Annotated in this window: 57 protein-coding genes, 3 tRNA genes and 1 pseudogene (1 of these 61 cut by a window edge); 36 read left to right on the top strand and 25 right to left on the bottom strand. The window is 65.1% G+C overall.

From position 1 onward, the window contains the following. Positions 1-375, bottom strand: the 5' portion of a protein-coding gene (locus C8258_RS25970; protein ID WP_233225342.1) for a MarR family winged helix-turn-helix transcriptional regulator. Its footprint begins 12 nt before the window's first position; only the first 375 of its 387 coding nucleotides appear in the window; it begins with the start codon at positions 373-375; the stop codon falls past the left edge of the window. A gap of 203 nt (positions 376-578) precedes the next feature. Here C8258_RS25970 and C8258_RS25965 point away from each other — a divergent pair, with 203 nt between their 5' ends. Next, complete coding sequence (locus tag C8258_RS25965) at positions 579-2,045, top strand: MFS transporter (RefSeq protein ID WP_036497042.1); 1,467 nt, start codon at positions 579-581, stop codon at positions 2,043-2,045. Positions 2,046-2,108: 63 nt separating this feature from the next. Here C8258_RS25965 and C8258_RS25960 read toward each other — a convergent pair whose 3' ends face one another. Further along, positions 2,109-2,666, bottom strand: a complete 558-nt coding sequence (locus C8258_RS25960) for a dTDP-4-dehydrorhamnose 3,5-epimerase family protein (protein WP_036497043.1) — start codon at positions 2,664-2,666, stop codon at positions 2,109-2,111. 1 nt (position 2,667) lies between these two features. Beyond that, complete coding sequence (rfbA, locus tag C8258_RS25955; RefSeq protein WP_036497044.1) at positions 2,668-3,558, bottom strand: glucose-1-phosphate thymidylyltransferase RfbA; 891 nt, start codon at positions 3,556-3,558, stop codon at positions 2,668-2,670. Positions 3,559-3,787: 229 nt separating this feature from the next. Between rfbA and C8258_RS25950 the strand changes: the two genes are divergently transcribed. Further along, a complete protein-coding gene (locus C8258_RS25950) occupies positions 3,788-4,819 on the top strand; it encodes an alpha/beta hydrolase (protein WP_106957409.1) in 1,032 nt (343 codons plus the stop codon). A gap of 104 nt (positions 4,820-4,923) precedes the next feature. Here the strand turns inward: C8258_RS25950 and C8258_RS25945 are convergent, their stop codons facing one another. Further along, positions 4,924-5,634: a hypothetical protein gene (locus tag C8258_RS25945; RefSeq protein WP_106957408.1), complete on the bottom strand. Its 711-nt coding sequence runs from the start codon at positions 5,632-5,634 to the stop codon at positions 4,924-4,926. A 296-nt stretch (positions 5,635-5,930) separates the two neighbouring features. On the opposite strand from C8258_RS25945, the gene rfbB reads away from it, so the two are divergent. Then, positions 5,931-6,932, top strand: a complete 1,002-nt coding sequence (rfbB, locus tag C8258_RS25940) for a dTDP-glucose 4,6-dehydratase (RefSeq protein WP_106957407.1) — start codon at positions 5,931-5,933, stop codon at positions 6,930-6,932. Here rfbB and C8258_RS25935 read toward each other — a convergent pair. Both C8258_RS25935 and C8258_RS25930 read right to left on the bottom strand, forming a co-directional pair. After that, positions 6,929-8,539, bottom strand: a complete 1,611-nt coding sequence (locus tag C8258_RS25935; RefSeq protein WP_106957406.1) for a DUF2142 domain-containing protein — start codon at positions 8,537-8,539, stop codon at positions 6,929-6,931. The two genes, rfbB and C8258_RS25935, sit on opposite strands and share 4 nt — an antisense overlap. Beyond that, the gene (locus C8258_RS25930) at positions 8,539-9,504 is read right to left on the bottom strand and encodes a glycosyltransferase (protein WP_036497048.1); all 966 of its coding nucleotides are present in this window, start codon (positions 9,502-9,504) and stop codon (positions 8,539-8,541) included. The genes C8258_RS25935 and C8258_RS25930 overlap by 1 nt, the downstream gene beginning before the upstream one ends. 228 nt (positions 9,505-9,732) lie before the next feature. Here C8258_RS25930 and C8258_RS25925 point away from each other — a divergent pair, with 228 nt between their 5' ends. Both C8258_RS25925 and C8258_RS25920 read left to right on the top strand, forming a co-directional pair. Next, positions 9,733-10,242 carry a GtrA family protein gene (locus C8258_RS25925; RefSeq protein ID WP_051024098.1) on the top strand — a complete coding sequence of 170 codons (510 nt, stop codon included), beginning with the start codon at positions 9,733-9,735 and terminating at the stop codon, positions 10,240-10,242. A 96-nt stretch (positions 10,243-10,338) separates the two neighbouring features. After that, positions 10,339-12,234: a glycosyltransferase gene (locus C8258_RS25920; RefSeq protein WP_106957405.1), complete on the top strand. Its 1,896-nt coding sequence runs from the start codon at positions 10,339-10,341 to the stop codon at positions 12,232-12,234. 43 nt (positions 12,235-12,277) lie between these two features. Here C8258_RS25920 and C8258_RS25915 read toward each other — a convergent pair whose 3' ends face one another. From C8258_RS25915 to C8258_RS25880, 8 genes are all read right to left on the bottom strand, one after another. Continuing rightward, positions 12,278-12,697: a hypothetical protein gene (locus C8258_RS25915; protein ID WP_146161338.1), complete on the bottom strand. Its 420-nt coding sequence runs from the start codon at positions 12,695-12,697 to the stop codon at positions 12,278-12,280. A gap of 229 nt (positions 12,698-12,926) precedes the next feature. Next, on the bottom strand, positions 12,927-13,775 hold the full coding sequence (locus C8258_RS25910; protein ID WP_106957403.1) for an NAD(P)-dependent oxidoreductase: 849 nt from the start codon (positions 13,773-13,775) through the stop codon (positions 12,927-12,929). 127 nt (positions 13,776-13,902) lie between these two features. Continuing rightward, positions 13,903-14,979, bottom strand: coding sequence for a ribosome small subunit-dependent GTPase A (gene rsgA, locus C8258_RS25905; RefSeq protein WP_106957402.1), 1,077 nt, complete (start codon positions 14,977-14,979; stop codon positions 13,903-13,905). A 274-nt stretch (positions 14,980-15,253) separates the two neighbouring features. Continuing rightward, on the bottom strand, positions 15,254-16,057 hold the full coding sequence (locus C8258_RS33365; protein ID WP_233225341.1) for a hypothetical protein: 804 nt from the start codon (positions 16,055-16,057) through the stop codon (positions 15,254-15,256). Positions 16,058-16,088: 31 nt separating this feature from the next. Next, positions 16,089-17,012 carry a glycosyltransferase gene (locus C8258_RS25895; protein WP_051024093.1) on the bottom strand — a complete coding sequence of 308 codons (924 nt, stop codon included), beginning with the start codon at positions 17,010-17,012 and terminating at the stop codon, positions 16,089-16,091. A gap of 29 nt (positions 17,013-17,041) precedes the next feature. Then, a complete protein-coding gene (locus C8258_RS25890; RefSeq protein ID WP_036497055.1) occupies positions 17,042-17,848 on the bottom strand; it encodes an ABC transporter ATP-binding protein in 807 nt (268 codons plus the stop codon). A gap of 8 nt (positions 17,849-17,856) precedes the next feature. Then, positions 17,857-18,681, bottom strand: coding sequence for an ABC transporter permease (locus C8258_RS25885; RefSeq protein ID WP_051024100.1), 825 nt, complete (start codon positions 18,679-18,681; stop codon positions 17,857-17,859). 136 nt (positions 18,682-18,817) lie between these two features. Next, positions 18,818-19,414, bottom strand: a complete 597-nt coding sequence (locus C8258_RS25880; protein WP_086007166.1) for a bacterial proteasome activator family protein — start codon at positions 19,412-19,414, stop codon at positions 18,818-18,820. A 235-nt stretch (positions 19,415-19,649) separates the two neighbouring features. On the opposite strand from C8258_RS25880, the gene C8258_RS25875 reads away from it, so the two are divergent. Continuing rightward, the gene (locus C8258_RS25875; RefSeq protein ID WP_036497057.1) at positions 19,650-20,855 is read left to right on the top strand and encodes a cysteine desulfurase-like protein; all 1,206 of its coding nucleotides are present in this window, start codon (positions 19,650-19,652) and stop codon (positions 20,853-20,855) included. A gap of 22 nt (positions 20,856-20,877) precedes the next feature. Here C8258_RS25875 and C8258_RS25870 read toward each other — a convergent pair whose 3' ends face one another. Then, a complete protein-coding gene (locus tag C8258_RS25870; protein ID WP_106957401.1) occupies positions 20,878-21,867 on the bottom strand; it encodes an NAD(P)H-quinone oxidoreductase in 990 nt (329 codons plus the stop codon). Positions 21,868-21,990: 123 nt separating this feature from the next. On the opposite strand from C8258_RS25870, the gene C8258_RS25865 reads away from it, so the two are divergent. Together C8258_RS25865 and C8258_RS32985 are read left to right on the top strand one after the other, a co-directional pair. Next, complete coding sequence (locus C8258_RS25865; protein ID WP_036497059.1) at positions 21,991-22,479, top strand: MarR family winged helix-turn-helix transcriptional regulator; 489 nt, start codon at positions 21,991-21,993, stop codon at positions 22,477-22,479. 136 nt (positions 22,480-22,615) lie between these two features. Beyond that, positions 22,616-22,789 carry a hypothetical protein gene (locus tag C8258_RS32985; RefSeq protein ID WP_167354209.1) on the top strand — a complete coding sequence of 58 codons (174 nt, stop codon included), beginning with the start codon at positions 22,616-22,618 and terminating at the stop codon, positions 22,787-22,789. A gap of 106 nt (positions 22,790-22,895) precedes the next feature. Here C8258_RS32985 and C8258_RS25860 read toward each other — a convergent pair whose 3' ends face one another. Beyond that, on the bottom strand, positions 22,896-23,735 hold the full coding sequence (locus tag C8258_RS25860) for a LysR family transcriptional regulator (protein WP_106957434.1): 840 nt from the start codon (positions 23,733-23,735) through the stop codon (positions 22,896-22,898). Positions 23,736-23,840: 105 nt separating this feature from the next. Between C8258_RS25860 and C8258_RS25855 the strand changes: the two genes are divergently transcribed. Together C8258_RS25855 and C8258_RS25850 are read left to right on the top strand one after the other, a co-directional pair. Beyond that, positions 23,841-24,566 carry an SDR family oxidoreductase gene (locus tag C8258_RS25855; protein ID WP_106957400.1) on the top strand — a complete coding sequence of 242 codons (726 nt, stop codon included), beginning with the start codon at positions 23,841-23,843 and terminating at the stop codon, positions 24,564-24,566. Between the two features lie 702 nt (positions 24,567-25,268). Next, positions 25,269-25,937 carry a hypothetical protein gene (locus C8258_RS25850; protein WP_106957399.1) on the top strand — a complete coding sequence of 223 codons (669 nt, stop codon included), beginning with the start codon at positions 25,269-25,271 and terminating at the stop codon, positions 25,935-25,937. A gap of 123 nt (positions 25,938-26,060) precedes the next feature. On the opposite strand, the gene C8258_RS25845 is transcribed toward C8258_RS25850, so the two are convergent. After that, positions 26,061-27,338, bottom strand: a complete 1,278-nt coding sequence (locus C8258_RS25845) for a helix-turn-helix domain-containing protein (protein ID WP_106957398.1) — start codon at positions 27,336-27,338, stop codon at positions 26,061-26,063. A 312-nt stretch (positions 27,339-27,650) separates the two neighbouring features. On the opposite strand from C8258_RS25845, the gene C8258_RS25840 reads away from it, so the two are divergent. Further along, positions 27,651-28,403, top strand: coding sequence for a DUF5131 family protein (locus C8258_RS25840; RefSeq protein ID WP_106957397.1), 753 nt, complete (start codon positions 27,651-27,653; stop codon positions 28,401-28,403). An 80-nt stretch (positions 28,404-28,483) separates the two neighbouring features. On the opposite strand, the gene tcmP is transcribed toward C8258_RS25840, so the two are convergent. After that, positions 28,484-29,659, bottom strand: coding sequence for a three-Cys-motif partner protein TcmP (gene tcmP, locus C8258_RS25835; RefSeq protein ID WP_106957396.1), 1,176 nt, complete (start codon positions 29,657-29,659; stop codon positions 28,484-28,486). A gap of 248 nt (positions 29,660-29,907) precedes the next feature. Here tcmP and C8258_RS25830 point away from each other — a divergent pair, with 248 nt between their 5' ends. Next, positions 29,908-31,032 carry an MrcB family domain-containing protein gene (locus C8258_RS25830; protein WP_158271314.1) on the top strand — a complete coding sequence of 375 codons (1,125 nt, stop codon included), beginning with the start codon at positions 29,908-29,910 and terminating at the stop codon, positions 31,030-31,032. Further along, complete coding sequence (locus tag C8258_RS25825; RefSeq protein ID WP_106957394.1) at positions 31,029-32,756, top strand: DUF262 domain-containing protein; 1,728 nt, start codon at positions 31,029-31,031, stop codon at positions 32,754-32,756. Before C8258_RS25830 ends, C8258_RS25825 begins: the two co-directional genes overlap by 4 nt. 301 nt (positions 32,757-33,057) lie before the next feature. Here C8258_RS25825 and C8258_RS32405 read toward each other — a convergent pair whose 3' ends face one another. The 5 genes from C8258_RS32405 to C8258_RS25805 all read right to left on the bottom strand — a co-directional run bounded on the left by C8258_RS32405 (position 33,058) and on the right by C8258_RS25805 (position 38,533). Further along, the gene (locus C8258_RS32405; protein ID WP_146161337.1) at positions 33,058-34,479 is read right to left on the bottom strand and encodes a hypothetical protein; all 1,422 of its coding nucleotides are present in this window, start codon (positions 34,477-34,479) and stop codon (positions 33,058-33,060) included. Positions 34,480-34,594: 115 nt separating this feature from the next. Continuing rightward, entirely contained in the window at positions 34,595-35,071 is a 477-nt protein-coding gene (locus C8258_RS32400) for a hypothetical protein (RefSeq protein ID WP_146161336.1), read from the bottom strand. A gap of 575 nt (positions 35,072-35,646) precedes the next feature. Next, positions 35,647-36,570 (bottom strand): carbohydrate kinase family protein, encoded by a 924-nt coding sequence (locus tag C8258_RS25815; protein ID WP_106957392.1) that lies wholly within the window; start codon positions 36,568-36,570, stop codon positions 35,647-35,649. Further along, positions 36,570-38,054, bottom strand: a complete 1,485-nt coding sequence (locus C8258_RS25810) for a peptide deformylase (protein ID WP_106957391.1) — start codon at positions 38,052-38,054, stop codon at positions 36,570-36,572. The genes C8258_RS25815 and C8258_RS25810 overlap by 1 nt, the downstream gene beginning before the upstream one ends. Before the next feature lie 113 nt (positions 38,055-38,167). Further along, positions 38,168-38,533: a GntR family transcriptional regulator gene (locus tag C8258_RS25805; protein WP_063023924.1), complete on the bottom strand. Its 366-nt coding sequence runs from the start codon at positions 38,531-38,533 to the stop codon at positions 38,168-38,170. Between the two features lie 488 nt (positions 38,534-39,021). Between C8258_RS25805 and C8258_RS25800 the strand changes: the two genes are divergently transcribed. The 18 genes from C8258_RS25800 (at position 39,022) to C8258_RS25715 (ending at position 52,224) form a co-directional block, all read left to right on the top strand. Further along, the gene (locus C8258_RS25800; protein WP_106957390.1) at positions 39,022-39,321 is read left to right on the top strand and encodes a hypothetical protein; all 300 of its coding nucleotides are present in this window, start codon (positions 39,022-39,024) and stop codon (positions 39,319-39,321) included. Between the two features lie 145 nt (positions 39,322-39,466). After that, positions 39,467-39,778: a hypothetical protein gene (locus C8258_RS25795; RefSeq protein ID WP_146161335.1), complete on the top strand. Its 312-nt coding sequence runs from the start codon at positions 39,467-39,469 to the stop codon at positions 39,776-39,778. Further along, positions 39,775-40,134, top strand: a complete 360-nt coding sequence (locus C8258_RS25790; RefSeq protein WP_199195860.1) for a hypothetical protein — start codon at positions 39,775-39,777, stop codon at positions 40,132-40,134. Before C8258_RS25795 ends, C8258_RS25790 begins: the two co-directional genes overlap by 4 nt. Positions 40,135-40,190: 56 nt before the next feature. Continuing rightward, a complete protein-coding gene (locus C8258_RS25785; RefSeq protein ID WP_146161334.1) occupies positions 40,191-40,640 on the top strand; it encodes a hypothetical protein in 450 nt (149 codons plus the stop codon). Between the two features lie 292 nt (positions 40,641-40,932). Then, positions 40,933-41,955, top strand: coding sequence for a hypothetical protein (locus C8258_RS25780; protein WP_106957387.1), 1,023 nt, complete (start codon positions 40,933-40,935; stop codon positions 41,953-41,955). Further along, the gene (locus C8258_RS25775) at positions 41,952-42,836 is read left to right on the top strand and encodes a helix-turn-helix domain-containing protein (protein WP_146161333.1); all 885 of its coding nucleotides are present in this window, start codon (positions 41,952-41,954) and stop codon (positions 42,834-42,836) included. The genes C8258_RS25780 and C8258_RS25775 overlap by 4 nt, the downstream gene beginning before the upstream one ends. Next, positions 42,833-43,228: a hypothetical protein gene (locus C8258_RS32980; RefSeq protein WP_199195858.1), complete on the top strand. Its 396-nt coding sequence runs from the start codon at positions 42,833-42,835 to the stop codon at positions 43,226-43,228. The genes C8258_RS25775 and C8258_RS32980 overlap by 4 nt, the downstream gene beginning before the upstream one ends. Beyond that, positions 43,225-44,025: a hypothetical protein gene (locus C8258_RS25765; RefSeq protein ID WP_106957385.1), complete on the top strand. Its 801-nt coding sequence runs from the start codon at positions 43,225-43,227 to the stop codon at positions 44,023-44,025. The genes C8258_RS32980 and C8258_RS25765 overlap by 4 nt, the downstream gene beginning before the upstream one ends. Further along, positions 44,022-46,232 (top strand): hypothetical protein, encoded by a 2,211-nt coding sequence (locus C8258_RS25760; protein WP_106957384.1) that lies wholly within the window; start codon positions 44,022-44,024, stop codon positions 46,230-46,232. The genes C8258_RS25765 and C8258_RS25760 overlap by 4 nt, the downstream gene beginning before the upstream one ends. After that, positions 46,229-46,804 carry a hypothetical protein gene (locus tag C8258_RS25755; RefSeq protein ID WP_106957383.1) on the top strand — a complete coding sequence of 192 codons (576 nt, stop codon included), beginning with the start codon at positions 46,229-46,231 and terminating at the stop codon, positions 46,802-46,804. The genes C8258_RS25760 and C8258_RS25755 overlap by 4 nt, the downstream gene beginning before the upstream one ends. A gap of 44 nt (positions 46,805-46,848) precedes the next feature. Further along, on the top strand, positions 46,849-48,108 hold the full coding sequence (locus C8258_RS25750; protein ID WP_106957382.1) for a hypothetical protein: 1,260 nt from the start codon (positions 46,849-46,851) through the stop codon (positions 48,106-48,108). Positions 48,109-48,232: 124 nt separating this feature from the next. Next, the gene (locus C8258_RS25745; protein WP_158271313.1) at positions 48,233-48,934 is read left to right on the top strand and encodes a DUF2786 domain-containing protein; all 702 of its coding nucleotides are present in this window, start codon (positions 48,233-48,235) and stop codon (positions 48,932-48,934) included. Beyond that, positions 48,934-49,119: a hypothetical protein gene (locus C8258_RS25740; RefSeq protein ID WP_146161332.1), complete on the top strand. Its 186-nt coding sequence runs from the start codon at positions 48,934-48,936 to the stop codon at positions 49,117-49,119. The genes C8258_RS25745 and C8258_RS25740 overlap by 1 nt, the downstream gene beginning before the upstream one ends. Then, positions 49,116-49,310 carry a hypothetical protein gene (locus C8258_RS25735; RefSeq protein ID WP_106957379.1) on the top strand — a complete coding sequence of 65 codons (195 nt, stop codon included), beginning with the start codon at positions 49,116-49,118 and terminating at the stop codon, positions 49,308-49,310. Before C8258_RS25740 ends, C8258_RS25735 begins: the two co-directional genes overlap by 4 nt. Beyond that, positions 49,298-49,726, top strand: a complete 429-nt coding sequence (locus C8258_RS32975; protein WP_199195857.1) for a hypothetical protein — start codon at positions 49,298-49,300, stop codon at positions 49,724-49,726. Before C8258_RS25735 ends, C8258_RS32975 begins: the two co-directional genes overlap by 13 nt. Continuing rightward, the gene (locus C8258_RS32970) at positions 49,723-50,748 is read left to right on the top strand and encodes a sigma-70 family RNA polymerase sigma factor (RefSeq protein ID WP_199195856.1); all 1,026 of its coding nucleotides are present in this window, start codon (positions 49,723-49,725) and stop codon (positions 50,746-50,748) included. The genes C8258_RS32975 and C8258_RS32970 overlap by 4 nt, the downstream gene beginning before the upstream one ends. Then, positions 50,738-50,938 carry an AlpA family transcriptional regulator gene (locus C8258_RS25720; RefSeq protein ID WP_063023950.1) on the top strand — a complete coding sequence of 67 codons (201 nt, stop codon included), beginning with the start codon at positions 50,738-50,740 and terminating at the stop codon, positions 50,936-50,938. The genes C8258_RS32970 and C8258_RS25720 overlap by 11 nt, the downstream gene beginning before the upstream one ends. Next, positions 50,938-52,224 carry a site-specific integrase gene (locus C8258_RS25715; RefSeq protein WP_233225340.1) on the top strand — a complete coding sequence of 429 codons (1,287 nt, stop codon included), beginning with the start codon at positions 50,938-50,940 and terminating at the stop codon, positions 52,222-52,224. Before C8258_RS25720 ends, C8258_RS25715 begins: the two co-directional genes overlap by 1 nt. Here the strand turns inward: C8258_RS25715 and C8258_RS25710 are convergent. Then, a tRNA-Ser gene (locus C8258_RS25710) sits at positions 52,190-52,274 on the bottom strand. The two genes, C8258_RS25715 and C8258_RS25710, sit on opposite strands and share 35 nt — an antisense overlap. Before the next feature lie 204 nt (positions 52,275-52,478). Between C8258_RS25710 and C8258_RS25705 the strand changes: the two genes are divergently transcribed. Then, positions 52,479-53,474 carry an alpha/beta hydrolase family protein gene (locus C8258_RS25705; protein WP_233225339.1) on the top strand — a complete coding sequence of 332 codons (996 nt, stop codon included), beginning with the start codon at positions 52,479-52,481 and terminating at the stop codon, positions 53,472-53,474. A 13-nt stretch (positions 53,475-53,487) separates the two neighbouring features. On the opposite strand, the gene hisC is transcribed toward C8258_RS25705, so the two are convergent. Continuing rightward, the gene (gene hisC, locus C8258_RS25700) at positions 53,488-54,567 is read right to left on the bottom strand and encodes a histidinol-phosphate transaminase (protein WP_106957377.1); all 1,080 of its coding nucleotides are present in this window, start codon (positions 54,565-54,567) and stop codon (positions 53,488-53,490) included. 173 nt (positions 54,568-54,740) lie between these two features. Between hisC and C8258_RS25695 the strand changes: the two genes are divergently transcribed. The 4 genes and pseudogenes from C8258_RS25695 to C8258_RS33360 form a co-directional block, all read left to right on the top strand. Beyond that, on the top strand, positions 54,741-55,598 hold the full coding sequence (locus C8258_RS25695; RefSeq protein WP_106957376.1) for a dienelactone hydrolase family protein: 858 nt from the start codon (positions 54,741-54,743) through the stop codon (positions 55,596-55,598). Positions 55,599-55,684: 86 nt separating this feature from the next. Next, positions 55,685-55,774 (top strand) — tRNA-Ser (locus C8258_RS25690). Positions 55,775-55,810: 36 nt separating this feature from the next. Further along, positions 55,811-55,883 (top strand) — tRNA-Arg (locus C8258_RS25685). 75 nt (positions 55,884-55,958) lie between these two features. Then, positions 55,959-56,179, top strand: a pseudogene (locus C8258_RS33360) (hypothetical protein); the annotation flags it as partial.

Below are 56,179 nucleotides of genomic sequence, written 5' to 3'. Positions count from 1 at the left end.
GCGTTCCAGTACGTCGCGGTGCGTCGGGGCGGCGGCGGTGTGGACCGCGCGGCCCTTGTCGGTAAGGCAGACGTAGATCGCGCGGCGGTCCTCGGTGCACAGGGTGCGATCGACCAGTCCGTCGCGCTCCAGTCGTGCCACCGTACGGGACAGTGCGCTCTGGCTCAGGTGGATGTCGTGCGCCAGATCGCTCATCCGGTAGCTGTCACACGAGGCGTCGACCAGACGGTCCAGCGTCTCGAACTCGCTGAGGCCGATGTGGTGTTCACGCTGTAGATCCTTCTCCAGCGCACAGGACACCGCGGCATGGCGAGCGAGTAGATCGCGCCACTCGCCGACCAGGCCGCCCGGCCCGTCGTTCCGGACGGTCGGCACAGGGCAGCCGGTGTCGGTATCACTCGGCGCTACGGACGGCAGACCTGTGGATAGCGCCGTGTTCGGTGCTACCGCGTCCGTCGAATGCGCCGGAAACGCTGTCGACGCCTTTGTCATGTCGCCATCCTAGTGTCTGCGTCCGTTTCATGCAACCACATTAAATGCTTGTGCATTAGATGCGCACGCATGTAGTGTTCCGCGTCATGACTTCCACAGCAACACTTCCGGCCGCCTCGGCGGCCGACACTCGGTGGCCGATCCGGCTCTGGGGCATGCTCATCACGCTGTGCATCGTGCTGTTCCTGGACGGCCTCGACGTTTCGATGGTCGGCGTCGCGCTGCCGTCCATCGGTACCGAACTCCATCTCGAAACCTCGACCCTGCAGTGGCTGGTCAGCGGATACGTCCTCGGCTACGGCGGCCTGCTGCTGCTCGGCGGCCGCACCGCCGATCTGCTGGGGCGGCGCAAGGTCTTCCTCATCGCACTGGCGGTCTTCGCGGTCGCCTCGCTGGCGGGCGGGCTGGTCAGCTCCGGGCCGCTGCTGATCGCGACTCGCTTCGTCAAGGGTCTGGCGGCCGCCTTCACCGCGCCGACCGGGCTGTCGATCATCACCACGAATTTCGCCGAGGGGCCGGCACGCAACAAGGCGCTGTCCATCTACACCGTCTTCGGTGCCGGCGGCTACTCCATGGGGTTGGTCTTCGGTGGCCTGATGACCGGTTTCGGCTGGCGCTGGACCTTCCTGCTGCCGGTGCCGATCGCGCTGGCCGCCCTGATCTCCGCGGCGATCCTGGTGCCGAAGGACAAGGGCGACACCGCCGAGGGCGGACACGATCTGCTGGGGGCGCTGTTCTCCACCTCCGCCATGCTGCTGCTCGTCTACACCGTGGTGTCCGCACCGCAGGCCGGCTGGGGTTCGGCGCGCACCGTGGGCTCGTTCGCGGCCGTCCTCGTCCTGTTCGCCGCGTTCGTCGCGGTGGAGAAGCGGGTGCGCCACCCGCTGATCCGCCTGGGCATTCTCCGCAAGGCCACGCTGGTGCGGGCCAGTCTGGTGATCGTCGCGGTGGCGGGTTCCTACTTCAGCTGGCAGTTCATCGTCACCCTGTACCTGCAGGACAGCCTGGGCTGGTCGCCGCTGACCCTGGCGATGGCGCTGCTGCCGGTGGGTGTGCTGGTGGCGCTGTCGTCGGTGTTCTCCGACAAGTTGGTGGACCGCTTCGGCACCGGCCCGATCATCGCGGTCACCACCACCGTCATGGCGATCGGCTACCTGCTGTTCCTGCGGATCGATACCGCTCCGTCCTACGTCGCGGTGATCCTGCCCGCGGTGCTGCTGATCGGTATCGGCTGGATCGGCTTCCCGGCCATCAACATTCAGGCCACCAACGGCATCGAGGACGAGGAACAGGGCCTGGCGGCCGGTGTGCTGCAGACCTCCATGCAGGTCGGCGCGGCGATCGTCCTCGCCATCACCACCGCGCTGATTTCCTCGGGCCCGCACGGTAATTCACCGCAGGCGGTACTCGACAGCTACCGTCCCGGCCTGATCTTCGCGGGTATCGCGGCGATCATCGGCGCCCTCATCGCCTTCACCCACTTCCTGCCCACCCGCAAGAAGCCGCAGGAGGTCGAGGACACCGAACAGGCACCGGAACTCGCGGCGGCCTGAGATCCGTCCCGCACGCCACGCCCGGCTCATCCGTTCGAGCCGGGCGTGGCGTCTGCGCGGCCCTCAGCGAAGTTCGCGCAGGCGCGGCGCGGCCGCATCCTTCGGCGAGCGGATGAAGGTCAGCGGACTGCCGTCGGAACCGGCGGTGGGCCAGTCGATTCCGAGATCCGGATCGAAGGCGTCGAGGTCCCGGTCGAATTCGGGGGAGTATTCGAGCGAGCAGAGATAGGTGACGGTGGAATCGTCGGCCAGCGACAGCAGGGCATGACCGAGCCCCTCGGAGACGAAGACCGAGCGGCGCGTGACGTCGTCGATCACCACGCTGTCCCAGCGGCCGAAGGTGGGGGAGTCACGGCGCAGATCCACCACGACATCCAGGAAGGCGCCGCGCATGCAGGTGACGTATTTGGCCTGGCCGGGCGGATTCTCGGTGTAGTGGATGCCGCGCAGGACGCCGGCCGCCGAGGTGGAGGTGTTCATCTGCAGCAGATCCAGGGGCCGTCCGGTCGCCTTCTCGAATTCCGAGGCCTTGAACGTCTCGGCGAAGACGCCGCGCTCGTCGCCGCGCAACTCCGGCGTGAACTCCCACGCACCGGGGACCGCCAGTTCTCGAATCCGCATGTCAACCGTCCTGTCCGTAGCGATCGTCGCGCCCGCGATTCAGCAGGTCCAGCAGGTAGGTCCCGTACCCGGAGCGCACCAGCGGCTCGGCCAGCCGGCACAGCTGTTCGTCGTCGATGAAGCCCATCCGCCAGGCCACCTCCTCGGGCACGCCGATCTTGAGGCCCTGTCGTTCCTCGATGGTGCGCACGTAGTTGGCGGCGTCCAGCAGCGAGTCGAAGGTTCCGGTATCGAGCCAGGCGGTGCCGCGCGCGAGAGTTTCGACCTGCAACCGCCCCTGTTCCAGATAGGTGCGATTGATATCGGTGATCTCGTATTCGCCGCGCGCGGACGGCCGCAGTCCCCGGGCGATCTCGACGACGTCGTTGTCGTAGAAGTACAGGCCGGGAATGGCGTAGTTGGACCGCGGGAGCTTCGGCTTCTCCTCGATGGAAACGGCTCTACCCCGGTCGAATTCGATCACGCCGTAGGCCGAGGGATCGGACACCCGGTAGGCGAAGACCGCGCCGCCGTCGAGGCCGTCGAAGCGCCGCAACCTGGTCCCGAGACCGGGACCGTGAAAAATGTTGTCGCCGAGCACCAGCGCCGCGCATTCGCCGCCGATGTGGTCGGCGCCGAGCACGAAGGCCCGGGCCAGGCCGTCGGGTTCGGGTTGCACCACGTAGTCGATCGCCAGGCCGAACTGGGTCCCGTCGCCGAGCAGCCGGCGGAAGGCCCCGGCATCCTCGGGGGTGGTGATCACCAGGATGTCGCGAATGCCCGCCAGCATCAACGTGGAGAGCGGGTAATAGACCATCGGCTTGTCGTACACCGGGACCAGTTGCTTGCTGACCCCGCGCGTGATCGGGTGCAGCCGGGACCCGGTGCCCCCGGCCAGAATGATTCCGCGCATGTGACGCAAGTCTGCCAGCTTCCGCCCGCTCGGGCTCGATGAGGTTCCGAGTAGACCGCGAAATGGTCACGATGGTTTCGCCGGACCCTGGTCGGGCGATCAAGTATTGCGTAGGTCACATATCCATGGTGTTCTGAAACACCAGTGTGTGAGATGTCAGCGCCGACACCTCCGCCACCGAATCTGCCGGTGGCCGGTCACTCGGCGCCGAGTGGCAGGTAGGTGCGCGATGACGGCGATTCCCATCGGCGAGGCCGAATACCGGCCGGGGCTCGAACCCGGTGTTGTCGTGGAGCCGGTGGTGGTGAACCCGGACCGGGCGAGTCTGCATTCGCAGGCGGTACTGCTGACCTGCCGGGGCGTGGTCGGCCCCGTCATCCGGCGCTATCCGATCACTCCGATGACCATGCCCGTCGCGCGGGTCCTGATCGACCGGCTGGCGGCGCTGCGGCCGCAGGTGCGCGGCGTGGAACGCGAACAGGTGCGGATGAGCGGCTTCCGGATGGAGATCATCCGCCCGGCCGGCGCCCGGCGATCCCTGCGCGACGGCGCCGTGATGTACATGCACGGCGGCGGCTTCTTCCTGTGCGGACTGGACTCGCATCGGCCGGTGGCGGCCAGCCTGGCCCGCCGTACGGGGCTGCCGGTGGTGAACGTGGACTATCGGCAGCTGCCCGGGACGAATATCGCCGGATCGGTCGAGGACTGCCTCACGGCCTATCGCTGGTTGCTGCGGCACGGCGCCGATCCGGCACGCATCGTCTTCGCCGGAGATTCGGCGGGCGGTTTCCTCACCTTCGCCACCGCGTTGCGGGCGGCGCAGGCCGGACTGCCCGGCCCGGCCGGCCTGGTCGGCCTGTCGCCGCTGCTGGATCTCGATTACCGGCTCAAGGGTGAGTACATGAACGTCGGTCGCGACGCCTACATCCCGATGGCGGCGGTGCGGCAGATGGTGCGTTACGGGGCCGAGGCGGAGCGGCCGCTCGACCCGGCCTTGTCGCCGGTGAACGGGTCGCTCACCGGCCTGCCGCCGGCGCTGCTGATCGTCGGTGAGGACGAATTGCTGCGCTGCGACAGCGAATTGATGGCCCGCCGGCTCACCGCGGCCGGTGTGCCGAATTCGCTGGAGTTGTGGCGCGGGCAGGTCCACGCCTTCATGAGCATCCTGCCGAATATGCCGGAGAGCCGCGCCGCCCTGGCCCGGGTGGCGCGATTCGTGCGGGCGCGGGTCGAGCCGGAAGAGGCCGCGCGGACCGCCTGACAGGAGGCGAAACGACAGTGCCCCGCCCACCGAACGGTGGGCGGGGCACTGTCTCTGATCCGAGGAATCCGCCCGCTCAGGGGTGCGACAGGCGGCCTGCGGAATTACTTGGCCGGCGCCGGCGGGTTGAACGGGGCGTTGACGGTCGCGAAGTACTGGATCGCGGCGCCGATGGCGACGGGAGCGGTGATGAAGATCTGGCCGGCGAGCAAACCCAGGAAGCCGACGGCGGCGGCACCGGCGACGCAGCCGCCGAGCGGGCCGAGGCCGAACAGGGTGGCCAGCGCACCGGTGGCGACGACACCGAGGGCAGCGCCCGCGATGCAGCCGATGGCCGCGCCGCCGATACCACCGGCCAGGGTGCCGATGGTGGCGCCGGTGGCGATGGTGTCCTTCAGGCGGGTGAAGGCCGCGACCTCACGGTCGTACGGGGTCTTCCAGGGAGCCGACTCCTCGAAGGGCAGCGCGACCGGCTTGTAGACCGCGTGCTGCTCGTCGAACTGCGGGGTCAGGGTGGCGGTGTTACCGGAGATGTCGGCGGCGATCGGGAACTCGAAGTCGTCGACCCGGAAGTTCAGGGGGGTGCCGGCGAGCACGGTGCCGTTGGCGGCCTTGATCTTCAGCATGCCGTCTTCGTTGACGATCGAGCCACCGTCGGTCTGGATGACGGCTTTGTCGTTGTCGACGACGCTGGCCTTGTAGTAGACGCTTTCGGGTGCCGCGGGGGCGGCAGGGTCGGCCGTGGCGGTACCGGCCGCGACACCGACGGCGGCGACCAGCATGGCGGCGGTCGCGACGAATTTCCTCATCATCATTTTCTGCGGAACCTCGATACAGAGTGGTTCTGGGACATGAGAAATAGAAATCGACGACAGCTAACGAGCGGTGAACCTGTTGTGTCCGTTCATTCAAATTCTGTTCACCATCGGGTTCTTGCCGATTGTCAGGTTGTGGAAACATGCAGTATGCGTGCGGTTTTCGGACACCACCAACAATTCGAACAAATAGGACATCCCGACCGTAGTGTGATGAAGGTCACACTACGCTGTAGGGTCGGTGTGACTCGCAGGTGATTCAAAGTCCGTATGCGCGCCCACGTTAGGGTGGCACGGTGCGATTGCTCGTAACCGGCGGAGCCGGATTCATCGGCGCGAACTTCGTCCATCAGACCGTGGCGGATCGACCCGACGTCCGCGTCACCGTGCTCGACGCACTGACCTATGCCGGAAATCGCGACTCGCTGGCGCCGATCGCCGATCGGATCGAGTTCGTACACGGCGATATCGCCGATTCCGGCCTGGTGGACCGCTTGGTCTCCGGAACCGACGCCGTGGTGCATTTCGCGGCCGAATCCCATAACGACAATTCGCTGGCGCGGCCCCGGGCGTTCGTGCAGACCAATATCGTCGGCACCTTCACTCTGCTCGAGGCCGTCCGCAAATACGATGTGCGCTACCACCACATCTCGACCGACGAGGTCTACGGCGACCTCGAGGCCGACGATCCGGCATTCACCGAGAACACCCCTTATCAACCGTCCAGCCCGTATTCGGCCACCAAGGCCTCCAGCGATCTGCTGGTCCGTGCCTGGGTGCGGTCGTTCGGGGTGCGGGCGACGATCTCCAACTGCAGTAACAATTACGGCCCGTATCAGCATGTGGAGAAATTCATCCCGCGCCAGATCACCAATCTGATCGACGGGGTGCGACCGCGCCTCTACGGCGCCGGACATCAGATCCGGGACTGGATTCACGTCGCCGATCACAACCGCGCGGTGTGGGACATTCTCGACCGCGGGCGCATCGGGCAGACGTATCTGATCGGCGCCGACGGTGAACTGGACAACCGGACGGTGGTGGAGTTGCTGCTCGCCGAATTCGGCCGCGACCCTGGCGATTTCGATCACGTCACCGATCGGCCCGGACACGATCAGCGCTACGCCATCGACGCCACCCTGCTGCGCGGCGAACTCGGCTGGCGCCCCCGGTACGGCGATTTCCGCGCCGGGCTGGCCGCGACGGTCGCCTGGTACCGCGACAACGAGGCGTGGTGGCGCCCGCAGAAGGAACACACCGAACGCGCATATGCGGCGGCCGGCGAAAAGGTGCTCTAACCCCAGATCAGGACGTTGTATTTGATCGCGGCCGCGGCCAAAGCCACCACGGTCGCGACCACCACCGTGATCGCGGGCCCGCGTACCGGCGTCACGCCGCGGGAATCGCTGAGCCGCAACGGCATCCACCGCAGCAGCACCGCGAACCCGGCAATCGCGAGCGGCACGAAATAGCGCCCCTGTACGCCGTCGATCATCCAGTAGCCCACCGGTGTGAACGACATGTAGAGCGTCACGTAGATCATCGCCACACTGGCCAGCACGGTGAGCGCGACGATCCAGGTGCGCCACCGGTTACCGGTCAGCCGATCCGCGATTCCGGCGCTCACCGCCAGCGCCAGCAGGCAGGCCAGGATCGACAGCGCGGGAACGTCCACATAGGCGAATCCCAGCTCGCCGAAGAATTGGATGAACCATTTCTCGTCCCGATACCAGATGCTGTCGCCGAAAGTATTGGCGAAATGCACCGGATCGGAAAGAATTCCGTGCAGTTGGTCGCCGGGGCGCACCGAACGCCATTCCGACGGCTTACGCATCAGGCCCATGCCGTCGCCCGTCGGTGCGGCGATCTTCATCCACACCGCGAACAGGATCGCGCCCAGCGCCGCGAAGCACCACGGCAGCCAGCGCAGCACCCTCCCGAAGCCGTACTGCCGGGCCGGAATCAGCACCACCAGCATGGCGAGGATGACGTAGGTCGGCTTGCTCAGCGGCAGCGCCAGCGTCGCCGCCAGTGCGGCGACCACCTCCGCCTTCGTCAGCCGGGTGTCGAGGAAAACGCCCTTCACCACCAGGCACGACACCAGGACGGCCAGGGCGTTGGTGACGGTGTCGGCGGTGACCGTGCCCGCCTGGAACAGCGCGATGGGCAGCACCGCGATCGTGAACACCAGCCACTGGATGCGGAACGTCCGCAGCGCCCGCAGCGCGAACGCCACGATCACCAGATAGGCGAGCAGTCCCGCGAGCCGGGTGAGCAGCACCGTATCGCCGACGTCGAGGCCGATCGCCTGGGCCAGCCGGATGCCCACGGCCGCGGGCACATACGGCACCGGTGAGTAGGCGGCGGTATTGGTGAACCACATCTGCTTGGTCGCGGTGGTGGTCACCGGCGCCGAGCCCAGCCGGTCGTAGGCGGTCTCGTCGGCGGCCAGCGGGGCCGGCTCGGTCGGATGACGGTTGTAGTCGGTGAAGGCGTAACCCATCAGGCCGTCGACACTCAACGGGATCTGCCCGCCGTAGGAGACGCCGCGGTCGTCGGTGATCCGCTCGGGGGTGAATCCGCCGTGCGCCACCTGGTACGCGCGTCCGAACTGGGTGATCTCGTCGTGACCCCAGAACGGCGGGATGATGGTCGCGAACACGATGCCGAAGACGCCGGCCACCAGGACGAAGACCGCCGCGGCCGGGCCCAGGTGGTGCGCGATACCGGATCGGGTGCGCCGGAACAGGTCCGAGGGCTGCCGCTGCTCGGCGCCGACGCCCGCGTCGCCGCTCTCGCGGTTCGACTCGTCGCGGTTCGGCTGCTCGGCGTCGGCTTCGCCGGTCACGGCCTCGCGGTCGGAGGCCCGCCTATCGGCGGCCTCCTTGTCGGCCTGGGTCGTCATCAGTGTGCCTGCCGGACCTGCTCGGGCGTTTCGACGCCGACGGCCGAATACCGCAGGTACATCAGGCGGGCGGCCTCGTGCCGGGATCGGCGGATGCCGTCGAGGATCAGACCGGCGGTCCACGCCAGGCTGCCCAGCAGCAGCAGGGTGAAGCCGAGGAACAATGTCGGGAAGCGCGGCACCTGGTGGATTTCGTAGAACTGGATCACTATCGGCACGATCAGAATGATCGAGATCAACCAGGCCAGCGTGCCGAACAGTCCGTAGAACGCGACCGGGCGTTCGTGCCGGGCCAGACCGAAGATCAGGCCCAGAATCTTGAAGCCGTCGTGGTAGGTGCGCAGTTTGGATTCACTGCCCTCCGGCCGGTCGCGGAATCCCACCCGCACCGAGGTCTGCGGTACGCGCAGATGCAGCGAATGCACGGTCAATTCGGTTTCGATCTCGAATTCGCGCGACACCGCGGGGAAACTCTTCACGAAGCGGCGGGAGAACACCCGGTACCCGGAGAGCATATCTTCGACGTTCTCACCGAATACCTTGCCGACCACGCCGTTGAGGACGCGGTTGCCGGCTTCGTGGCCCGCGCGGTACGCCTGCGAGCCTTCGTCCTCTTTGCGCACGCCGAGGACATGGTCGTAGGGGCCCGACAGCAACGCCTCGATCATCTTCGGGGCGGCGAAGGCGTCATAGGTGTCGTCGCCGTCGATCATCAGGTAGACGTCTGCCTCGATATCGGCGAATGCGCGCCGGACGACATTGCCCTTGCCCTTGACGGTCTCGGTGCGCACGATCGCGCCCGCCTCCCGGGCACGTTCGGCGGTGGCGTCCGTGCTGCGGTTGTCGTAGACGTAGACGTCGATGCCCGGCACGGCAGCCTTGAGGTCCGTGACGACCTTGGCGACCGCAGCCTCCTCGTTGTGGCAGGGCACGACTGCGGCGATGCGAAGCTCGGTGGGGTTCACCCCGTCAATCCCTCATTTGATCGGCCGATGAAATACGGAACACCGGGAGGGTACAGGCCGGGGCCGGACTCGCGCCCGCTAACCCTCACTGTGTCCGGTGCGGGCCGGTGCACCCGCCGCGACCTCGCGCCCTTTGCGCCCGCTGTGAGCCGCCCGATCGCACCCGCGGCGAGCCGCGCTCCCACCGGCATCACGCGGTGGGGAACCGGGGTGCGGTACCGTCGCCGGGTGGCCAGCAGTGAGACGGCGACCGAACCGGTCGATCGAACCGGCGATACCTTGCGACACAAGGTCGTCACCGCCCTGCGGCAGGGATCGGCTTTTCTGGTGGTCGGCGCGATCGGATTTCTCGTCGACGCCGGAACCTACAATCTGCTGGTCTTCTGGGGCGGCGACGGAGTTCTGAATCACGCGCCGCTGGTCGCGAAGATCATCTCGATTCTGGTGGCCACGGTGGTCACGTATTTCGGCAACAAATGGTGGACTTTCGCGCACAAGCAGGGCGGCAGTCCCGCCCGCGAATATCTGCTGTATGCCGTTTTCAATGTGGTTGCCATCGGATTGCAGCTGGGGTGTCTGGCATTCTCCCGATATGTCCTGCACCTGTCCTCGCCGCTGGCGGACAACATCTCCGGCACCCTGATCGGCCAGATCGTGGCGGTGGTTTTCCGCTACTGGGCCTACGACACTTTCGTCTTCGCCGAGTCGCGCTCGGGTCGGTCGGACGCCGCGACATGAGACGGACATAATGGGTATCGCTCGCACCGAGCCCGCACTTGACCGCGCCCGCGCCGGATTCGGCGCCATCGGACACTGTTTACGAGGGATTCCACCATGGATCAGTCGGCTGGCCAGGCCGTGACCGCCACCGAGAACGACCCGCGGATCGCCGAGCCCGCACCCGGCGCCCTGCGGACCGAGCACCGCGCCCCCGACCGCCTGGTTCTGGCCCGGGGCATCTTCACCGGCCCGGCGCCGAAGATCAGCGACGAACTCTATGCGGTGGTCAAGGGCAAATCGCACCGCGAACGGCTGTCGCTGCGGCTGGAAAAGGGCGCGCACGCCCACACCAATACCTATTTCGGCCGATTCGCGGCCAGTTACTGGCAGCGCTGGACGACGGTGACCGAGGTCGAGGTCTCGATGCGGGTCGCGGTCGGCGACCGGGCCCGGATCCGGCTGGCCGCCTCCGATATCGCCGGGCACCGGCGCATCATCGACTCCGCGGATGTGCATTCCGACGGGGTGGTCACCCTGCGGGCGCCGCTGGATCAGTATGTGGACGGCGGGGCGCTGTGGGTCGAATTCGATGCTGTCGGAGGCGAACTCGCGATCGGTGAGCTGACCTGGACCGCGCCCGCGCCGGATCGCGTCCGCCCGGTCGCGATCGCGATCTGCACCTTCAACCGGGCCGAGGACTGCGCGCACACCGTCGCCGCCCTCGCCTCGGATCCGGAGGTGCTGGCGGCCATCGACGCGGTCTACGTGGTCGACCAGGGCACCGACCTGGTGTCGGACCGGGAGCTGTTCCAGCAGACGCAGCCGCGTTTCGGTGACAAGCTGCGCTACATCCGGCAGCCGAATCTCGGCGGGGCGGGCGGCTTCACCCGCGGGTTGTACGAGGTGTCGGCGGCGAACGAGCACGCCGACGTCATCCTGATGGACGACGACATTCTCTGCGAGCCCGAAACGGTGTTGCGGCTCAACGCCTTTGCCAATCTCACGGTGGAACCGACCCTGGTCGGCGCGCAGATGCTGTTCCTGCTGAACCCCGACTATCTCAACGTCGGCGCCGAGGAGGTGCACCTGAACGAGCTGCGGCACGGTCAGAAGGTGCCCAAGGCGTTGCGCAACACCAGCATGCTCAAGCGCAATCAGGAGCGCCGCGTCGACGCCGGCTACAACGCCTGGTGGACCTGCCTGATCCCGGCCGAGGTGGTGGCCCGGATCGGACTGCCGCTGCCGATCTTCTTCCAGTGGGACGACGTCGAATACGGTGTCCGCGCCCGCGAGGCGGGATTCGTGACCGTGACGCTGCCGAATGCGGCGGTCTGGCACGCGGACTTCTACTGGAAGGACTTCGACGACTGGGCGCGCTACTTCAGCATGCGCAATTCGCTCATCGTCAGCTCCATGCACACCGATCTGGACGCGAAGGCGGTGACCCGCAAGCTGTTCCGTGAGATCGCGGAATATCTGGTGGGTATGCAGTACGGTCTCGCGCACACGACACTGCAGGGCATCGAGGATTTCCTGCAAGGCCCGAAGATCCTGCGCGACGGGGGAATTCAGGCCCTGGCGGCCGCCCGCACCAGCCGCGGTGAGTACGGCGAGACCACGAAGCACGCGGCCGCCACCGCACCGGTCCGGCAGTCCGACATCCAGCTCCGCCGCGCCGGCGGCGAACCGAGCCGCCCGCTGCTGGTGCTGGTCAAGCGTGCGATCCAGCAGTGGACCGGACGCACCCAGCACGGCGTCGTGGGCGTCACCCGCGAGGATGCGCACTGGTGGCATCTGGCCCTGTTCGATCACGTCGTGGTGACCGACGCCTCCCAGTCCGGCGTGCGAATCCGGCAGCGGGACAAGGAGAAAGCCCGTGCCCTGCTGCTGCGCACCGTCCGGGCCCTGCGCCGGCTGCGCCGCGAACTTCCGGAGCTGAGCCGCCAGTACCGGGCCGCGGCACCGGAATTGACCAGCCGCGAGAACTGGGAACGACTGTACGGCATCTGATCCGCGGGCCCGCCCGGTACGTCACCGGGCGGGCCGCCGCAGATCAGTGGCCGAACGAGCCGGTCGGAGGCGGCGGCGGATTGTTGTCGACCACCGCGCCGAGATATCGGAACGAGGTCGGGTAGGTCGGTTGCGGAAGGTCCGGGACGAACCGCGGCGGCTGCTGGTTCCAGGTGCCGTCGGGCTGCATATCGGGCGGCGGGGTCTCGAAGTGGCCGGGACCGCTCTCCATCGGGCACGCGTCGTTGATGCGGGCGTCACCGTGCGGCGGCACCCATGCCGTACCCCGGACCGTGCCACCCAGGCCCGAGCAGACGATCTCGGCGTCCACCCGGTAGGTGTCGTCGTTGTCGTTGTGGCAGCCGGCCCACTCGCAGAACACTCCGGGTGAGACCTCGACGGCCGATGCGCCGGCCGCACCCCCGAACAGTGTGCTCGCGGCGACGGCCGACACGACCGTCACGCCGAAAATCCAGCGGTGTCCCATCGCGAATCAACTCCCCTCGATATCGCTGCCGTGAACTCTACCCCTACGGCCGAAAACCGTTGTGGCACCGATAATGCCGCTTCCACGCGGCACGCGTTGACCATCTTCGCACTCCTGTCGACAGCCCGACCCGGGTGCCAATGTATCGGCGTCGGATCGGGCTGTCGGTAGTGGCAACACCACTGTGGCGGGGAGTGCGGACCGCCTAGAGGAACAGGTCCGTGGTCAGCGGGCTGTCACCGGGGACCACACGGTACTTGTCCAGATCGGTGACGCCGTGCGAGTTCAGCACCTCGTCGTCGATGAAGAAGTTGCCGGTGGTGTCCTTGGCGGGGGAGGTGAGGACCAGGTAGGCGGCGTCGGCGTAGATGTCGGGGGTGCGGGAGGTCTGGACCATGTCCTCACCGCCGAGCAGGTTGCGGACCGCGGCGGTGGCGATGGTGGTGCGCGGCCACAGCGAGTTCACGCCGATGCCATACTTGCGCAGTTCCTCGGCCAAACCCAGCGTGGTGAGCGACATTCCGTACTTGGCGATGGTGTAGCCCAGCGAGCTGCCCGCCCATTTCGGGTCGAGGTTCAGCGGCGGCGACAGGGTGAGGATATGCGGGTTGCGCCCGGCCTCGGCCGATTCCTTCAGTGCCGGGATGCTGGTCTTCGACAGCAGGAAACTGCCGCGGCAGTTGATGTCCTGCATCAGGTCGTACTTCTTCATCGACAGCGTCTCGGTCGGTGACAGATCGATCGCCGAGGCGTTGTTGACGACGATATCGATGCCGCCGAACCGCTCCACGGTCTGTCGCACGGCTTCGGCGACGCCCTCGTCGTCGCGCACATCGCCGACGAATTTGTGCACCCGGCCGCCCGCGGCCTCGAGCTCCTCGGCGGCGGTGTGGATCGTGCCCGGAAGTTTCGGATGCGGCTGATCGGTCTTGGCGATCAGCGTGATGTTCGCACCGTCGGCGGCGGCCCGCTTGGCGATCTCCAGGCCGATGCCGCGGCTGCCGCCCGACATGATCATGGTGCGGCCGGCCAGTGGCTTACCAGCTTCGGTCATATCCCTGCTCCCATCTGTGCGATCACCCCGGCTCCATGATCGGCGATCCGAAGGAGCCGGGGTGCTGAACTACCCGATTCGCACAGTAGGGCACCGCACCGAGCTATGCAACCAGTTGCATAGTCGGTCAGCGACGATGGCGACGAGGATCACGTTCCTTGTACATCCGCCGCTGCGATTTGCTGATCTCGCGCCAGAGCCGCTCCCGTTCGGCGCGCAACCGCGCGTCGCTGCGGGCGGCGAGCCGGTCGTTCTCGCGCTGCAGTTTGCGGTAGCTGTCCAGTCGTCGCTGCGGCAGCTCGCCGGTGTCGAGGGCTGCGAGAATCGCGCATCCGGGTTCGGTGCGGTGTTCGCAGTCGGAGAATCGGCATTGCGCCGCGAGCGATTCGATATCGGTGAAGGTCCGGGCCAGACCCTGTTCGGCAGCCCAGAGCCCGATCGCCCGGAGGCCGGGGGTGTCGATCAGGGTGCCGCCGCCGGGGATCGGCCGCAACTCGCGATGCACCGTGGTGTGGCGCCCCCGCTTGTCCGAGACGCGGACCCGGTCCGTCGCGAAAACCTCCTCGCCCAGCAGCGCATTGGCCAGAGTCGACTTGCCGGCGCCGGACGATCCGATCAGTGCGACCGTGCCGGCCGCCACCGCGCGCAGCACATCCATCCCGGCGCCGGTGGTCGCCGAGACCGGCACCACCGCCGCACCCGGCGCCGCGGCGCGCACGTCGGGCAGTGGAACATCCGGCGCCAGATCGCATTTCGTCAGCACCACGATCGGCTGCGCACCGGACTCCCAGACCAGAGCCAGCATCCGTTCGATGCGGCCCAGGTCGATCTCACCGTCGGCGGCGACACAGATCGCGACGGTGTCCACATTGGTGGCCAGCACCTGTGCGTCGGAGCGGCCTGATACCGTCGCGCGCTGCAGAATCGTGCGGCGCGGCAACAACTTTCGTACCGTGAACGCCGGGCCGGCGGACGTTTCGGCCGGTGCGACGGCGACCCAGTCACCGGTACACAGGCCGTTGATGTTGGTATCCGCCCGCGGACAGGAAGCGCGTGCGAGCCCGTCGGGCGTCGCGACATCGCATTCACTGCGATCCATCCGGATCACGCGGGCCGGGACCCAGCCGGTATCGAGCAGCCCTGCGTACGCGGCGGAGAGGTCGGCGGTCCAGCCGTAGGGAAGGAGACGGTCGTAATCGACCATGAGGGGAGACATCCTTCGTCGGGCACCGAGCCCGCGAAGGGCTCAGTGCATGGGGAGGAGAGTGGAAATACGTGCGGCGGAGCGCTTTTCGGTCTGATACCGGGCTCCGTCCGCGACAATCCGACTGCCGACGTTCACGTATTCCACCTCCTCGACCCTCTCGTGTCTCGATACTCGGTTCGGTCGCCTCCGCGACCGGATGGATAAACAATGACAGCCCGCCGCGCGGGCCGCAACGTATTTTCCCGGGCCTACTTCGTCCCGGGCCGCTCGATCAGATCGTGCAGGCGATCAGCAACTGCAGCAGGATGAACACCCCGACCACGCCGAGGCTGATGTAGGAAACGATCGCACCGGGTGCGGCCTGCGGTACCGGCCCGATGGCGCCGTTGATGAAGGCGATGGCAGGCGACTTGTAGTAGACGTGGGTGCTGTGGCCCTCCGCGACCGGCACGGTCGTCTCGGCCGGACCCATATCCCACAGCCACTTGGTCGCCACGCGCACATGATGCTGGCCGGGGCCGACCGGAATGTGGGTCTGTCCCCACTTCGCCATCGGCACCTCCATGCCGTCGACGAGAATCTTCGGGCCGGTCAGCGCGAGCAGGAAACCCAGCGGGAAGTACGAGGCGTCGACGACGATGCCCTGCGGCCCCGGTTGCGGCTGGAACTGTACCGCCGGGCCGTAGGCGCCGTATTGGCCCTGCGGTGCACCAGGCGCACCGTAAGGCGCCGGCCCGCCGTTGAACGGCTGCTGACCCGGATACGGCTGTGCCCCATAGGGATTCGCCGACGGCTGACCGTAGGGCTGCGGCGGAGCCTGGGGCGCACCCCAACCCGGCGCGTGGTGCGGCTGGGAGATGTTGTGCGGCTGGGGGATATGCGGCTGCGAGCCCGCGTGCGGCTGCGGATGTCCCGGCGCGGCAACGGCTCCGCTACCGCCGTGCGGCGGTGGCGCGCCGTAGGGACCGTTGGGCTGCGGCGCGCCGGGATACGGCTGCGCCGGCGGATACGGCTGTCCACCGTTCGGTGGGAATGGTTGCCCATAGGGTGGCTGCCCACCGTAGGGGTTGCTCACAGCCGTACCTCCTCATGCCAAAAGCACTGATCTAACCGGGTTTATGGAACTGCTCGCGTCGCCCCAGACGCCGCAGCCGCAACCATTCTCGCAGACCGGCCGGATCTTTTTGCTGTACGAGGAAGAACCAGGAGAACCGCGCCCACTCCTGGGGGAGCAGTTTGCGCATACCGGGCTGTGCCATCAAATAGCCACGGTTGCGGTAGGTGAAATAGCGTTTGACCGGATCGTCCGGATACTGGGTGTGCATCCGCCCACCCAGAATCGGCTTGAATTCCGCCGACCCGTTCGGGTGCAGATACGCCGTCTGCAAACAGGTTCCGAACGGCAGGCCCGAACGCACCAGCCGCCGGTGCACCTCGACCTCGTCGCCGCGCACGAACAGTCGCAGATCGGGCACGCCGATCACCTCGAGCGCCTCGGCGGAGATCAGGGCGCCGTTGAACAGCGACGCGATGCCGGGCAGGAAGTCTTCGTCGCCGAGCTCGGACCGCAGCCGCCGCCACACCACGCCGCGGCGCAGCGGAAAGGCCAGCCGATCGGGATCGTCGATATCGGCGACCACCGGCGAGACTTCCGAAAGACCGTGGCGCCCGGCGCAATCGAGCAACTTCTCCAGCACGTCCGGACCTTCGGGGCGGCCGTCGTCGTCGGCCAGCCACACCCAGTCCGCGCCCATGGTCAGCGCGTGCAACATGCCGAGGGCGAAACCGCCGGCACCACCGAGATTGTGTTCCGAACCCAGATAGGTGGATTCGATCGGCTGTTCTTCCACCATCTCGCCGACCTCGGGCTCGTTGCCGTTGTCGATGACGATCAGATGGTCGATCGGGCGGGTCTGCGAGGCGAGCACCTTCAGCGATTCGCTCAGCAGTTCCCGGCGTTTGTGAGTCACGACCACCGCGATGATCCGGGCCACTCCGCTGTCCGCGGACGGGGCCGCCTGATCACTCATGATCGTGTCCTTGTCTTCTGCCGCCGTCGTCATGCGGGATTGCGTTCGAGTTCGAGCTCACGCAGGATCTGCTTCACGTGATCGCCCGCCTCCGGACCCTCGTAGGCGCGCACCACATCCTCGATATCACCCTGCATGCGCAGCGTGCCGTGGTCGATCCACATTGCGGTGTCGCACAATTGGGCCAGGAATTCGTTGGAATGGCTGCAGAACACCAGGATTCCGGAGCGCGCCACCAGATCACGCAGCCGGTTGCGGGCCTTCTTCATGAATTCCGCGTCGACCGCGCCGATACCCTCGTCCAGCAGCAGGATCTCCGGATCGATCGAGGTCACCACGCCCATCGCCAGCCGCACCCGCATACCGGTCGAATAGGTGCGCAGCGGCATGTTCAGATATTCGCCGAGTTCGGTGAAGTCGGCGATCTCGTCGACCTTGGCCAGCATCTGCTTGCGGGTCTGACCGAGGAACAGCCCGCGGATGATGATGTTCTCGTAGCCGGAGATCTCCGGATCCATGCCGACACCGAGGTCGAACACCGGCGCCACCCGGCCGCGCACCCGCGCAGTGCCGCGGGTGGGCTCGTAGATACCCGAGAGCAGCCGCAGCAGCGTCGACTTTCCGGCGCCGTTGTGGCCGACCAGGCCGACCCGGTCACCCTCCTTCAGCGACAGCGTGATGTCGCGCAGGGCCTCGACGACGACCACATCGGACTGATTGCGCCCGATGGATCCGCCGGCCTTGCCCAGGAAAGCCTTCTTCAGCGACCGTGACTTGGCGTCGAAGATGGGGAACTCCACCCACGCCTGGTGGGTTTCGATACTTACTCCGGTCATATCGTCCTCTACACCCAGTACGGCACGCGGGAACGGTATTGCTTCAACGCCAGGATCGCCACCGTCCAGCCGACCACGGTGATCACACCGACGACCAGCCACGACCGCACCTGCACCGGATCGCCGAGCAGGGGCGCGCGCACGATCTCGAGATAGTGGTAGGTCGGCACCAACTCGACCAGCTTGGCCCGCTCGCTCACCGCACCGCCCTGATCGTGCAGCGACTTCGTGGTCCACATGACCGGGGTCAGCACGAACAGCATCAGCGTCATACTGCCCAGAATCGGGGCGATGTCGCGGTAGCGAGTGGAGAAGATGCCGAACACGATCGACACCCACGCCGAATTCAGGAACACCAGCGCGATCGCCGGAATCGCCAGCAGGACAGTCCAGTCCAGATGTTCCCAGACGCCGAAGGCCACCAGCATGACCAGATAGATCACGATGTTGTGCGCGAAGAACAGGAACTGCCGCCACACCAGCCGATACACGTGCACGCTCAGCGCCGAGGGCAGCTGTTTGATCAGCCCCTCGTTGGCGATGAACACGTCCGAACCCTCGAGGATGCTGGCGTTGATCACATTCCAGACGATCAGGCCGACGGTCACGTACGGCAGATACGTCCACAGGTCCTGATTCAGGATCGCCGCGTAGAGGACACCCATCGCGGCGGCCTGCACGCCGGTGGCGATGGTGATCCAGAACGGGCCGATCACCGATCGCCGGTAGCGCTGCTTGATGTCCTGCCAGCCCAGCTGCAGCCACAGCTCACGCTGAGAGAACCCCTCGCGGAGGTCTTTGAAGGCCCGCGGAAACGTTTGCGCATCCGACATCAGGGGCACCGTGGCGTCGGCCGGGCGTTCGGCTGTGGCCGAATCGGCAGGGGCAGCTGCTGGCACAGTGCACGACTGTAGCGCAGAGCCGGTCCCCGCCGGTGGGGGCTCGAGGCTATCCGAGGATCAGCGGTGTTCAGAGGTACTGACCGCCTCCGGTCACCGATCCGCCCTGCCCGCCCTCGCGCGGGATGGCCGCACCCGGCGGCAGCGCGTGGCGCATCTGCTCGAGCTGCGCGCGGGCCGCCATCTGCTGGGCGAACAACGCGGTCTGAATACCGTGGAACAGACCCTCCAGCCAGCCGACCAGCTGGGCCTGGGCGATCCGCAGTTCCGCGTCGGACGGCACGGAATCCTCGCCGAACGGCAGGGCGAGCCGCTCGAGTTCGTCGCGCAACTCCGGAGAGAGTCCCTGCTCGAGCTCGTGCACCGAGGTCTTGTGGATCTCCTTGAGCCGGTTACGGCTGGCGTCGTCCAGCGGAGCCGCGCGTACCTCCTCGAGCAGCTGCTTGATCATGGTGCCGATCCGCATCACCTTCGCCGGCTGCTCGACCATATCGGCGAGCGATTCCTCGCCACCGGCGGTCTGCGCGCCCTCGGCGCCGGTGTCGCCTTCGCCGACCACCTGTCCGGCGAACGGCGCCTCACCCTGGGCGCCGGCCGGAATGACCAGCGGGCGCCCCTCGGGTCCGATCACCACGATGGAATCCGGTGCTCCGTCCGATTGCGTCATGGCATCCATGATGTCTGCTTCCCGCGCGGAGCGCTAAGTGAACGACGCATCGCCCGGTGAGGGCCCGGTGCCGGAACGGGGTACGCGGTCCGATTTCGGTCGGAAGTATTCTGTTGCGGTTCTGTCCGCCTCGTGTGTGGTTCGGTTTGTGAAAGTCGGTTGCCATGTCGCGTGATATCGCATTGGGTCGGCGCACGGTTCCGCCGACTTGCCCGCTGCCCTTAGAGTGGCGAGCATGACTTACGACGTCGCGAGGGTTCGGGGGTTGATACCGTCCCTGGGCGACGGCTGGATCCACCTGGACCCCCAAGCAGGGATGCTGGTCCCGGATTCGGTATCGCGCGCCGTATCAACCGGTTTCCGGACCTCTGCTTTTTCGCACACCAATCGTCATGCCGCCGCGCGCCGCAGTGGCGCGATTCTCGACGCGGCCCGGGAGGCGGTCGCCGATCTCGTCGGTGGCGATCCGGCAGGCGTCGTACTCGGTCCGGATCGGGCGGTGCTGCTGGCCTGGCTGGCCGAATCGCTGAGTTCACGGCTCGGCCTCGGCACCGGCATCGTGCTCTCGCGTCTGGACGACGAGGCCAACGTGGCCCCGTGGCTGCGCATCGCCAACCGCTACGGCGCCCACGTGCGCTGGGCCGAGGTGGAGATCGAAACCTGCGAGATGCCGGCCTGGCAATTCGAGGAACTGATCGGCCCGACCGCGCGACTGGTCGCGGTCACCGCCGCCTCGCCGATCGTCGGCTCCGCGCCCGCGGTCCGGGTCGCCGCCGACCGGGTGCACGAGGTGGGTGGACTGCTGGTCGCCGACTGCTTCGGCGCGGCGCCGTACGCCCTGATCGACATCGATGAACTCAATGCCGACGTCGTCGCCCTGTCCGCACCGGCCTGGGGTGGTCCGCAGATCGGGGCGCTGGTGTTTCGCGATCCGGCATTCCTCGACCGCATCCCCTCGATGTCGCTGAACCCCTACGCCAAGGGCGCCGAGCGGCTCGAGGTCGGCGGACATCAGTACGCGTTGCTCGCGGGGCTGACCACCTCCATCGACTACCTCGCCGGACTGGACGAACAGGCCACCGGCAGCCGCCGGGAGCGGCTGGAGGTGTCGATCACCTCGCTCCAGGACTATCACGACCAGCTGTTCGAAAATCTCATGGAGGTGCTCGACGCCGTCCCGGATCTGACCGTGATCGGCCGGGCCTCCACCCGCATCCCGACGGTCAGCTTCACCATCGCGGGGATGCAGGCGGAGAAGATCTCCGCCGAACTCGCCGACCACCGCATCGGCACCGTCAGCGGCGCGCACGGCGGCAGCCGGTTGCTCGACGCACTGGGCGTCAACGACGAGGGCGGCGCCGTCACTCTCGGATTGGCGCCCTACACAACGAAATTCGAGATCGAACAACTGGGCCGGGCGCTGAACTCGCTGGAGAAGTAGCTCACGGCCGTCCGCGCGTCGCTCACGCCTCGTCGATGCGCAGCACCACCTTGCCGACGGTCTCGGCCGAATCGAGCAGTTCGTGGGCGCGTGCCGCCTCCGTGACCGGGACTTCGGCATGGACCACCGGCACCACCGCGCCCTCCGCGATCAGCGGCCACAGATGCCGCCGCAGCTCCGCGATGATCTCGGCCTTACTCGACTTCCCGGTCGCCGGCCGCTTGCGCAGATTCGTGGCGTGGATGGTGCCGCGCTTACCGAGCAACTCCGCCAGATTCAGTTCGCCCGTCACGCCGCCCTGCATGCCGATCACACACAGTTGCCCGTCTTCGGCGAGTGCGGAAACGTTGCGCGGCAGGTATTTCGCGCCCATATTGTCGAGAATGATATCGGCGCCACCCGATTCGCCGAGGACTTCGACGAAATCCTTTTCCCGATAATTGATTCCGATGCTCGCGCCCAATTCGGCGCAGCGATCCAATTTGTACTGCGAACCGGCGGTCACCGCGACGCGTGCACCGCGATTCACCGCGACCTGAATGGCATGGGTGCCGATTCCGCTCCCGCCGCCGTGGACGAGCAGCAGTTGCCCGGCGTGCAATCCGGCCCGCATCACCAGATTCGACCAGACGGTGGCGGCGACCTCCGGAAGTGCCGCTGCCGCAGCCAGATCCAGACCCTCGGGCACCGGCAGCACTTGACTCGCGGCGACGACCACGCGCTGGGCGTAGCCGCCGCCGGACAGCAGCGCGCACACCCGATCGCCCGGCCGCAGATCCCGCACGCCCGCGCCGGCCTCGGCCACGACACCCGACACCTCGAGGCCCAGGATGTCGCTGGCGCCCGGCGGCGGCGGATAGAAACCCTGGCGCTGCAACAGATCCGCGCGATTGACCCCGGCCGCCACGACGTCGATCGCCACCTCGCCCGGTCCGGGCGGCGGCAGATCCGGCACCTCCGCCCAGCGGATCACCTCGGGCCCACCGAAACCGTCCAACGTCGCCGCGTACATGCCTCGACTCTAGGTGCTCGCCGCGCTGGAACGGGTGCGGCTGTGCGGCCGATCCGGGTGATCTTGTCCGCAGGTCCCTGACCAGCCGACATTCCTTCCATTCGGGCCCAATAGAATGGCGCCATGGCTTACGAACCGAGCGGTCACCCGGCCTCCCCGCCGTGGTTGAGCTCGGCACAGCAGCGGGCATGGCGTGCGTTCATGGACGGGCATCAGCGCCTGATGGTGGAACTCAACCGCCAGCTCCAGGCCGACAGCGATATGAGCCTGCCCGAATACCGCATCCTCGTGATGCTGTCCGAGGCCCCGGGCGGTTCGCTGCGGATGAGCGATCTCGCCGACGGCGTGCTGTCCTCGCGCAGCCGTCTCACCCACCAGATCCGCCGCATGGAGGACGAGGGCATGGTCCGCCGCACCAGCTGCGAAGAGGACGGCCGCGGCGTCCGCGCCCACCTCACCGACGAAGGTATGCGCCGCCTCCGCGCCGCCGCCCCCGGCCACGTAGCCGCAGTCCGCCGCACCTTCGTCGACCTCCTCAGCCCCGAAGAGCTCACCGCCATCGGCGACGCCTTCGACCGAGTCAACGCCAAAACCGACCCCCGCCGAACCTGATCCGAAGCGCGCAGCACTCGATCAGGGACATTGGTCCCTTGTTGCTGGCTGTTCGCGGCCGCGACCATTAGGGCGCTAGGTCCGGGACCGGGGTTTCCGGTTTTCCTTCGAAGGGTGACGTCGAAAGGTACGAACCATGCACAGGAAGTCAGCGAAAGCTCTCGCCACCACCGCGATCATCTTGTCGCTCGGCGCCGTGGCGGCGCCCATCGCCTCCGCCGACAGCGCTTCCGATACCACGGCGAAACCGATCGCCATCTGCATCACCATCCCGCTGCCGGGATCCGCCGATTGGGTGTGGTGCTTCTGAACCTGGGCCCGGCCGTTCGAATCGATACCGAAACGATGGTGGCGCCGACGGATCCGCCGGTCGGCGCCATCGTCGTGGATGCGGGGGCCGCGTACCGCGGTGTCGGCTAGAGACGTGTCGCGGTGCGGACGAGGTCGGCGACGGCTCTGGATTTGCTGTGCGGTGGCCAGGCGATGACGGTCGTGACCGCCGGTGCGTCCGGCACCGGCACGATCGCGTGACCGTCGCGCAGGTGGGTTCGGACCGACTCGGGCATGACCGCGCAGGTTCGCCCGAGCGCGATCAGTTGGGCCAGTTGGGTGTGGTCGCGAACCTGCGGACCGGGGCCGTCGGGATAGCTTCCGTCCCGCCGTGGCCAGCGCGGTAGGGGCAGATCCGTCAGGGCGGAGACCTCGGCCGACGAGACATGGGTCCGGGAGGCGAGGGGGTGGCCCGCGGGCAGGACCAGAACCTGCTGTTCGGTGTGCAGATCCTCTGTGTCGAATCCGGCGGTCGTGTCGAAGGGCCGGTGGAGCAGGGCGACGTCGGCACGACCGTCGCGCAGCAGCCCCTCCTGTTCTCCGGGGCCGCACAGGATCACCTCGACGGGGACCGCGCCCGGTTCGGCAGCGTAGGCGTCCAGCAGTTTCGACAGCAGTTCGCTGGATGCTCCGGCCTTCGTGGCCAGCACCATCCCGGGCCGATGGGCGGCGGCGCGGCGGGTACGGCGCTCCGCGGCTTCGACCGCGTCGAGCGCGGCGCGGGCCTCCCGCAGCAGCACCGCGCCGGCCTCGGTCAGGGCGATCGAGCGAGTGGTGCGCTGCAGCAGAACCACGCCGAGCCGCCGCTCGAGCTGTCGGATCGCCCGTGAGAGCGGTGGTTGCGCCATGGCGAGTCGCTGTGCCGCCCGCCCGAAATGCAACTCTTCGGCGACGGCGACGAAGTACCGCAACTCCCGCGTCTCCACCGGACCATCGTATCCGTCGCTGACCGCTACCAATACCCGTGCGGTATCAATGGCCACCCAGCCGGTGTTGGACGCATCATCCGAGACCGAACCAGGATCGACGGTATGAGTGAACAGACGATCGCGCTGGTTACCGGCGCGAACAAGGGAATCGGATACGAGATCGCGGCGGGTCTTGGCGCCCTCGGCTGGCGAATCGGTGTGGGCGCGCGCGACGAGCAACGCCGCGAGACCGCGGTGGAGAAATTGCGCGCGGCCGGGATCGACGCATTCGGCGTTCCGCTCGACGTCACCGACGACGCGAGCGTGACAGCCGCGGCCGATGTGATCGCCGACCACGCCGGAGGGCTCGATGTCCTGGTCAACAACGCCGCGATCACCGGCGGCATGCCACAGGAACCCACCCTGGTCGATCCCGCGACCGTGCGAGAAGCCGTGGAAACCAACGTGATCGGAGTCATCCGCGTCACCAACGCGATGCTCCCCATGCTGCGCCGTTCGGTAGCACCGAGGATCGTGAACATGTCCAGCAGCGTCGGCTCTCTCACGCTGCAGACCACGCCCGGCACGGACACCGGCCCCATCTCCGCTGCGTACTCGGCCTCGAAGACGTTCCTGAACGCGGTCACCATCCAGTACGTCAAGGAACTCGCCGACACCGACATCCTGATCAACGCCGGCTGCCCCGGTTTCACCGCCACCGACCTCAACGGTTTCCGCGGCGTCCGAACCCCCCAACAGGGCGCGGCGATCGCGATCCACCTCGCCACCCTCCCCGACGACGGACCGACCGGCGGATTCTTCTCCGACGCCGGACCAGTGCCCTGGTGACGGACCCTTCACCTGCGGTGGGTGTGGGATTTGAACCCACGGTGGCGTGAACCACGACGGTTTTCAAGGTCGTCGGTCTCGTCGTTTGGCGCGTTTTGGCTATTAAGGGGTGTGTTGGCGACGTGAGCTGACCAGGCGATTTCTTCGCTGGGCGCGTTGGGGAGATTGGCGGCGTCGGACGCTGCTGCGGGCCGTTTGCGGGCGCAGCAGCATCCGACGCCGTTTCGTACGTCAACTCCGGCGCCGCCGAACTACCTCCTCGACCGGGTGCTGGCGGCACCGCGCCGATGCCGCTCAGGAGAAGGACACTGTCGTGCCCGCCGGCGGGTGCCGTTCGGCAAGGTCTACGACCCCAACGTTCCAACCCACACGGTCACCAACCGCATGGACGCCGTGGTTTCCAAATCCTGTCTTGCGGGACACTCCGATACGTCGCGTGGTGATGCGCTGGCGGCTTTTGTGCGCAGATATTCGGCTGCGGTGGAGGTCGTCTGAGCCGTATTGTCTTGTCGTGAAGGACACTTCGGTAAATGGTTTGCGGCGCGTCGCGCCGAGTTCGCCGTACTGGCGAGCGATCACGGCTGAATCCACGCTCGCAGCTCAGCAAGTCGCCGCCGCGGGCCAGCTCTCGAAGACCTCGATCCCACCCGAGTCGGGTCCTTCTACGCCGCGTTCTTCCCGCTCGCCATCGGGTACGAGCGTATGGCGAAAATTGCTCTGCAAGTAGACAACAAGATCGCTACCGGCGACTTCATCTCGACGAAGATGATGAGAAACGAGATCGGCCATCGTCTAGATGAGCTGTTCAGGCGCGTAGCAGAGGTTTGCGAGCGCCGGGGGTACAACTTTGCGCGGCCGGAGGAGCCCATTCACGAGGCTATCCTGTCGATCCTGAGCGAGTTCGCGACGACAGGGCGCTATAACCACCTCGACACTCTCGGCTCGCCCGCAGTCACGTCCAAAGACGCTGAGCAGGAGTGGGACAAAAGAGTCCTGCCCCTACTGACTGAGAAGCACCTTACAACCCGGATGCAGCAGAAGATGTTCCGGAAGGCGGGGTTCCTGGGAGCGTTCATCGGAGCCAACGAGTTCACCGTTCTCGCGATTCGCCACGGTGTCAGCGGTGAAATCCACACCGACTTGCCCACAGGGGAGTTCCTCAGGGACTTGTATCGGAGCATGAACCCCTGGGGCCGCATGTACGCCCTCCAGTTGGGACGCTGGCTGGCGAAGGTTCTCGATGCGCTTTCCAGGGAGGCGCTGGCCAGTGACCACGCGCGCGACCATGTCCCGTACCTGATCGAGTTCTTCGCACCGCTCACCGCTGGTGATTCGTACCTGAGGAGTCGCCGTAACCTGATGCGGGGCTGAGTCGATCACTGGGCAGAGCGACCCGCAGGTGGCGCGATCCCTCGTCTGGTAGGCGAGTGCAGGCCCGGGATGGCTAGAGCATCCCAGGCCCGCTTTGTCTATGAAGTTCGTGATCAGGGCCGGTTAAATCTCCGTCGATTCGCCCTGAGCCGGGGCTTCGGAGTCGCTCGACGGCTTCTTGATCGTCTGTAGGTACATGATTCCGCCCTGGTTGATGCAGTCTTCCGCGAGGCTGCGCAGTTGGCCGAGATAGCGCTCTTTATCGACGCTCGCGTCAATCGTGGCGGTGACTGGGGTGTACTGAGCGAGCGGAATCGTCGCGTCTTCGTACGGCCGCCCAAAGTTGTCGATGGTCAGGATGTGCAGATGGTTGGAGCCTGCCCATTCGATTCCGACTCGTATCTCATACTCACTTGTACCGAGCGCTTCGCTAACCGGCCTGACCAGAGCAAACAGATCGACTAGGGCAACTTCGACAGCGCTGGACTGGACATATTCCCCTGGCCAGTACTTTTGGCCGTCGCGTTGAAGCTCGCCACCGACGGCCGCGCCGAGGCACACCGAGCCGTCGTCATGGATGCTTGCGCGCGCAGCTTGCCAGCCGTTGGTAGCGGTATTGCGGGCAACCCAGCGGCGAAGTCCTGGTCTCGGGTCGGGCCCCTCTACGAACTGAAGAGGGTGGAAGCCGGAAGGCGCATAGTCTCGCCAGCCAGCCGTTCCCGCGATGAAGAGTTCGCGTGCTTCCTCCCGGGTGACCCTTGTCGGCCGTGACGATGGCAGACGTGGACGGGCGACGGCGAACAGCCAGGCTCGTTCCGTGAGATCCTGGCCGGCTTTCAGTTCGTCGTACAGGTTCTTCAGTGCTTCAGTCGCATGACGTCGTTCCTCAAAGCGCGCTCTATACATCGCCTCGATCTGACGCTCCTTCATCCAGACGGTGTCTGCGTCGTTGCGTACAGGGGCCCCGAAGTACTCACCCCTGTAGATGAGATGCGGTCCGTCGACGCTGGCAGGAACGACAATCACGACGCTGCGCATATCTGGTTGCCCGAGTCTGTAGACGCCAAGATTGAACACAGGTGGACTCACTGCAGTAACCGCGACGCTCCGAAGGGTTCGCTCATGCTTTTCGGTCAGTTCTCCGGCGTCACAGCGTGCGCTTGCCGCCTTTTGGGCCTCCTTGAGCCCGAAAACGATTACGCCGCCGCCGCTGTTGGCCATCGCGGCCACGTCCTTGACGAAGTCGTGCTCGTTCAGGTTCTTGGTCGGGGGCAGCACCGATTTGAAATCTAGGTCGTCAGCCTCTGCGATCTCACGAGTGACCAAGTCATCGATCATCTCATCACTGAGCGGTGTGGCCAGGCTCAGGCCGAGTGCGCGGTGAAGGGCTGTGAATTCCATAGCCAGATTGTCGCTGCTAGTGGGGTTTTCGAGCCAGCTTTTCAAGGAAGCGCAGGTCGGCCCAGAAGTCATCATCTGGTGCGTAGGTGCATGAGCTATCGGAAGCCCTCGGGCACATGAGCTCAGCGATAGGAGTCTTGAGGTTCCTGCTGCTCCTGCTCGGCGAACGTGGGTAGGATGGAACTCGAACACGCTTTCGAATTTGTCTGGTTGATCCATGAAACGCTTTGAGTAGCGGCGTCTTACAGATGGATCGTTCCGTATTCAACGTCGTAGCGAAGTAGGGTCGGTGACACGTGAGAGGGGAGGTATATGGCAGACAAGTCGACCATCGAGTGGACCGAGGCCACCTGGAACCCGGTCACAGGTTGTGACCGGGTTTCGGCCGGATGTGACCACTGCTATGCGATGACGCTGGCGAAGCGCCTCAAGGCGATGGGCGCTGAGAAGTACCAAAACGACGGAGATCCGCGAACCTCTGGCCCCGGTTTTGGAGTAACGATCCATCCGGAGTCGTTGAACATCCCGCTACGCTGGCGCCAGCCCAGAGTCGTATTCGTTAACAGCATGTCGGACCTTTTTCATGCCAGGGTTCCTATCGGCTTCATACGGGACGTGTTCGACGTGATGCGCGATACGCCCCAGCACACCTATCAGGTGCTGACGAAAAGGTCACTGCGGCTTCGCCGGATCGCCGACAAGCTGGAGTGGCCCACGAATGTGTGGATGGGTGTCTCGGTTGAAAGCTCGGAGCAACTCGACAGAGTCGATCATTTACGGGAGGTTCCGGCCAAGGTTCGCTTTCTCTCCTGCGAACCGTTGCTCGGCGCCTTGGAACCTTTGGTACTCGACGGGATCGGATGGGTGATTGCTGGCGGTGAGTCGGGCGTCGGCCACCGGCCCGTGGACCCTGAGTGGGTTCGCGGTGTACGGGACGCATGCGAACTCGCTCAGGTTCCGTTCTTCTTCAAGCAGTGGGGTGGAAGGACGCCAAAGGCCCTCGGCCGTGAGCTTGATGGACGGCTGTGGGATGACATGCCGGTCTTGGCCAACGCCGCTGTATGAGCGTGCCGGCCGTGTAACTAGCTCCTGCCGCACGCGGTTAGCACTCCCGAATTGTTGCGTTAGTTCCCGATGTCGATAGTTCACGGAGTTCCGACTATCCAGTCCCGAAGGTGACGGGGGCTCGCATCAAGGTAGATCGAGCCCTCCTTTTCGAGTTGGCGTACGGCCTTCCGTACGAGTTTCTCCTGTATCACGCCATAATAGGATCCGAACACGAACTTCGTGTGTTCGACTAGCGTTGCACGGTGATGCTGACTCGCCAGTGCCAACAAGTTGGCTCTGATCGCCTGTAGTCCTGCCTCCTGCTCGGTTTTCAGCTGGTAGTCGACTCCCACGTCAAAGAGCATCTGCTCTAGTTGTTCGTTCGAGGGACCAAGTACCTCTAGCCATTTCTGTCGCGCCGTCGCCAAGGCATCGCCGAACACCCAAAGCCCGTAATCGCTCCTGGTCAGGAAGACTAGGTGGTAGATCGGTTGATGGTGTTGCTGCCGTCTGACCGGCACGACCACTGAGTGCATCTGTGCGGTCGCTCCTATTAGGGACGCGTATCCCTGAACAACTGCTTCGGCAGCTGGCTCCCACGAATCCGACCCCGAGGCGGCGCGCGCTTCCAAAGCACGCTCACGCCACCAATTTCCACCGCACATTGTGTCAACGTGACCAAGCACGGCGTGGCTGCCCAACTCTTCCTTGACCGCAACGCCGGCAGCTCTGCGGGTGAGGTCTGCACTTATGTTCAGCAGAGCTTCAGTCGGCGGCCACTTGGACCGGCGTCTCCTTAAAGCCCCAGCTAAGACCTCAAACGGAATGTTGCGACCACAAGGGTCCAGGAACAGGAACAGCGGCACACCGGTGGCCCGATCGATCACACTGTCTAGATAATTCTCCACCTGACCGTGATGGGCTTCCGCCACGATCCCGCGGGCACGGTACTCGGCAGTGACACGCGCGAGGTTCTCAAACGAGGGTCGGTACTTCTCAACGAGCTCGACTTCGACTGACAGACGGTTCTTCGCCTTCTGCGCCGCAAGGAGCATGTACTCGGCCGATGCGGGTGTTCCGTCCGCGTATCGTCCGCGGCCGGCGAACCCGTCCAGGAGGACAACCCGGTTTTGTCCTCCTGGTGATGAGTGGGCTTGCGGTTTGCTTCCTGTCATCATCACGAAGGGCGTGATGTAGCTGTCCAGGATCTGATGCTTGAACACTGACTGTGCGTGGACCTTGTCCAGCAGCCCTCCTGTTGTGCCTGTCGACATGGCATCCACCCCTCCCGGCGACGAACGGCTGACATATGCGGCCAACCCAGACCAGTATGAGGTGACTTCGCCTGGGCCGCTGGGAAGTACGAGCTTTCCGCTGCTCGGGCAGTCCCTGCCTGCGGTAGGCGCCCTGGAGGGGCGTACCAGTCCGCTAGATGTGGTCCGCCCTGCAATGAGGCGATGATCAGCAACGAACCAAAGATAACGATCGGATGTGTCGGGACCGCGGTGTACTGTTCCGAACCATGTTGGGGGACTTGCTCAATGAGGTTCTGAAACTGCAGACCATCCATTCTGCAGCCTTGTCGGATTCGCCGATGCGGCGTCGCTCGCAAGTCGTAGAGCATGACATCCCAGACGTGATCCGGCCGTGGGTGACAGGAAGTTTCCCGCGATGGAGTACCGAAGGTAGCGGCGGTAAGGGCAGTGCGTCAGAGGTGCCGTGGAGTCGAGTGTTCCAACCTGATCGCAGCCCTCGCGCGACGGTCGGTTGGTACCTGGTCTACTTGTTCAATGCGAAGGGCACCGCGGTGTATCTGTCGCTGATGCAGGGAACGACCACCTGGAGCACGGCGATCAGAGATTTCGTCTTCCGGGATACCGCGGATCTTCATCGCCGAGTCGCTTGGGCACGGTCGGCGCTCGAACGGGCGGGCTCGGAACCCGATGGCTTCACGGACATTTCGGCTCTTGGCAAGCAGAGACTTGCGCGTGGATACATGGCCGGCAACGTGCATGCGATCGAGTATGCCGCCAACGCGATGCCTCCTGACGACAAACTTCGAGCCGATCTCATCAGCATGGGTGAGCTGCTTGCGAAGGTATATGCCGAAGAAGCGGCGACCGCTTATCTGCCTGGGGACGAGGCTCCAGAGATCGCTGATGCGGATCAAGCCCTCGACGAGGCTGCCGGCAATATTCGGCACCGACCGAAGGGTGGGCAAGGTTATCGGCTCAATACCGCCGAAAAGCTGGCGATCGAGAGGCATGCGGTCGAGCTAGCAAAGAAAGTCTTCCAGAATGATCGCTATACCGTGCGAGACACGGGTAGCACCAGGCCATATGACCTTCTGGCGACCAGAAAGGCGGAGAAGATCTATGTTGAGGTGAAGGGAACGACTTCTTTGGGAGAAGAGGTTATTCTCACCCGCGGCGAGGTCGAGCATCATCGACAGCATTACCCTTGCAATGCCCTCGTGGTCGTGCATTCGATACGACTCGATCGCTCAGGTCCGATCCCATCCGCGTCCGGCGGTACCGTCGTGGTGCATCGCAAATGGCAGATCGAGTCAGAAGATCTAACGCCGGTTTCGTTCCGCTACCGAGTGCCCTCGCTGGGGGCATCAAGTCAAGAGTCCGAGGAAGAATGAGTTCAGCATATTCAGCAGATCCCGTATTCGAAGCAAACGGACGACTTATTAGTTACCTACTTCAACGCATACACGACCGTGAGCTGGCGCTGCCGGATTTTCAGCGGGACTTCGTTTGGGAAACTGCGAAAACTGCGGAACTGCTACGAAGTATCATGTCCCGTTTCCCTGCCGGGACGTTACTCGTGTGGAAGCAAGGCACAGAGACTGAAGGTTTCGCGGCACGTGAAATCGAAGGAGCTCCTAAACTTGGCGGCAAACAGCCCGATGAGCTCATCCTAGACGGACAGCAGCGGTTAACCGCACTGTACAGTGCCTTGTCGGGGGTGGGAGACGATCGTTTTTATGCTCGGCTCTCACGTTTCGTCGACGAGGAAGCTGATGAGATCCTTCAGGTCGACGATGTCGATTTCGACAAAGCAATCGTTACATATCCACGATCCGACCGCCTGCGCTTTGATCCCGACGACCGTGAGTACCAATTCTCGGAGGATCTGTTCCCGCTAGCTCAATTGAACAACTTCGACGAGTGGCTCGACGAGTACGCCCCTCGCAAGGCGACCCTAATTCGGGATGAGGGTCGCATCAAAAAGCAAATGCGCGCAGTGCGGGATACTTATTTCGTTCCGTTGCGCAGCTATGGTTTCCCAGTTGTGACTCTGCCGTCGACTACGCCAATAGTTGCTGTTTGCAATATATTCGAAACCATAAATCGCACCGGCAAGCCCTTGGGTGCCTTTGACCTGGTTACGGCGCGTCTGTTTCCGAAAGATGTCCGCCTTCGAGACCTGTGGGAAGAGGCGAAATCCGAATACAGTTTGCTGGAGGACTTTGCGGTCGAACCGTACTCGGTTCTGCAGTCAGTGACTCTTCGCGCAAGAAACTCGGCACAGCGAAGTGATGTTCTTGCGAATCTGAACGCGTCTGATGTTGAGGAACACTGGCTTGACGTCGTCGGAGGGTTCGCTGGCGTGCTTGACCAACTGCAGAGCGAGTGCGGTGTGCTCGCCAAACGATGGCTTCCGTACACGATGATGCTTGTGCCCGCTGCCGCCGTCTGGGCGGACATCAAGCAGTTGAAGCCGCTCGACCGCAGCGGAGCGCTCGACCGGTTGCGCCAGTACTTCTGGTGCACAACCTTCATGACGAACTTCGAGCAGGGCGCCAATAGCCAGGCGGGCGCTGATTTCGCACGTCTGCGGGGGTGGTTGCTCGATCCTGAGCAGGATGCTCCGGAAGCCGTCGCTGACTTCAAGCTCACAGCGTCGACACTCAGTCGAGCCGGGGTCCGACGTAAGGCCCTCCACGCCGGCGTCATGGCCTTGACCATTCGATCCGGCGCGAAGGATTTCCATACGTCCCAGAAGCTCACTGCAGCGAGTGTCAAGGAACGTCGGATTGAGTCACATCACGTGTTCCCGAAAGCATTCTTGAAAAACACGTCCACCAGCGAGTTGCTGCTCAACCGCGCTCTCATAGACAGCGAAACCAACAAGATCATCGGGAAGTCAGCGCCGTCGGTCTACATCGAAAAGATGCTAGACACTAACGGCGAGAAGAAGATCATGGACGTACTCACCTCGCACGCCATAGACGCGGGGGAGGACAGTGGTCTGCGCACTGACGACTTCGAAAAATATCTCCTTGAGCGGCTCAAGGGCATTGTCGAACTGATCGAGGACGCCACCAAGAAGGAGGTGGTGTGGGATCTAGAAGATGCTTAGTAGCAAGCCGACCGCGAGGTCAGCCAGCCGGTAATTGTCCGCCGGCGTGTGTGAACCGAATTCGCTGCGGCTGCGGTGTGTCGCCAATCAACATTTCGATCGGGAGCCGGAAACGGTCGATGTGGCGAAGTGCCCGGCGAGTGCGTCGCTTGCTCGAACCGTATCGGTTTATTTCCGCACCCGAAATCTCACCGACAGACGTCAGTCGAAGTAGCCCCACTTGGTCTGTGGCGAGCAGGGCGCCGCGGAAGCTCGCTGGTGATTGCGCATCGTTCGCATCCAGCACATTTGAGGCCCGGAGCTATACGCTCAGGATTACCTCACTGCACAGAAGGCGTGCTAGTTCAATATCTGGGTAAAGCGCATCAGCCTCCGGGGTGTGCGGAAGAAGTGGCGGCGTGTCCCTATATTTGGCATCACCCTTTGCGTGGACAATGCGATTCCTGATGCGATAGATCCTATCGGCGACTTGATGGGGAAGTATGAGATTGCTGTTCTTAGGATTTATGTTGTCTCCAATTCCAACAATTGGTCCCTGTTTGGTGAAGTGATTTCCCCAGTCGTTTTCCGAGAAGAATTCGATCAGCTTATCGGTGCGAACGTAATGCTCAAGAAGAGTTCTGATTGCGACGCCTTCTGAAGTTTCCGATACTTTCTCGGCAATAGACAGCACTCTGTTGAGTGACTTCTTGCTGTGCCGATCGAAAATCGGATCGGAGAGCTCGAGTTCCAGTTCCCGTAGGGCTTGTCTTTTGACCGCAATTGAAAAGTGTGCTTCAAGCACCTGGTAGTAGGACAGAAATCTTAGCGGAGGATTATCGTGAAGCGCGCTCGCGAATCCAAACATGGACGAAACTTGAGGCTCGATTCTCGTTTCCGGAAATCTGACCGTTGGAGACGATCGGCCTCGGCTGATTCTCGCTCGGCGACTGTCGGTGGTGTGCCAGCCAACTGTGCGTACACTAACATTGTTACGCACATCTAGTTCATACAGCAGCGATCCTAGTATCTCCTCCGCCGCGGATTCCAATTTCGTCTTCTGAAATGGTCGCCCATATGTGATTTTGGCTGATGCGGTGTACCGCATTGAACCCGGAATGGTCGTGGTTGGAGAGGCAAGCAGGTGGCACGCCGGGGACGGGCGAGATATTGAAATACAGCAGTCCTCGCCATGTAGGTCAATGGCTAGCGTATCCCAAGGTTTGGGAACATTCGACCAAACCTTATTATCGTCAGTTAGTCTGAATCTGTAACCAGGGGCGATTGTAACGGCTGGGTTGTGCAATTCGCGACCGGCCGGGCAATCGAATTGATCTCCAGTGATTTTCCTTCTTGAGAATATTTCCATGACGTCTCTCAAGAGGCGCTGGTTGTTCACTGCGAGAACGACCTCGACATACCCGGACTGCGGGATCGTGATGCCAATGCAGTTAGAATTGCTCTCTACGCCGGAATCTAGCTGTTTGAGCAAGGGGTCGATGCGACTTCTCGGAAATAATATCGAGGTGTTTTGAATTAGTCTGTTGTTCTTGAACTGTAGAAGATCTGGAACATCTGGATGGATTCTTTCAAAATCTACCTTCAATAGCTTCAAAAGTTGCGTTGCGCGAATTTCGGATGGTGTTAGTTCCACGGCGTCTGCGATGGGAATTTTGGTCTGGCCCGCGGATACGGACTCGCCTTCGCTTGAATAACCGTGGTTCTGATCGAGGCGATCATTCATTTGAATGTTCCTTCGTGAATGCTACGGAGTGCTGGCGCGCTTAGTCGTTCGCGGCGCAGTTGGCGCGAGGCTCTATAGTTGGAGCGGAGAGTCGTCGACAATGATTATCCGCGGGCTATTCGCCGTAAGGGAAGTACGGGATACGATAGTCGGGCCGACTGGGCAACTCATCTGTTTCGCGAATGAACCATCGCAGAAAGGCGAGGACGTGATCCTTGTAAGTTGAGTCCACCGCATTTAATGCCTGCTCAACCCGGTCCTTCAACTCGCTGTCTACGGAGACAGTCAAACTGGGATTGCGGTCGCGCTTTCGATTCGGTGCGACGAGTCGCATTGTGTCTCGCCGATGCTGTGCGCGAAGATCGTCCATTCGTTCCCGCACGTCCGGGTGCACGGTGGCGAGAAGGTCGTCGGGTGATTCCCAGCGACACTTGCAGGTCGTGTTCCAGTGGACCGGCAACATCCCGGGAGATGGTGGTTCGGTCGACTTCACCTCTGGCTCTCCCGGTTCCCCGGCGTCGGGGACGATTGCGGGTGTACCTAACGGCATGATGATTCCGAACTGGAAGTTTGGATCCAGATGTTTGCTCACTGCGAACACGTCTTCGTACCACCAGACCCGAGTGCCGGGCGTCCAGCTGTCAACGTCAGTCACGTTGTCCCCGTTAGTTGTTGGTTCTCGTTGATTCTGATCCTATCGGGGCTGCAGGTGACAGCTCCTGTGTTCGGCCATGCCCACCGGCGATCGGTGGGATCGGGGCCGCAAAGTACCGGACTTGGGATGGCGGATCGCTGTCCGCATCCTGCCGTCCGCCCCGGTTTGCCCCGCCGACCAGCGGTTTTCGAGGTGGTGTCTGGCTGCCTGCCGCAGGGACACTAAACACACCCTGCGGGCGCATTTAGTGTCCCTGCGGCAGGCAGCCAGACAGTTGAATGCATGGGGCTGGTCGGCGGGGCAAACCGGGGAGAAGAGAGTGACTGGATGGGAGAAGACTGGACCGAGGAGGACCGGCACGGGGTAGATAACCGGCACTGGGTGGGTTTGGGTGCGTGGAGATTTCGAGTTTCCGGGTTGCGGTGGGTAGTTGGTCGGGTGGGGGACCGGCACCGGGGAAGGTTTCGATTCGGGCGACGTCGGGTGACCGGGCGGCGGCCGAGGTGGGCGAATTAGAGGCCGGGTCCTGGAGGCATCGAGGCGGATCCGCCGGCGCGCTGAATCGAGTGCGCCGCCGCGGCGAGGGCGTCGTTGATGGCCGTCTCGATGGGGGAGCCGGATACCGTCGATGCGGCAAAGTACGCGGCGAACGCGTCGCTTGCTCCTGTGGTATCGACCACTTGCGGGACCGGATGTGCGGGGAAATGCCCGGCCATGCTGTCTGCAAAGGCGTGGCAGCCGTCCGCGCCGCAGGTGACGATGATGCGAGGGACGCCAGTTGCCTTGTGCAGCATGACCGGCACGTCGGAAGGGCTCGAAGTGGCTGCGCTTTGGCGGCCGGCTAGGAGCGCGCGTGCCTCGGCGAGATTCGGGAGCAACGCGTCGACCCCGTCGTAGGGCAAGGTGTGTGCGTCAGCGAGCGGAGGCGAGGGCTGCACGACCACGGTGGCCGAGGAACTCCGGAGCGTCGAGAGTGCGTGACGCGCGGTGTCCAAGGGCAACTCGTACGTCATCAGCACCGCGTCCGCCGAGGCCAGTTCGTTTTCGGCACGGTCGATATCGGTTGGTGTGATTGCGGTTTCCTCGGAGATGCGCCAGAGGAACGACGTTTCGCCAGAGTTGTTGGCGAAGCACATGCAGACCGGGGTGTTCGCGTTGTCCTGGCAACGGATCAGGGTGGTATCCACCCGATTGCGTTCGAGCGCTTCGATCACGATGCCGCCGGCTGGATCCCGCCCGACGACCCCGAGTGCCTGGACGTCGGCACCGAGCCGTGAGAGGGCAATCGCTTGGTTGAGCGCTTTTCCGCCGGGTACAAGCGTGATCGACTCGGCCAAGGTTGCGGACTCCCAGGCCGGCAGCTCGCTCGTTCGAGCGATGCAATCCACGACGTACGCGCCGATGACGACGAACCGGCGCCCGGCAACGCTATCCATCAGGCTGGATAGTTCCACTGCTGACCGGTACCGCGGTATTGCGCCACTGGAATCGGTTGTGTGCCGGGCAGCATCCGCGACCGATACAGAAGTCCATTCAGATGATCGATCTCGTGCGCCACCAGCCGCGCCAGACCGCGCTCGAACACCGTGATCTGCTCATTTCCGTCGATGTCGACGTGCTCTACGTGTATGGCCAGCGGGCGCGGCACCTTGCCGCGGACATCGAAGAAGCTCAAGCAGCCCTCGTACTGGACATCGGTTTCCACGGATTGGTCGATGATGGTCGGATTCAGCAGCGTGATCAGCGTTTGATCGGGAGCGCGGACAACTGCAGCCGACCGAGGTATCCCGATCTGCGGTGCGGCGATGCCCATGCCCTTGCTGAACGTATGGGTATCGGCGACTCGCGTCATCGCGGATTGCAGTTCAGCGATGACGCGCCGGGCGTCATCGGCCTCACGAGGTAGGTCGAATGGCTGCGTGGAGCCGGACAGCACCGGATCGCCTTCCTGGACGATCCCGATGGCCGACATTCGCTCGCTTGGAAGTACCTCGGAAGTGGGCATCTCATCCTTCGGGTGATGGTTTTTGAAACGCCATTCGAGCCGGTATCGCGCATGAAGCGGAGGGTTGTCTGTGCTCCAGCAAAACTGTACGCGGTCACCGGATTCAGTCCGCTGGATCGGATCGCGGAACGGCAGCGCTTCCGCGCTCATCGACGTTTCCATGCCCCAGACGTTCGGGCGGCACTCCACCGGGAAATCGAGGCGGACCACGATCCGATCCGTCGGCAACCGGATAGCCCGCTGGAACCACTGCCCCCACTTGTCGTCGCCGACCGTGTACGAATAGTCGATCACGGTCGACTCGCCTGGATACAGGGGGAATCGGGACTCTTCATTCTCGAACAGCAGCCAAAGCTCCTTGAACGCGTCCCGATCGTGCTGGACGTGCCAGGTCATCGGCTCATCGTCACAGTGCGCGACCAGGTTGAGTTCTTCCCAGGTAAGAGGATCGTTCCGATACAGCTCGTTCGAGTACTCCGGTGAACCGGGATGCCGATCTACGGATATGCGGATCAAGTAGCGATAGATCGGCGCAGTACCGCAATTTCGGATCCTTCTCCGCTGGGAAGCACGGTAGTTGCCGATGATGTGGTCGTAGTGCAGCTCCGCTTCCTCGAGTTCAACTACCAGACCGTTGTCATGCGCGCTCATAGTTGTGGCCGGATCGGACCGTGATGGTTGGCCATTCGCGGCCTGTGCGGCGGCCTTGTAGGCGCGCCGGATCGCGCCGCCGGCCGATAGAACTTCATCAGCTCGCTTCGCGAAGTCCGGCGCTGGGAAGTCCTGTCCGGTCTCAACTTTCGAGACGTAGGATCGGTCGTACTGGATCCGTTTGGCAAGCGCCGACTGTGACATGCCCTGGTTCTCGCGCCACCGCTTCAGTTCCCCAATGAAGTTGGCCATCTCGTCGGACATCGACGCTCCCCCTGTGACTTTTGGTGGGTCGGTGGGCACATCGTGTTCACAGTGCCCTCACCTGCTTCTGCGGGTGTTTTCTGTACCACATGAACGATGCAACGAGATCGACCTCACGACGGAGTCAAGTCGTGAACGGCCCGCTCCAGGCGTTCGATTCGGGCTTCAAGCTCGGCGGTCGTGCTCCGAAGGCGACCGAGTTCTTCTTGCACGGATCGGGCCGGCGCGACATCGCTCTCGTCCGGCAAGGGATCGTTCACGTAGACGCCAGATGCGGCGCGAGCGGTCAGCCAGCCTTGATCCTCGAGCAGACGAAGTGCCTTCTGCACGGTGCCGAGCGACACCTCATATCTGTCCACAAGGCCGCGGTGGCCAGGAAGCTTGCGGTCCTCGTCTTGGAGCGCTCCGCTTCGGATGTCGTGCTTGATTGCGGCAGCTACACGCTCGTATTTGGCCAATCCGGGCGGCGAACTCTCCATAGCTCGAGTCTACGACGGACCGGTGCGTACCGATACATATCAGTCATTGACTGCAACTGATACAGACTGATATGATTCAGTATGTATCGGTGATGTTGGGGAAGGAGGGCCAGGCATGGAGCCCTGACCGAGACAGTCTCTGAATCACGTTGCTCGGCACCGAAATTCGGCCGAGAGATGAAAAGCCCCCGGTAGCGCCAACTACCGAGGGCCCAAGAACCAAAGCGGGTGCAACCGCTTCAGCAATTTCCCACTTCCAGGACGAGAGGTCCCCGAAGCATGTCCAGTGTATCTGGCCGTAAGGCCAAATCTGTCTCCCGTATTTCCCGAGTGCGCCGTGGTCAGGCCCGGTCTGCGTCCCTGAATCGCTTGGAGCGAGCAGTGGATCCGGATGGCCTGCTCTCGCCCGAGGAGCGCGCGTGGCGTGCTGATCAGCTGCGCACGATGCGCAAGATTGCCCGGCTCAGCCGCCGATTGGAGGTGGCGTGATGCAGGACTTCATGGGCGCATACGTATCCAAGGTCGACAAGTTCGGCCATCAAGAAGACGTCGACGAAGTCGTCGCCACGGCGAGTGTTCGAGGCTCGTTCCGCGTCAAGTACTACGCCAACGTCTACAAAGTTTGTGTCGACGTTCGGGGCCAGCTGGGCTCGGGCGACATCGGAATGCAGTTGACGCTCGATCAGGCAATCCTGCTCCGGGAGTTGCTCGCGGCCGGGATCGCCGACATGCAGGCGGCGAAGACCGCGCAGGTGCTGGAATTGCCCGCCGGCGGTGATGCGGCATGAGGCTCGCGACGGAGTTTCTGAGCATCCTCGTCCTACTCGGAATCCTGCTTTTCCTCATTTCGCCGAGCACGGTGCTTGCGGTTGTGTTCCTGGTGGTGCTGTGGGCCGGTTGGCGCCGGCGTCCCCGCCGATCGGGGTCGCGGCGATGACCGAGATGGACCGCTATTACTACACATTCGATCACCGAACTGGTGAGCCGATCGGTATTGGAGATTCGCTTCTCGGCGGCGGATTCGGTACGGGACAGCGCGCGCGGACACCGATGCTCACTGCACGCCAGCGCGCTGCGCTGTTGGTAGTGGCTCTCGCGTTTGCGGCCGGCTTCTACGCCGCGGTGCTGCTGTTGGACCGCGGCGGAAACCAGGATCCGACCATCGTTGTCTGCCCTGAGCCGGGAACCGGGCAGGTGGCTGTTGTTCCGGCCGAGTGCGGTGCCCCGCAGGGGGTGACTCGATGAGGCTGCCGAAGGCATGGGGTCCCGCCGAGTGGGCGCGCGCCGCTGCGCCGGCGATTCCGTCGATCACTGTCGATCAGGGTGTGATGCGGTCGGAGGCGACCGAGCACCGGGCGATGGACGTAGGTGGCGGCAAGTGGGCGTTCACAGGCCTCCCCGGTCGCCAGTTCACGTCAGAGCAGGCGCGAGCCGGAATGCGCCTTGCGGTGGCACCGAATCGGTTGGAAGCCCGTGAGTGGGCCAGTTCGCTCGGACTGACTGTGAATGAGGCGATCGGCCTGATCCATGCGGCCACGCCGATGGTCGAGAAGCCCTCGAATCCGACTGCTGTCGAGCGGGATTGGGGGCTGGCGCGATGAATACTCGACTGACTCAGGCCGCTAGGGCGGCCGGCGTCCGTGTGGAACCGAACCGGATGGGGTTCGACGATCTGCCGCATACCGCCACCCGCGGTGATCGCGGCTGGCAGGTCTCATGGCTGCCCGATCGAGACGACCTCACTGCCGAGGAAGCGCGTGACGCTCTCGTGGTCGCGCGCTTGTCGAACACCCATCGAGTGCGGGCATTTGCCCGGCGGGACTGGCCGCAGATCAAGACCCTGGCGCTCGGCATCGGGGTCGACCCGCGCGAGGCAGTCAAACTGGTCCGCGACGCTGAGGCTCAGGCCCGCGAGACGGCGATTCCCACGCCCGTGCAGCAGATCCCGCACCTCGCCGAAGCGGCGGCGCGCCATCCGGAGACTGCCGATCGGCTCGTCTCGGTCGACGCACCGACACCGCCGACCGTGCGAACCCCAGGACGGGTGCCGGGCCAGTGGCTCGGATCCGGTGCGTTTCTGGAGCAGGACCGGGGGATGGACCGATGAGCCAGTCGTTTTCATCAGTCCGCGACTACGCAACGACGGTCGAACCGGCGGTAGAGGAGTTCACCGACGATCTGCTCCCGGAATGTGAATTGCTGGCGGACCGACGTCCGTGCAGTAACCGGGTGTGCTGGGTTGTGACGGTCTTGTGCTGCAGCTCCGTGGTTTTCGCCTGCAACAGCTGCTTGGAGGATCTTCGCGACACCTTCGATGCCTACCGGACTGTTCGGTGCGGCGCCCGCCATTGCCGGACTCGGCTGACGAGCTTCTCGGGATTCGTCCGGGTGGTGCCTCTATGACCGGGCAGGGATATGGGCCGTCGTTCAATCGGGTGATCGATGCGTTGCGGCAGGTCACCGTCGAGGCGTCGAGCAATTCCGGGCAGTGGACGAAATTCCGTTGCCCTGCGCACGAGGACTCGTCGCCGTCGCTGGGTGTGAAGTACGACCCGCGTCGGGAGAAGACGATCGTCAATTGCTTCGCCGGGTGTCCGCAGGAAGAGGTGCTGGAGGCTGCGCATATCCGGGTGCGTGATCTGTTCGATCATCTGCCCGAGCGCGGTCGCGGCGGGCAGCGGGCCGGCCAGCAGCGTCGGCCGGCCGCGGCGCCGAATCCGGTTCGCCGCCACCGACCTCAGCAGCCGTCCCGCGATTTGGGTGCCGTTGTCGGGCCGCGACGCCGGGTGGCGACCTACACGTACACGACTGCGGCGAATGAGCCTGTCGGACAGGTGGTTCGCACCGTGACCCCGCACGAGCACGGGATCGAGAAGAGCTTCTATCAGCGCCGCTGGGACGCCTCCGATCGCACGTGGGTGTCGGGGGGATTCAAGCCGGTGTTGTATCAGGCACTGATTGTGGCGTGGGCGATCGAGCAGGGTCACCCGATCTTGGTGTGCGAGGGCGAAAAGGACGTCGATCGCGCGATCGCCGCCGGCTACCCGGCGACCTGCAACGCCGGCGGTGCGGGGAAGTTCCGGACCGAACACGCCGAGCAGCTGCGCGGTGCCCGGCACGTGGTCATCGTCGCCGACCGCGACGGACCAGGGTTCGACCACGCGATCAGCGTGCACGACCGCTTGCAGGGGATCGGCGGGCGCGTCGAGGTGATGCAGGCCGCCACCGGAAAAGACCTGTCGGACCACTTCGACGCCGGCCACGACATCAACCAACTCACCCGTATACCGGCCGATCAGCTCGCGCTGTACCGCGAAGGCCCAGCCGTGCGGGGGACAGGACTGCGTCAGGTTCCGACGGTCACCGTTCCGTGCCGACCGAATGTGGTTCGCCCGCAAATGGATTGGGGGTTGGACCGATGACGGGTTCCGATGCCCATCCGATGTGCAGCTGTGGTTGCGGCAGGCCGGGTGATCAGGGGCACGGCATGTGTAAGGCGGCCTATAGCCGGCACCGGCGCCGCCAATTGGCTTACGGCCGTTGGCAACCACGCGTCGCTCCCGATACCGCTCGCGCGCACATCGACCAGCTGCTTGCTGCCGGACTCAAGCCGAAGCATGTGGCTGAGCTGGCCGGTATCAGCCATTCGACGATGACCAACCTTGCTCGCCCGGAAACCGAGCACATCAACGCGAAGACCGAGCAGGCGATTCTGGCGGTCGCGGTGCCCGAACGGGCCGGGGACGTCGCGGCGGATACGGCACTGGTGCCGATCACCGGGGCACGGAGACGCATTCAGGCATTGATTGCGTACGGGTATCCCCAAACCCGTTTGGCGCATGAATTGGGAATCAAGCCCAGTCACGCCACTATGGCCGCTCTCGTCGAGCGGGCCTTGCCGGAAGGCCACACCGGGCAGTCGCTGCCTGCCAGTCGCGACCGTGACATCAAGGCTCTGTTCGGTCGGCTGCAGATGACTCCCGGGCCGTCGGAGCAGGCCCGTGCCTACGGCCGCGACCGCGGTTGGGCCCTGCCGTTCGAATGGGACGAAGACGCCCTCGACGACCCGAATGCGCAACCGGACCGCGACGAATGGCAACCGCCGTCGGAGCAAGAACTCCGGCAGGTGCGCCGCGCTCAGGTCGCCGAACTCAGCGCTCGCGGTCGATCGGCGTCGCAAATCGCGGAGCAACTGCACGTCACCAAACGCACCGTCGTGCGCGATCGGCAGTTTGCGTCGGTTCAGTTCACACCAGCACGTGGGCCGATCCAGCCCGAACTGGACTGGGGGTTGGACCAATGACGGAGCCCGTGGTCTATCTCTTGCATTTCGAACGCCCCTACCGTCATGCCGCCCATTACACCGGCACTACGTCCGACCTGGATGCCCGTCTTGCTGAGCACACCGCAGGCCGCGGCGCTCGATTGATGGAGGTCGTCACCGGAGCCGGGATCGGGTTCCGTCTAGCCCGCACATGGAGTGGCGGACGAACCCGTGAGCGGCAGCTCAAACGCGAAGGCGGAGCGTCCCGCCACTGCCCCGAGTGTGGTGTGACCCCGGTTGGCCCTCGATTCGTCGGCATCTCCGCCGCCGAAAACGCCGCGCGCAGACGCGTCGAGCTCGACACCGTCGCCGACATCTATCGCCGGGTCGCGCCGACCCGGCCCGAATTCGATTGGGGGTTGGACCGATGACACGACCCAAGCCGAACCCGCGATTGCAGTGGACCGACCGCGACGAGCAGGTCACGCGCTTCGCATGCCAGCAGTGGTGTCTCGACTTCACCGCCGTGCAGCTGGCGTGCGGCACCGAGCGTTCCCGCACATACACCCTGATCGAGCGGTGGCGGGATGGCTTCGGTGTCCTGCGGTCGGTGTCGATCCGGCTGGACAACGCCGACCGAGACGTCACAGTGATCTGGCCGTGGCCGGCGGTGGCCGCCGAGCGCCTCGAACACGCGGTGTCACCGTGGAATCCGACCGGTACCAACATCACTCACAAACTCGCCGTCTCTCGCGTACGGGCCGCTCTGTGCGGACTGGACGAATCGCTGTGGGTGCCGGAACGGAAGCTGTTGCGGGACGCCGCAATCGCCGCCGGGCAGCGTCCGGGCGGGTTGATGGTTGTCGATCGCGGCGGGCTAGTGCCGCGTCGGCCGGGATTCGGCCGCCCGCATGTGCACGACGGCCGCTATCTGCACCGCGGGCGCTGGTTGGCCGTGGAGGTCGAGCTGACGCTGAAGCGGCCCACGAAGAAGCGGCTGGCCGCCACTGTGGTCGACGCCTACAAACAGGCCACCGCCATCGACGCCGGTCTGCTCTACGTCTACGGCACCGAACAGATCAGCCGAGCCCTGATCAGCGTGATCGAAGACCTCATCCACGCCGGCCGAATCCCGGCCCGTCCCGACATCCGATTGCGGTCGCTGGCCGACGTCATCGCGCACCGCTCTATCGACCTGCCCGCAGCAAGACAGGAGGGCACCGCATGACCACCCACGACAGAATCCCCGCACCGACCGAGTGCCAACCGCTCATCACGCCCCACGACTGCGACGCGGCCACCACACCGGCACCGCAGCAGGTCACACCCGCCCCCGTCGGCGATTGTCGCCCGCTGATCACCCCGCAGGACTGCGGCAGCGCATCGGCGCCCACGCCGCAGCATCCAGTGTTCGAGGTGAGGACCCAGCACGGCGAGCAGGCGAAGGAGCCGGGCTGGCTGCACTTCATGAACACCCATGACCCGTCGCTGCACCCGAATACCGAATGGGTGCAGCACCTGGGCGCGTTTCTCGCCGATGCTGGTGTCGGAGTCAGTGTCACCGGCGCGATGACCGCTGCGGCGATCCTGCAGGCGCGCCGGATGGGTTGGGAGCCGGCGAGGCTGCGCAATTATGCGGCGGCGTCGTTGATCTTGCCCGCGACTACCGCGGTGGTCGGCACGTCGCCGTGGGCGCCGCTGGAACTGTTCGCCCACGGCACCGCGCTGGCGGTCGAAGCCGATTGGCTGCCCGCGATGCTGGAGATGAGCGTGACCGGCATCCCGGTCGCGTTGGCGGCGGCGACGTGGTGGTGGGCACGCAACCGCAACCAGCTGCACACCGTCGGCAAGAAAGACATTCCCGCCACCGAGCGCGCGCAGCGCCGAGAGATCGACGCCAAGTTCAACGCCGCCCGGGCGCTGGCAGGCCGGGCCACACCGCTGACCACGGTCACCGGCCGCGGCCGGGGCCGGCGCAGCATCGTGCTCGGCCGACAGGCCACCACGGTGAGCCAGCACCGCAAATCCGTTGCCGGACAGCTGAGCTCAATGACGGACACCTTGCTGACGATCCCGTACAGCGCGGTCCGCAAGCACGTCGGCATCCTGGGTGGCCCTGGTTCGGGCAAGACCACCGGTGAGTGCCGGCTGTCGGTGGCGTCGCATTTCGCCAGCCACGAGCGCTATCTGGCCGCCGCGGCGATGCCGACGGCCACGCGGAAGGCGTTGGGTATCAAGCCCAAACGCGCGGTGAGCATCTTCCTGTCCTGCAAGGGCGGCATCGAAGACCTGGTCACCTACGCGGACCTGAAGGCGGCCCTGCTCGCCGGCGGCGTGCACCCGTCGCGGATCGCGATGGCCCCGGCCGACAAACTCAACATCTGGGCGTTGAAGCCCGGCCCGCTGCGGCATGTCATCGAGGACCTTGCCCCTACTGCGAAGGCCAGCGATTCGGCGCAGAAGTTCTACGAAGAACTCCGTATCTCGTTGGTGCACTTGATCATCGACGCCCCCGATCCCGATGCCGGGAAGGGGCCGAGCGAGAACCCTCCGACCAACTCGAAGGAGTTCATGTCGCGGTTCGACCCGGCGTGGCTGTGGCATGCGTGGGGCGGTGAATTCAACGGCGACGGGCATTTCGTGTTCCCGGACAAACCGGCGCACCGGCCGGAGCTGAACGCGATCGTCGCCGCGAACGACGGCAAGCAGCCGGTCCTGCCGGCCGAGACCGCGCGTTTCGACAACCTGTTCCGCGAGCTGGACGGAGTGTTCGACGGCCCGTTCGATCTGCTCGACAAGGACTACTGGTTCATCACCGTTCCCGGTACCGCGCAGAAGAGCGTTGCGGTATCGCAGGCCAAAGCCGTGATCAAGCTGGTCGAACAGGTCGCTGCGACCCCGCACGGCTGCGAGATCACCTTCACCATCGACGAATTCTCCCGCGTGTCGGAAGGCGCCAGCCTCACCGATGCGTGCGAGGCGCTCCGCTCGCAGGGCGTGGCGTGCATCGTCGGCGCGCACTCGTTCGAATCGCTGGCCGGCACCGACCGCGACGCCAAACAGCTCATGAAGGCATGGTCTGGTGGACTGCTGTGCTTCGGCATGGAAGGCCCCGACGACGTCGTCACGCTCTACGGCACCCGCCGGGCGCTGGAACCGTCGCGGCACACGCTGAAAGACCGCCACGGCGACGAGGGCCAGGTCCGCATGCAGGACGCCCTGCTCATCGACCCGAATCTGTTGCGCCGCCTCGAACCCGGCGACTGCGTCTACGTCAACCACGGCACCGCGACCTGGGGACGAATCACACCGCTGGATCCCGACACGATCCCGCTGCGCCCCATGCAGCCGAGCACCAAGCACGCCACAACCAAGCAGGGCCGGTGGCGACGTGCCGGTGGCGCCTTGCTCTACGGCCGTGGAGCGCCCGCGTGAGCCCCGCCAAGGACTTCGGCGACCACGACGAACACGGCGACCAGTCAGACAAATCCCAGGACCAGCAGGCAAAGGAGGACCCCACCATGCTGCCCGAACCCATCGAACCCGACGACACCCCACCCACCCCGGAGAAGGCGATCGAGGCACCCAAACCCGCCGGAGACGCCCGCCTCGACGTCGAAACCCCCAGCGTCGGACAGCTGTATGCGATGTTCCCCGACGCCATGCCCAAGAACACCCCCGAGCGGCGCGCACGCCACCTTGCCGCGGTCCCCGACCTCAATGCCACCGACACCGCGGCTCTGCCGGCCGGTGACATCGAGGACCTCGACGATCCGTGGGTCGCCGCCGCGCTGCGATGGCGGGCGGTCATCGCGTTCTGGTGGCGCCCTGCGGCCACCGGTGTGGCGGTCGTCGCGATCACCGTGATCGCGTTCTTCGCCGCCGGCGCCGCAGTCGGCATCGCCTGGTTCATCTACGGCGTCGGCTGGACCGGCCACAGCGTGTGGACCACCCACGGCCGCCCCAACCTCCGCCAGCTCGCCCGCGCCAAGCGCGCCCGCTGGTAACCGACACCGCCACCCAATCACCGATCAGAGGAGGACCAAACCATATGGCTCACAACACATCCGAAACCGACCAGATCGTCAGCGAAATGTCCGGGCTGGCTCGCCGGGTCAACCACGTTCTGAGCTCCTGGCGAACCATGAACCCGACCGCGACGCGCGTGCCCCGCAGTGTGCGGCGCGAGATCAACGCACTGGTCAAGGCAGACGCCCACCAAACCAAATTCGCCCACTCCCAAGAGCGTCGACGGCTGACCGCCAGCCTGGTCGAATACCGGTGGAGACTGCTCAACGAACAGCAGATCCGTGCATGGGACACCCCCGATACCTGGTTCGATCGCCAGCGCGACCTCGACGCCGCCCGACAGCGGATCGAGAATCGTGTCTACGGCTCCCAGCACCTCACGGCGACCGAACGCGGTCAGGCTGTGACCTCGCTGGCCACCGTCCACGCCTATCCGCGCGACCCGGTCCGGCCCGTCTTCCGACCGACCTGGGGTCTGGACACCCTGCGTGCGCGAGCACGCGACGGATTGACCCGGCTGCGTACCGGTATCGCCGGCCCGGCAGAACGGCGCCAACTGCAGCAGTGGGAACAGTTGCACCGCGAACGCGCCGCCTACGCCGTACTGGCCGAACAGCGGCAGGCGTATCAGCCGTCGTTCCAGCGCGCGTGGGTGCCGACGGTCGAACGAGAGCAGGAGCAGTTCCAACAGCAGCCCGCGCCCGCGTGGCCGGAACCGGCTTCCGAAGCTGTCGAACGGGACGCCGAGACAGGTCCTCGGGACCTCCCAGAGAGTGAGCGAGCTCGCTATTACGAGGTGGTGGTGGGCAGCGCGGAGATCGTGCGCACTCACCCGGAGATGGCCCAACGAGCCGAGTTCACCAGCCTCCCCGAAGGGCATGACTGGGCGCTCGATCGTCTCGCCGACGACTCCCACGGCTGGCCCAAAAATGCCGATCTGGTCGTCAACATCGGCGAAGTCGGTGCTGAGTCGCCGACCTACCACGCCGTCGGCCCGCGCGACACGGTTATCGACGAGGTCACCGGATGGCAGATCGACCATGAGCACACCCAGATCAACGAGATCGAGCTGCTCCGTACCGAACTTAGCCAGGCCCGGGCCGAGAACGAGCTGCTCCGTACCGAAAACACCGAGCTGACAAGCAAATTCGCCGAACACGACCTGGATCGGCAGCAGACGCCGACCGCAGACGGTCCCGCAGCGGCGATGCCGCGACCGGCGCAGCCGATCTTCCACGGCCCCGTCATCACCAAGCCCGTCCTGAACGGACTCGACCGATGACCGACCGCAAGCAGGCCTCCCCGAGCCGAAACAGCCACCCGGCCATCGGAGCCGGCACCCGGTCCACCCACCCGGTGCCGGTCACTGAGCCCGCTAGCTGCCCACAGGAACGAGGGGCACGGCAGTGACGCCCGATCAGGCCCGCGACAAGGTCACCAAGCTGCGCGCCCACGCCGACAGCGTCCACGGCACCCCCGAAGCCGCCCTGTTCTACGCCAAAGCCAACGAATTGGCCGCGGCGTACGGGCTCCCGCTCACCAAGCACCGCCAGCCAGCCGCCGAGACACCGCGCCCGAATCGGGCGCGGCCCAGCGGCACACAGCAATCCACCCCCACGAACGCGAGGAGGACCACCACCATGACCAGCACCGCAACCAAGACGAAGCCGGCCCGGCCCGCGGGCGACACCACGATGAGCAAGGCGTTCACCCCGCGTACCCGTGCCGCGTTCAACCGCAACAGCGAACCCGGCGCGCAGATCGAGGGCATCATCGTCGCCATCGAGGAAGAGCCCGACCTCGACTACCGCACTCGCGCACCGAAACTCGACGCCGACGGCAACGAGCGCATGGTCCCGATCCTGATCGTGCAGACCGACGGCACCACCAAACCCTATGGGCAGGGCCTTCGGAAGGTCTGGGTCCGCACCGGCATCGCCGATGCCCTCATCGGTGCGTGCATGGACGCCGGCGTTACCCGCACCGTCGTCGGCGGCAAGGTGCGGATCCGGTACGAGGGACTCGGCGAACCGCCAGCCCCGAACTTCTCCGCACCGAAGCTCTACACCGCCGTCTACCAGGCGCCCGACGGAGAGGGGGAGTGCTGATGAACGAACCGATCCGTGTGCTTCAGCTGGTCAACACCGCGGTCAGCGCACTGACGACCGGCGGACAGTCCGCACTTGATGTCGTGATCCGAGATTTGGACGACAACGACATGGAAATCCTCATTACCCACATGGCCGAGTGCATCAATCTCGGCGCCCCCGCGGCGGTACGGAGCCGGGTATGAGCGACGCGGTCAAGATACGAGTGACCGGCGAGCGAGACCACGTGAAAGCCATGATCACTGCCCTGGACCCCGTCGTGGACATCGTTACCGACTGGCGAATCTTCCCTCAGCGCAACGGAACCACGGTCAGCGCATACCTCGAAGCCCGCCCCCAGACCACCGCCGAGGAGGAGACCTCATGCCCCGACTGATGTCTGTCGCGCTCACCGAGACCCAGGTCCGCAACCGCACCAAGACCGTCACCCGCCGAGCCGGCTGGAAGATGCTCCGCCCGGGTGACCGAGTCACGCTGTGCCGCAAGGTACAAGGCCGCAAACCCGGCGAGCCGCTCGACCGCATCACCGACGTCGAAATCGTCTCGGTGCACCAGGAACGACTCGACGCCATCACCGCGGCCGAGGTCGCCGCTGAGGGGTTCTTCGATTGGACGCCGGCCGAGTTCGTCGAATTCTTCTGCAGCACGCACCGCGGCATCCGCCCCGACAGCGAGATCACGCGAATCGAATGGCGCTACCTGGATTCGATCATCCAGATCATGCTCATCCAGGAGGACTACCTGCGCCACGGTGCGGACGGGCCGCTGCAGCGGAACGGGGGCGCACAGTGACTCTCAATATCTCCTCAGCGCCGCAATTCACGCCGCTGGAAATCGGCTCCCGCACCCTCTACATCCCGGGCCGGGCGACGGCCAGTGCGCACGACCCCAGCGACGCCGAACAGGTATCGGTGCGCAGCGACAGCCCTACGCACCACAACGCACCAGTCGAGACGAAGCCGGTGCGCAGTGTGCCGCGGGCGTGGCCGGTCCTACTGCTGGCACTGCCGGCGTTCGTCGCGATCTGGTCCGGCTGGGTCGGACTCGGACAGCTCACCGGGTTCGGTCCGGTCCGACCGCTGCCGGGAATCTGGGACCAGTTCACGCTCAACACCGCGATCACGCTGCCGATCGGCATGGAGGCGTACGCCTCCTACGCGCTGTACGTCTGGCTGTCGGGACGGATCCGATCGGATCGAACCCGCAGCTACGCCAAGTATTCGGCATTCGGAAGTCTGGTACTCGGCGCCGTCGGACAGGTGGCATACCACCTCATGCGCGCCGCCGGCGTCGCTGTGGCGCCGTGGCCGGTGACCGTTCTGGTGGCCTGCCTGCCGGTCGGAGTCCTGGGTATGGGCGCGGCCCTCGCACACATGATCATCCGCGAACACCACGCTCCGAACCTGCGCACCGACGCTGCAGGGGCGGTGCGCAGCCCAGAAAGCGTGGTGCGTAGCGCTTGTGCAGAACGTGTCACCCCGGCCCCAGACGAGCGCCACGCGAACGGGGGCGTGCCGGTCGCGTTACCGACTGCGCACCAGATCCGGCAGATCGAAGCGACCCCGCCAGCCGCCAACGCACCAGCCGGTGCGCGGGACCGGTGGGCCGACATTGCCGAAGAGATCTGCAACGCCGATCCCGCCGGCCGCCGCGATCCGGAGAAGGTCGCGACGATCCTCCGGTTGCGCTTCGAGTGCAAATGGCCGCATGCCCGGATCGCCGACCACGTCGAACTGAGCCGCACCGCGGTCACGCGCACCATCAACGCCGCGCGTGACCACCTCACGGAAGGAGCTACCGAATATGGAAAGTGAGAAGTATCTACAGGCCAAGGACTGTGAACAGCTGACCGGCATTCCGGCTGCGACATGGCGCTACTGGGCACACATCGGCGCAGGCCCGACCAGCTTCAAACTCGGCCGGCGCCGCGTCTGGCGCCAGAGCGTGATCCTCGCGTGGATCGCCGAGCAGGAGGCCACCAGCGCCAGGGGAGGTGCGGCTTAGTGACGGCACGCCGCAATCCCCGGGCAGGAGTGGAGGACCGCTGGTACAAGTGGGTCACCGAGACGGACCCCGCCACCGGCGAGAAATCCCGCAAACGGGCGAAGTCCAAACAGCACGGCAAAGGCAAGCGTTGGCGCGCCCGCTATGTCGATCCCAACGGGGTCGAGCGCGAACGGCTGTTCAGCACCAAAGTCGAGGCGCAGCGATTCCTCGACGGCGACGTGACCACCAAAGTGGTCACCGGAACCTGGGTCGACCCTGATCGCAGCGGTGTCCTCTTCAGGGTGGTAGCAGAGAAGTGGTTCGCCACGAAGAAGGGCCGGAAGCCGAAGACGGTCGCCGGATACAGGTCACTGCTCGACACCGTCGTTCTGCCGCAGTGGGGATCCGTAGCGCTTCGTGATATCGAGTTCGAGGACATCCAGGAATGGGTTGTCTGGTTGTCGGCCGCCGGCAGCAGCCGCTTCGAAGGCAGGGGCCTGTCCGCGTCGAGGGTGATTCAGTCGTATCAAATACTCGACCGGGTGCTGCGGTTTGCGATCAAGGCAAAGCGATTGCCGACGAACCCCGCGGAGGACGTCGAGCTGCCCTCGATGCCGTCGGCGGAACGGCGATACCTGTCCCACCTGGAAGTCATGAGGCTCGCGTTGGCCGCTGGCCGCTTCAAGCCGTTGATATTCACCCTTGCCTACACCGGCATTCGCTTCGGCGAAGCTACCGCGCTGCGGGCAAGCGACATCGACATGTCGCGCCGACGGATCCGCATCTCCCGATCGGCATCCGGTGTGACCGGGGAAGGGGTGGTCGAAACCGACACGAAGAACCACACCACCCGCGAGGTGCCGGTCCCGAAGTTCCTTGAGAGGGAACTCGCCGTAGTGGTGGATGGTCTCGCGCCCCACTCGTTGGTGTTCCCTGGCCGGAAAGGCGACTATCTGACGTCCAGCGAATTCCGGTGGGCCTTCGACCGGGCCGTCAAGGCGACCGGCCTCGACGGGGTCGTTCCGCATGGACTACGTCACACCGCGGCGTCGCTGGCTATCAGTGCCGGCGCCAACATCAAGGTCGTGCAGCGCATGCTGGGGCACAAGACCGCGACTCTGACACTCGACCTCTACGGCCACCTGTTCCCCGATGACTTGGACACTGTTGCCGCAGGGATGGATGCGGGCGCCGAAGCCGCTGCGGGCCAACTGCGGGCCGAGCCCGTGCAGGACTCGACCGACGAACCGGAAAACGGCCCTTCACCTGCGGTGGGTGTGGGATTTGAACCCACGGTGGCGTGAACCACGACGGTTTTCAAGACCGTTCCCTTAGGCCGCTCGGGCAACCCACCTCGTTCCGGGCGGGCCGGAACGGTGTCTCAGCCTACTGGCGCGGGTGCGGGGATGCCGAATCGGTCCGGCGGGCTTCGGGCGACTCGCCGAAGATCGGGCTGTCGCGTGTTTCGACGCCTCGCGCGACCTCTGGCAGGATGGCGGCCATGGTTCGTCGCCGGATACGGCGTCGGCTGTCCGGCGCTACCATCGCCGCACTCCTGATGAGTGGGGCGATCTGGGGAGCGCCGTCGATTGCCGCCGCGCCCGCGCCCCCGGCCGATTCCGGTTCCGCCGAGGGGCCGCCGCCGGCGTTGGACGATCCCCGTCCGGCCACCGCGTCGATCGACCGCATCGAACCGATCAACGATCGCTGGTTGCGGGTGTTCGTGGACTCTCCGGCGATGGGACGCACGGTGCAGGTGCAGGTGCTGCTGCCGGCGGACCGCAGCCATCCGCGCCCGACCCTGTATCTGCTCGACGGCCGCAGCGCGAGCAACGAGTACAACAACTGGACCGAGCGCGGTGGTGCGGTGCAGTTCTTCGCCGACAAGGACGTCAACGTCGTTCTCACGATCGGCGGCCCGGCGGGGTACTACACGGATTGGCAGCATCCGGATCCGGTGCTCGGCACCAACAAATGGGAGACCTTCCTCACCCGCGAACTGCCGCCGCTGATCGACGCGACATTCGAGGGCAACGGCCGCGATGCGGTGGAGGGTGTCTCGATGGGGGCGGAGGCGGCGATGATGCTGGCGATACGCGATCCGCAGGCGTATCTCGCCGTCGCCGCCCACAGTGGTTGCTACGCAATGGGTTCGGACTTCGGGCAGGCGCAGGCGCGGGCCGTGGTGCGCACCTACGGCGGCGATCCGGACAACATGTTCGGCAAGCAGGACGATCCCGAGTGGCTCGCCCACGACGTGATGATGCACGCCGACACCCTGCGCGGTAAGGCGATCTTCCTGTCCGCCGGTTCCGGCGTGCCGGGACCCTACGACGTTCCGGGCAATCCGGAAGCGGTCTCGACGATCGGATTCGGCGGCCCGCTCGAGGCCGGCGCCAACGCCTGCACGATGGCTCTCGCGGATCGGCTGGAGCGCATGCAGATCCCGGCCGACGTCGATCTACGCCCGGTGGGGACGCATTCCTGGCCGTACTGGAAAGACGAGCTGCCGAGGGCCTGGCCCACCCTGGCGGCAGCCCTCGGCGTGCGCTGACCGCCGCGCGGGTTCAGCCGGCGAAGCGCGCGACGGTGTCCGGTGCGGTGGCGAAACTCAGGAACCGATCGTTCTCGTGCGGATCGCCCGCGGTGATCCGCACCCCGTCGGTGCCGTAGGGCCGCACCAGGACTCCGGCTTCGGCACTGGCCGCGCCGAATTCCGCGCTGTGCTCGCCCAGCGGCAGCCAGACGAAATTGGCCTGGGACGGCGGCACTCGATATCCGGCCGCCAGCAGCGCGTCGCGCAGGCGTTCCCGCTCCGCCACCACCTGATCGGTGCGGTCGAGCAGTTCGTGCCGCGCCTGCAGGCAGGCCATGGCCGCGGCCTGCGCGAGCCGATTCACGCTGAACGGGATGTGCACCTTCATCAGTGCGGTGATCAGTTCCGGGTCGCCGACGGCGTAACCGACGCGCAGGCCCGCGAGCCCGTATGCCTTCGAAAAGGTACGCAGCACAACGACGTTCGAGCGGCCGCGGCCGATCTCCACGCCATCGGCCCGGTCGTCGGCGGGCAGGCGCAGATACTCGAAGTACGCCTCGTCGAGCACGACCAGCACGTCCTCGGGGATCGCATCGAGGAAACGGGTCAGTTCGGCGCGGCCGTACGCCGTTCCGGTGGGGTTGTTCGGATTGCAGACGAAGACGAGCCGGGTGCGCTCGGTGACCGCGGCCGCCATCGCGTCCAGATCGTGCGCGAATTCGTCGTTCAGCGGTACCGGCACGGCCGTCGCGTTGCCGACCTGCGTGACGATCGGATACGCCTCGAAGGAGCGCCAAGCGAACACCACCTCGTCGGCGGGAGAGGCGCATGTGATCTGCACCAGTTCCTGGCACAGGGCGACGCTGCCGCAGCCGATCGCGACATTCTCGACCGCTACGTCGTGGAACTCGGCGAGGGCTGCTCGAAGTTCGCCCGAGGAGTTGTCCGGATACCGGTTGATGAGTTCGGCCGCCTCGGCGATCACCTTGGCGACACTCGGCAGCGGGCCCTGGGTGGTTTCGTTGCTGGCCAGTTTCACGGCGCCCGGATGGCTGCGACCCGGAGCGTAAGCCGGAATGGACTCCAGGTCCGGACGAATACGAGCACTCACCCCCACACCTTAATTCCTCGCACGTCGCGGCGGCTCGGCGCGGTTGTCTCGGAGGTGCCGCCGGTCCGTCGGCCGGACCGAACCGGCTGAGCGGTATGTCGGAAATTTTTCGAGGAATGGGTACTTCCGTGCAACTTCTCCCGAATGTGACAGATGCGAACTACCCTGGTTTCATGTCGGGCATCTATCGAGATGAAGCACCATTGCGCGACAGCGGGCAGGTGGTCGACGGCGCTCCGGACCCGGCGGCCGGAGGTCGGGTGCCCATCACGGTGATCGAGCCGGAGGGTTACGCGCGCGGCGGCATCGTCGTACTCCACGAGTCCCGTCAGTTTGCCGATGTATTGCTGGAAATGATGAAATCGCTGGCCGGTGAAGGCTGGATCATGGTGGCGCCCAATCTGTTCCACCGTTTCGCCTGTCCGGAGGGGCGCGGTGAAGGCGCCGGATCGGTCAACGACCGCGATCTGGCCGCTGTCGGCGCACGGGTGTCCGACGGGCCGGGTGCGGTCGCCACCGCGGTCGCGGGCGGCGCCGAGATCGAGCAGGTGTTCGGCGCGGATCTGTTCGCCGACTTCGACGCCTGCTTCGACTGGCTGGTCGGCCGGGGAGTCTTCCCCGACACCGTGGGCGTGCTGGGCTTCGACAACGCCGGCACCGCCGCACTGCTGGTCGCGACGAACCGGCCCATCGGGGCCGCGGTGAGCGTCGCGGCACCCGGCATCGTGGAGCCGCTGACCGCGGAGGCGGCGGCGCTGGTCGACGCCGCACCGCAGCTGCAGGCTCCCTGGCTCGGCCTCTACGGCAACGACGATCCGGTCAACCCGTCCGGCCACGTCGAACGCCTCCGTGATGCGGCGGCGCGCGCTCCGGTGGCCACGCTGGTCGTGAGCTATCCGGGTCTGCATCACCGCCCGGACCATCCCGGCTTCGATATGGCCGACTTCGAGCAGCTTCCCGAGGAGGAGAAGCGGCAGTTGATCGACGCGCAGACCAGAATCTTCGATTGGTTCGACAGTCACCTGCGTTGACCAGCCGTTTTGCGTCCTGACCGGTTGCTCTGTACTCTTGCCTCTCGGCGGTTCGAAAGGACCGGCGCCCTCGAAAGAAGGCTCCAGGAGGCGTGCCAGAGCGGCCGAATGGGACTCACTGCTAATGAGTTGTCCCTTCACGGGGACCGGAGGTTCAAATCCTCTCGCCTCCGCCACGCCCGGGTAACCGGGCACACAACTGAACAAGACCTGCGCCCGTAGCTCAACGGATAGAGCATCTGACTACGGATCAGAAGGTTGGGAGTTCGAGTCTCTCCGGGCGCGCAGAAAGAAGGCCCCGTCGCATTGCGGCGGGGCCTTCTTCGTATTCCGTCGAAGGTGCCGGTTTACCCTGGCCGGGTGGAGGATCGTGCGGTCGGGTGGGAGATTGTGCGCCCGCGCCAGCCTGCGGATGGGCTGGCGATGCTCGGGTATCGCGATCGGGCCGATGCCGGGTTGGAGCTTCGGGTGGCGGTGATTCCGGCGGTGACCGTGGCGGTTGATTTCGGTGGGGGTGGGATTGTTGTGGAGACGACGGCGGCTGTCTCTTATACACATCTCCGAGCCCACGAGACCGATCA

This window comes from Nocardia sp. MDA0666 (genome assembly GCF_003023875.1).
GTDB classification, from domain to species: domain Bacteria; phylum Actinomycetota; class Actinomycetes; order Mycobacteriales; family Mycobacteriaceae; genus Nocardia; species Nocardia aobensis.
This window is presented reverse-complemented; position numbering and strand designations above follow the sequence as displayed.

Bases quoted from the DNA above. Each gene is read 5' to 3' on its own strand.
- C8258_RS32980 (WP_199195858.1), top strand. From the start codon at position 42,833: ATGACGGAGCCCGTGGTCTATCTCTTGCATTTCGAACGCCCCTACCGT.
- C8258_RS25740 (WP_146161332.1), top strand. From the start codon at position 48,934: ATGAACGAACCGATCCGTGTGCTTCAGCTGGTCAACACCGCGGTCAGC.
- C8258_RS25795 (WP_146161335.1), top strand. From the start codon at position 39,467: ATGACCGAGATGGACCGCTATTACTACACATTCGATCACCGAACTGGT.
- C8258_RS25785 (WP_146161334.1), top strand. From the start codon at position 40,191: ATGGGGTTCGACGATCTGCCGCATACCGCCACCCGCGGTGATCGCGGC.
- C8258_RS25735 (WP_106957379.1), top strand. From the start codon at position 49,116: ATGAGCGACGCGGTCAAGATACGAGTGACCGGCGAGCGAGACCACGTG.
- rfbA (WP_036497044.1), bottom strand. From the start codon at position 3,558: ATGCGCGGAATCATTCTGGCCGGGGGCACCGGGTCCCGGCTGCACCCG.
- C8258_RS25790 (WP_199195860.1), top strand. From the start codon at position 39,775: ATGAGGCTGCCGAAGGCATGGGGTCCCGCCGAGTGGGCGCGCGCCGCT.
- C8258_RS25775 (WP_146161333.1), top strand. From the start codon at position 41,952: ATGACGGGTTCCGATGCCCATCCGATGTGCAGCTGTGGTTGCGGCAGG.
- C8258_RS25950 (WP_106957409.1), top strand. From the start codon at position 3,788: ATGACGGCGATTCCCATCGGCGAGGCCGAATACCGGCCGGGGCTCGAA.
- C8258_RS25705 (WP_233225339.1), top strand. From the start codon at position 52,479: ATGAGTGGGGCGATCTGGGGAGCGCCGTCGATTGCCGCCGCGCCCGCG.
- tcmP (WP_106957396.1), bottom strand. From the start codon at position 29,659: ATGTCGACAGGCACAACAGGAGGGCTGCTGGACAAGGTCCACGCACAG.
- C8258_RS25780 (WP_106957387.1), top strand. From the start codon at position 40,933: ATGACCGGGCAGGGATATGGGCCGTCGTTCAATCGGGTGATCGATGCG.
- C8258_RS25810 (WP_106957391.1), bottom strand. From the start codon at position 38,054: ATGTCCGACGAGATGGCCAACTTCATTGGGGAACTGAAGCGGTGGCGC.
- C8258_RS25830 (WP_158271314.1), top strand. From the start codon at position 29,908: ATGTTGGGGGACTTGCTCAATGAGGTTCTGAAACTGCAGACCATCCAT.
- C8258_RS25825 (WP_106957394.1), top strand. From the start codon at position 31,029: ATGAGTTCAGCATATTCAGCAGATCCCGTATTCGAAGCAAACGGACGA.
- C8258_RS25840 (WP_106957397.1), top strand. From the start codon at position 27,651: ATGGCAGACAAGTCGACCATCGAGTGGACCGAGGCCACCTGGAACCCG.
- C8258_RS32405 (WP_146161337.1), bottom strand. From the start codon at position 34,479: ATGAATGATCGCCTCGATCAGAACCACGGTTATTCAAGCGAAGGCGAG.
- C8258_RS25760 (WP_106957384.1), top strand. From the start codon at position 44,022: ATGACCACCCACGACAGAATCCCCGCACCGACCGAGTGCCAACCGCTC.
- C8258_RS25695 (WP_106957376.1), top strand. From the start codon at position 54,741: ATGTCGGGCATCTATCGAGATGAAGCACCATTGCGCGACAGCGGGCAG.
- C8258_RS25920 (WP_106957405.1), top strand. From the start codon at position 10,339: ATGGATCAGTCGGCTGGCCAGGCCGTGACCGCCACCGAGAACGACCCG.
- C8258_RS25890 (WP_036497055.1), bottom strand. From the start codon at position 17,848: ATGACCGGAGTAAGTATCGAAACCCACCAGGCGTGGGTGGAGTTCCCC.
- C8258_RS25765 (WP_106957385.1), top strand. From the start codon at position 43,225: ATGACACGACCCAAGCCGAACCCGCGATTGCAGTGGACCGACCGCGAC.
- C8258_RS25885 (WP_051024100.1), bottom strand. From the start codon at position 18,681: ATGTCGGATGCGCAAACGTTTCCGCGGGCCTTCAAAGACCTCCGCGAG.
- C8258_RS25805 (WP_063023924.1), bottom strand. From the start codon at position 38,533: ATGGAGAGTTCGCCGCCCGGATTGGCCAAATACGAGCGTGTAGCTGCC.
- C8258_RS25850 (WP_106957399.1), top strand. From the start codon at position 25,269: ATGGCGAAAATTGCTCTGCAAGTAGACAACAAGATCGCTACCGGCGAC.
- C8258_RS25945 (WP_106957408.1), bottom strand. From the start codon at position 5,634: ATGATGATGAGGAAATTCGTCGCGACCGCCGCCATGCTGGTCGCCGCC.
- C8258_RS25800 (WP_106957390.1), top strand. From the start codon at position 39,022: ATGCAGGACTTCATGGGCGCATACGTATCCAAGGTCGACAAGTTCGGC.
- C8258_RS25750 (WP_106957382.1), top strand. From the start codon at position 46,849: ATGGCTCACAACACATCCGAAACCGACCAGATCGTCAGCGAAATGTCC.
- C8258_RS25815 (WP_106957392.1), bottom strand. From the start codon at position 36,570: ATGGATAGCGTTGCCGGGCGCCGGTTCGTCGTCATCGGCGCGTACGTC.
- C8258_RS32985 (WP_167354209.1), top strand. From the start codon at position 22,616: ATGCACAGGAAGTCAGCGAAAGCTCTCGCCACCACCGCGATCATCTTG.
- C8258_RS25720 (WP_063023950.1), top strand. From the start codon at position 50,738: ATGGAAAGTGAGAAGTATCTACAGGCCAAGGACTGTGAACAGCTGACC.
- C8258_RS32975 (WP_199195857.1), top strand. From the start codon at position 49,298: ATGCCCCGACTGATGTCTGTCGCGCTCACCGAGACCCAGGTCCGCAAC.
- C8258_RS25880 (WP_086007166.1), bottom strand. From the start codon at position 19,414: ATGACGCAATCGGACGGAGCACCGGATTCCATCGTGGTGATCGGACCC.
- C8258_RS25855 (WP_106957400.1), top strand. From the start codon at position 23,841: ATGAGTGAACAGACGATCGCGCTGGTTACCGGCGCGAACAAGGGAATC.
- C8258_RS25935 (WP_106957406.1), bottom strand. From the start codon at position 8,539: ATGACGACCCAGGCCGACAAGGAGGCCGCCGATAGGCGGGCCTCCGAC.
- C8258_RS25875 (WP_036497057.1), top strand. From the start codon at position 19,650: ATGACTTACGACGTCGCGAGGGTTCGGGGGTTGATACCGTCCCTGGGC.
- C8258_RS25965 (WP_036497042.1), top strand. From the start codon at position 579: ATGACTTCCACAGCAACACTTCCGGCCGCCTCGGCGGCCGACACTCGG.
- C8258_RS25865 (WP_036497059.1), top strand. From the start codon at position 21,991: ATGGCTTACGAACCGAGCGGTCACCCGGCCTCCCCGCCGTGGTTGAGC.
- C8258_RS25870 (WP_106957401.1), bottom strand. From the start codon at position 21,867: ATGTACGCGGCGACGTTGGACGGTTTCGGTGGGCCCGAGGTGATCCGC.
- C8258_RS25960 (WP_036497043.1), bottom strand. From the start codon at position 2,666: ATGCGGATTCGAGAACTGGCGGTCCCCGGTGCGTGGGAGTTCACGCCG.
- rsgA (WP_106957402.1), bottom strand. From the start codon at position 14,979: ATGGTCGATTACGACCGTCTCCTTCCCTACGGCTGGACCGCCGACCTC.
- C8258_RS25910 (WP_106957403.1), bottom strand. From the start codon at position 13,775: ATGACCGAAGCTGGTAAGCCACTGGCCGGCCGCACCATGATCATGTCG.
- C8258_RS25895 (WP_051024093.1), bottom strand. From the start codon at position 17,012: ATGAGTGATCAGGCGGCCCCGTCCGCGGACAGCGGAGTGGCCCGGATC.
- C8258_RS25845 (WP_106957398.1), bottom strand. From the start codon at position 27,338: ATGGAATTCACAGCCCTTCACCGCGCACTCGGCCTGAGCCTGGCCACA.